Annotated in this window: 46 protein-coding genes and 6 pseudogenes (2 of these 52 only partly in view); 14 read left to right on the plus strand and 38 right to left on the minus strand. The window is 54.4% G+C overall.

Annotation, left to right across the window (positions count from 1 at the left end; translation table 11 throughout):
• Window positions 1–193 carry the end of an ABC transporter permease gene (locus tag AB7M26_RS20990; protein WP_429386019.1) on the plus strand. The gene continues 656 nt to the left of window position 1, outside the view, so 193 of the gene's 849 nt are visible here — the last part of the coding sequence; its start codon lies off the left edge, out of view; it ends in the stop codon at window positions 191–193.
• A gap of 160 nt (window positions 194–353) precedes the next feature.
• Here AB7M26_RS20990 and AB7M26_RS20995 read toward each other — a convergent pair whose 3' ends face one another.
• The 8 genes from AB7M26_RS20995 to AB7M26_RS21030 form a co-directional block, all read right to left on the minus strand.
• Complete coding sequence (locus tag AB7M26_RS20995; RefSeq protein ID WP_429386021.1) at window positions 354–719, minus strand: histone-like nucleoid-structuring protein, MvaT/MvaU family; 366 nt, start codon at window positions 717–719, stop codon at window positions 354–356.
• A 217-nt stretch (window positions 720–936) separates the two neighbouring features.
• Complete coding sequence (locus tag AB7M26_RS21000; RefSeq protein WP_429386023.1) at window positions 937–2,355, minus strand: aldehyde dehydrogenase family protein; 1,419 nt, start codon at window positions 2,353–2,355, stop codon at window positions 937–939.
• A gap of 12 nt (window positions 2,356–2,367) precedes the next feature.
• A complete protein-coding gene (locus AB7M26_RS21005; protein ID WP_429386025.1) occupies window positions 2,368–3,408 on the minus strand; it encodes a homoserine dehydrogenase in 1,041 nt (346 codons plus the stop codon).
• 115 nt (window positions 3,409–3,523) lie between these two features.
• Complete coding sequence (locus tag AB7M26_RS21010) at window positions 3,524–3,961, minus strand: Lrp/AsnC family transcriptional regulator (RefSeq protein WP_429386027.1); 438 nt, start codon at window positions 3,959–3,961, stop codon at window positions 3,524–3,526.
• Window positions 3,958–5,346: a threonine synthase gene (gene thrC / locus AB7M26_RS21015; protein ID WP_429386028.1), complete on the minus strand. Its 1,389-nt coding sequence runs from the start codon at window positions 5,344–5,346 to the stop codon at window positions 3,958–3,960. Before thrC ends, AB7M26_RS21010 begins: the two co-directional genes overlap by 4 nt.
• A gap of 18 nt (window positions 5,347–5,364) precedes the next feature.
• A complete protein-coding gene (locus AB7M26_RS21020) occupies window positions 5,365–6,255 on the minus strand; it encodes a LysR substrate-binding domain-containing protein (RefSeq protein ID WP_258680843.1) in 891 nt (296 codons plus the stop codon).
• 51 nt (window positions 6,256–6,306) lie between these two features.
• Window positions 6,307–7,743 (minus strand): amino acid permease, encoded by a 1,437-nt coding sequence (locus AB7M26_RS21025; RefSeq protein WP_429386031.1) that lies wholly within the window; start codon window positions 7,741–7,743, stop codon window positions 6,307–6,309.
• A 136-nt stretch (window positions 7,744–7,879) separates the two neighbouring features.
• Window positions 7,880–9,148, minus strand: coding sequence for a cystathionine gamma-synthase family protein (locus AB7M26_RS21030; protein ID WP_429388923.1), 1,269 nt, complete (start codon window positions 9,146–9,148; stop codon window positions 7,880–7,882).
• A 238-nt stretch (window positions 9,149–9,386) separates the two neighbouring features.
• On the opposite strand from AB7M26_RS21030, the pseudogene AB7M26_RS21035 reads away from it, so the two are divergent.
• Window positions 9,387–9,678, plus strand: a pseudogene (locus AB7M26_RS21035) (hypothetical protein).
• A 167-nt stretch (window positions 9,679–9,845) separates the two neighbouring features.
• Here AB7M26_RS21035 and AB7M26_RS21040 read toward each other — a convergent pair.
• The 5 genes from AB7M26_RS21040 to tnpB all read right to left on the minus strand — a co-directional run bounded on the left by AB7M26_RS21040 (window position 9,846) and on the right by tnpB (window position 19,757).
• Window positions 9,846–16,478 (minus strand): DUF3320 domain-containing protein, encoded by a 6,633-nt coding sequence (locus AB7M26_RS21040; RefSeq protein ID WP_429386032.1) that lies wholly within the window; start codon window positions 16,476–16,478, stop codon window positions 9,846–9,848.
• Window positions 16,479–16,645: 167 nt separating this feature from the next.
• The gene (locus AB7M26_RS21045) at window positions 16,646–17,650 is read right to left on the minus strand and encodes a hypothetical protein (protein ID WP_429386034.1); all 1,005 of its coding nucleotides are present in this window, start codon (window positions 17,648–17,650) and stop codon (window positions 16,646–16,648) included.
• Window positions 17,651–17,995: 345 nt separating this feature from the next.
• Complete coding sequence (locus tag AB7M26_RS21050; protein ID WP_429386036.1) at window positions 17,996–18,469, minus strand: hypothetical protein; 474 nt, start codon at window positions 18,467–18,469, stop codon at window positions 17,996–17,998.
• Between the two features lie 11 nt (window positions 18,470–18,480).
• Window positions 18,481–19,281, minus strand: coding sequence for a hypothetical protein (locus AB7M26_RS21055; RefSeq protein WP_429386038.1), 801 nt, complete (start codon window positions 19,279–19,281; stop codon window positions 18,481–18,483).
• Window positions 19,282–19,313: 32 nt separating this feature from the next.
• A complete protein-coding gene (gene tnpB, locus AB7M26_RS21060) occupies window positions 19,314–19,757 on the minus strand; it encodes an IS66 family insertion sequence element accessory protein TnpB (RefSeq protein ID WP_429386040.1) in 444 nt (147 codons plus the stop codon).
• On the opposite strand from tnpB, the pseudogene AB7M26_RS21065 reads away from it, so the two are divergent.
• Window positions 19,660–19,986: pseudogene (locus AB7M26_RS21065) on the plus strand (DUF4113 domain-containing protein); the annotation flags it as partial. The gene tnpB and the pseudogene AB7M26_RS21065 overlap by 98 nt on opposite strands.
• A 61-nt stretch (window positions 19,987–20,047) precedes the next feature.
• Here AB7M26_RS21065 and AB7M26_RS21070 read toward each other — a convergent pair.
• The 3 genes and pseudogenes from AB7M26_RS21070 to AB7M26_RS21080 all read right to left on the minus strand — a co-directional run bounded on the left by AB7M26_RS21070 (window position 20,048) and on the right by AB7M26_RS21080 (window position 22,152).
• On the minus strand, window positions 20,048–20,293 hold the full coding sequence (locus AB7M26_RS21070; protein WP_429386042.1) for a type II toxin-antitoxin system PrlF family antitoxin: 246 nt from the start codon (window positions 20,291–20,293) through the stop codon (window positions 20,048–20,050).
• Between the two features lie 189 nt (window positions 20,294–20,482).
• A pseudogene (gene umuC / locus AB7M26_RS21075) lies at window positions 20,483–21,734 on the minus strand (translesion error-prone DNA polymerase V subunit UmuC).
• Entirely contained in the window at window positions 21,718–22,152 is a 435-nt protein-coding gene (locus tag AB7M26_RS21080) for a LexA family protein (RefSeq protein WP_429386044.1), read from the minus strand. Before AB7M26_RS21080 ends, umuC begins: the two are co-directional and overlap by 17 nt.
• A 666-nt stretch (window positions 22,153–22,818) precedes the next feature.
• On the opposite strand from AB7M26_RS21080, the gene AB7M26_RS21085 reads away from it, so the two are divergent.
• Window positions 22,819–23,520, plus strand: a complete 702-nt coding sequence (locus AB7M26_RS21085; RefSeq protein ID WP_429386046.1) for a glutathione S-transferase family protein — start codon at window positions 22,819–22,821, stop codon at window positions 23,518–23,520.
• A gap of 246 nt (window positions 23,521–23,766) precedes the next feature.
• A complete protein-coding gene (locus AB7M26_RS21090; protein WP_429386048.1) occupies window positions 23,767–24,330 on the plus strand; it encodes a TetR/AcrR family transcriptional regulator in 564 nt (187 codons plus the stop codon).
• 449 nt (window positions 24,331–24,779) lie between these two features.
• Here AB7M26_RS21090 and AB7M26_RS21095 read toward each other — a convergent pair.
• Together AB7M26_RS21095 and AB7M26_RS21100 are read right to left on the minus strand one after the other, a co-directional pair.
• A pseudogene (locus AB7M26_RS21095) lies at window positions 24,780–24,916 on the minus strand (peptidase S24); the annotation flags it as partial.
• Window positions 24,917–25,064: 148 nt separating this feature from the next.
• Window positions 25,065–25,364 (minus strand): hypothetical protein, encoded by a 300-nt coding sequence (locus tag AB7M26_RS21100; protein ID WP_429386049.1) that lies wholly within the window; start codon window positions 25,362–25,364, stop codon window positions 25,065–25,067.
• Between the two features lie 198 nt (window positions 25,365–25,562).
• Here AB7M26_RS21100 and AB7M26_RS21105 point away from each other — a divergent pair, with 198 nt between their 5' ends.
• Window positions 25,563–25,862, plus strand: coding sequence for a hypothetical protein (locus AB7M26_RS21105; protein WP_429386051.1), 300 nt, complete (start codon window positions 25,563–25,565; stop codon window positions 25,860–25,862).
• A 126-nt stretch (window positions 25,863–25,988) separates the two neighbouring features.
• Here the strand turns inward: AB7M26_RS21105 and AB7M26_RS21110 are convergent, their stop codons facing one another.
• From AB7M26_RS21110 to AB7M26_RS21130, 5 genes are all read right to left on the minus strand, one after another.
• Window positions 25,989–26,177, minus strand: a complete 189-nt coding sequence (locus tag AB7M26_RS21110) for a hypothetical protein (RefSeq protein ID WP_429386053.1) — start codon at window positions 26,175–26,177, stop codon at window positions 25,989–25,991.
• 72 nt (window positions 26,178–26,249) lie between these two features.
• The gene (locus tag AB7M26_RS21115) at window positions 26,250–26,570 is read right to left on the minus strand and encodes a hypothetical protein (protein ID WP_429386055.1); all 321 of its coding nucleotides are present in this window, start codon (window positions 26,568–26,570) and stop codon (window positions 26,250–26,252) included.
• Between the two features lie 48 nt (window positions 26,571–26,618).
• On the minus strand, window positions 26,619–27,092 hold the full coding sequence (locus AB7M26_RS21120; RefSeq protein ID WP_429386057.1) for a DUF6957 family protein: 474 nt from the start codon (window positions 27,090–27,092) through the stop codon (window positions 26,619–26,621).
• On the minus strand, window positions 27,092–27,820 hold the full coding sequence (locus tag AB7M26_RS21125) for a metallophosphoesterase family protein (protein WP_429386059.1): 729 nt from the start codon (window positions 27,818–27,820) through the stop codon (window positions 27,092–27,094). Before AB7M26_RS21125 ends, AB7M26_RS21120 begins: the two co-directional genes overlap by 1 nt.
• Before the next feature lie 48 nt (window positions 27,821–27,868).
• Complete coding sequence (locus AB7M26_RS21130) at window positions 27,869–28,084, minus strand: hypothetical protein (RefSeq protein WP_429386060.1); 216 nt, start codon at window positions 28,082–28,084, stop codon at window positions 27,869–27,871.
• Between the two features lie 593 nt (window positions 28,085–28,677).
• On the opposite strand from AB7M26_RS21130, the gene AB7M26_RS21135 reads away from it, so the two are divergent.
• Both AB7M26_RS21135 and AB7M26_RS21140 read left to right on the plus strand, forming a co-directional pair.
• Complete coding sequence (locus AB7M26_RS21135; RefSeq protein ID WP_429386062.1) at window positions 28,678–29,136, plus strand: helix-turn-helix domain-containing protein; 459 nt, start codon at window positions 28,678–28,680, stop codon at window positions 29,134–29,136.
• A gap of 203 nt (window positions 29,137–29,339) precedes the next feature.
• Window positions 29,340–29,495, plus strand: a complete 156-nt coding sequence (locus AB7M26_RS21140; protein ID WP_429386064.1) for a hypothetical protein — start codon at window positions 29,340–29,342, stop codon at window positions 29,493–29,495.
• Between the two features lie 701 nt (window positions 29,496–30,196).
• Here the strand turns inward: AB7M26_RS21140 and AB7M26_RS21145 are convergent.
• The 7 genes from AB7M26_RS21145 to AB7M26_RS21175 form a co-directional block, all read right to left on the minus strand.
• Entirely contained in the window at window positions 30,197–30,667 is a 471-nt protein-coding gene (locus AB7M26_RS21145) for a hypothetical protein (protein ID WP_454238390.1), read from the minus strand.
• 10 nt (window positions 30,668–30,677) lie between these two features.
• Window positions 30,678–31,673: a hypothetical protein gene (locus AB7M26_RS21150; RefSeq protein WP_429386067.1), complete on the minus strand. Its 996-nt coding sequence runs from the start codon at window positions 31,671–31,673 to the stop codon at window positions 30,678–30,680.
• A gap of 8 nt (window positions 31,674–31,681) precedes the next feature.
• On the minus strand, window positions 31,682–32,188 hold the full coding sequence (locus AB7M26_RS21155) for a hypothetical protein (protein ID WP_429386069.1): 507 nt from the start codon (window positions 32,186–32,188) through the stop codon (window positions 31,682–31,684).
• Entirely contained in the window at window positions 32,178–33,080 is a 903-nt protein-coding gene (locus AB7M26_RS21160; RefSeq protein WP_429386070.1) for a TniB family NTP-binding protein, read from the minus strand. The genes AB7M26_RS21155 and AB7M26_RS21160 overlap by 11 nt, the downstream gene beginning before the upstream one ends.
• 37 nt (window positions 33,081–33,117) lie before the next feature.
• A complete protein-coding gene (locus AB7M26_RS21165) occupies window positions 33,118–35,013 on the minus strand; it encodes a transposase (RefSeq protein ID WP_429386072.1) in 1,896 nt (631 codons plus the stop codon).
• A 1,465-nt stretch (window positions 35,014–36,478) separates the two neighbouring features.
• A complete protein-coding gene (locus tag AB7M26_RS21170; protein WP_123494726.1) occupies window positions 36,479–37,123 on the minus strand; it encodes a dTMP kinase in 645 nt (214 codons plus the stop codon).
• Between the two features lie 335 nt (window positions 37,124–37,458).
• The gene (locus tag AB7M26_RS21175; protein WP_123494725.1) at window positions 37,459–37,623 is read right to left on the minus strand and encodes a general stress protein; all 165 of its coding nucleotides are present in this window, start codon (window positions 37,621–37,623) and stop codon (window positions 37,459–37,461) included.
• Between the two features lie 317 nt (window positions 37,624–37,940).
• On the opposite strand from AB7M26_RS21175, the pseudogene AB7M26_RS21180 reads away from it, so the two are divergent.
• Window positions 37,941–42,787, plus strand: a pseudogene (locus tag AB7M26_RS21180) (M10 family metallopeptidase C-terminal domain-containing protein).
• A 61-nt stretch (window positions 42,788–42,848) separates the two neighbouring features.
• Here AB7M26_RS21180 and AB7M26_RS21185 read toward each other — a convergent pair.
• The 5 genes and pseudogenes from AB7M26_RS21185 to AB7M26_RS21205 form a co-directional block, all read right to left on the minus strand.
• The gene (locus AB7M26_RS21185) at window positions 42,849–43,736 is read right to left on the minus strand and encodes a DUF2950 domain-containing protein (protein ID WP_123494723.1); all 888 of its coding nucleotides are present in this window, start codon (window positions 43,734–43,736) and stop codon (window positions 42,849–42,851) included.
• 26 nt (window positions 43,737–43,762) lie between these two features.
• Window positions 43,763–45,229: a DUF3300 domain-containing protein gene (locus tag AB7M26_RS21190; RefSeq protein WP_429386075.1), complete on the minus strand. Its 1,467-nt coding sequence runs from the start codon at window positions 45,227–45,229 to the stop codon at window positions 43,763–43,765.
• Window positions 45,230–45,257: 28 nt separating this feature from the next.
• Window positions 45,258–45,332, minus strand: a pseudogene (locus AB7M26_RS21195) (hypothetical protein); the annotation flags it as partial.
• A 46-nt stretch (window positions 45,333–45,378) separates the two neighbouring features.
• The gene (locus tag AB7M26_RS21200; RefSeq protein WP_429386077.1) at window positions 45,379–45,834 is read right to left on the minus strand and encodes a hypothetical protein; all 456 of its coding nucleotides are present in this window, start codon (window positions 45,832–45,834) and stop codon (window positions 45,379–45,381) included.
• A gap of 175 nt (window positions 45,835–46,009) precedes the next feature.
• Window positions 46,010–47,767, minus strand: coding sequence for an alpha/beta fold hydrolase (locus AB7M26_RS21205; RefSeq protein ID WP_429386078.1), 1,758 nt, complete (start codon window positions 47,765–47,767; stop codon window positions 46,010–46,012).
• Between the two features lie 252 nt (window positions 47,768–48,019).
• Here AB7M26_RS21205 and AB7M26_RS21210 point away from each other — a divergent pair, with 252 nt between their 5' ends.
• Both AB7M26_RS21210 and AB7M26_RS21215 read left to right on the plus strand, forming a co-directional pair.
• Window positions 48,020–48,943, plus strand: a complete 924-nt coding sequence (locus tag AB7M26_RS21210; protein ID WP_259698660.1) for an AraC family transcriptional regulator — start codon at window positions 48,020–48,022, stop codon at window positions 48,941–48,943.
• An 86-nt stretch (window positions 48,944–49,029) separates the two neighbouring features.
• The gene (locus tag AB7M26_RS21215; protein WP_123494717.1) at window positions 49,030–49,683 is read left to right on the plus strand and encodes an MliC family protein; all 654 of its coding nucleotides are present in this window, start codon (window positions 49,030–49,032) and stop codon (window positions 49,681–49,683) included.
• 9 nt (window positions 49,684–49,692) lie between these two features.
• On the opposite strand, the gene AB7M26_RS21220 is transcribed toward AB7M26_RS21215, so the two are convergent.
• The 3 genes from AB7M26_RS21220 to AB7M26_RS21230 all read right to left on the minus strand — a co-directional run bounded on the left by AB7M26_RS21220 (window position 49,693) and on the right by AB7M26_RS21230 (window position 53,989).
• Window positions 49,693–50,877 carry a patatin-like phospholipase family protein gene (locus AB7M26_RS21220; protein WP_185022083.1) on the minus strand — a complete coding sequence of 395 codons (1,185 nt, stop codon included), beginning with the start codon at window positions 50,875–50,877 and terminating at the stop codon, window positions 49,693–49,695.
• 195 nt (window positions 50,878–51,072) lie between these two features.
• Window positions 51,073–51,708 (minus strand): response regulator transcription factor, encoded by a 636-nt coding sequence (locus tag AB7M26_RS21225; protein ID WP_123494715.1) that lies wholly within the window; start codon window positions 51,706–51,708, stop codon window positions 51,073–51,075.
• Between the two features lie 4 nt (window positions 51,709–51,712).
• The gene (locus tag AB7M26_RS21230) at window positions 51,713–53,989 is read right to left on the minus strand and encodes a PAS domain-containing sensor histidine kinase (RefSeq protein ID WP_123494714.1); all 2,277 of its coding nucleotides are present in this window, start codon (window positions 53,987–53,989) and stop codon (window positions 51,713–51,715) included.
• 230 nt (window positions 53,990–54,219) lie between these two features.
• On the opposite strand from AB7M26_RS21230, the gene AB7M26_RS21235 reads away from it, so the two are divergent.
• The 3 genes from AB7M26_RS21235 to AB7M26_RS21245 form a co-directional block, all read left to right on the plus strand.
• Window positions 54,220–55,842: an acyl-CoA synthetase gene (locus tag AB7M26_RS21235; RefSeq protein WP_123494712.1), complete on the plus strand. Its 1,623-nt coding sequence runs from the start codon at window positions 54,220–54,222 to the stop codon at window positions 55,840–55,842.
• Between the two features lie 122 nt (window positions 55,843–55,964).
• Entirely contained in the window at window positions 55,965–56,291 is a 327-nt protein-coding gene (locus tag AB7M26_RS21240) for a DUF485 domain-containing protein (protein ID WP_008146418.1), read from the plus strand.
• On the plus strand, window positions 56,291–57,671 hold the 5' portion of the coding sequence (locus tag AB7M26_RS21245; RefSeq protein ID WP_123494711.1) for a cation acetate symporter. Its footprint extends 290 nt past the window's final position; the window shows 1,381 of its 1,671 coding nt (coding positions 1–1,381); its start codon is at window positions 56,291–56,293; its stop codon lies beyond the right edge, outside the window. Before AB7M26_RS21240 ends, AB7M26_RS21245 begins: the two co-directional genes overlap by 1 nt.

The raw sequence follows: 57,671 nt of genomic DNA on the forward strand, positions 1-57,671 counted from the left end.
TGTGCTGGTGCAATTTCTTGGCGGGGTTGAGCAACGCACAATACCGCGACAAATGTGGTCAGGCATGCGCGAGCAGATCAGCCCAACTATCCTTGCTGCAGCCACATTACTCATACTCGGTTCCGTAGCATTGTTGGTTGCAGTTGAACTAATGCGTCGACGCTCGCTGCGCTTACGTGGCATCAAAGAGTAAACACCTTTATGTGCTCAGACATGTGAACCACATTTTATTGGAAGGTATTCAATCAAGGACTAAGGGGTTTGGATACGGCGATCCAAGCTGAAATCGAGTCACTGATCGACTAAGACGCATAAAAAAGGGCCCTCACGGGCCCTTTGTACTCAAACCAAAATCACTTGGTCAGCCAAGACTCAACGGTCGCGGAGCCGTGCTCAGCTTTCCATTCCTTCAGCGTTTTGTGGTTGCCGCCCTTGGTTTCTACCACTTCGCCGGTATGAGGGTTCTTGTAGACCTTCACTTGGCGAGGCTTGCGGGTGCCCGATTGGGACTGAGCTGCTGGAGCGCGGCGACCGGCTTGTGGATCGAGCAGATTAACGACATCTTTCAAGCTGTAACCATACTTGGCAAGCAGGGCACGGAGCTTGGTTTCAAATTCGATTTCTTTCTTGAGACCAACATCCCCTTTCAGGGCTTCGAGAGCTTGGAGCTGTTCTGCGAGGTGTTTTTCGAGTTGGCGAAATTCTGCGAGCTTGGACATGGTTAACCTCGAAAGTAATTGCTTGCAAATGTGAGACAGGGTGAACCAAATAAGTTGTCCGTTCACCGCTTTACAGTTGAGGACAGGATATCCCACAAAGCATCGGGCGTGCATTTCTGGTAGCTTGCGATCCACTTTCAATTTTTAACACAGCGGACATCAGGCGTCAGAAAAAGCGTCCACCCGATGTGAGTCGATGGCAATTTACTTCGTAGGTTTAATCCAATTCGCTGATGCAGACCACTTTAGGCTGCGTCATGTCCTCATACGCAAATCGAACACCTTCGCGTCCCAAACTTCCGTACTTGAAACCACCGAAAGGCATGGCATCGAAACGATAATCGGAAGAGTCGTTGATCATCACGCCACCCGCTTCAATCTGACGCGCCAGTTTCAAAGCCTTGGAAATGTCACGTGTGAAAAGACCTGCGTGCAAGCTGTACTCTGTTGCGTTGGCCAGAGCAATGGCGTCTTCCAAATGCTCAAAAGGCTCCAGGATAACCACCGGCGCGAAGACCTCCTGCTGCCAAATCGTACTGCTATGGCTCACGTGCTCAAGCACGGTCGGCGCATAGCTTCCCACTTGGCGATGGTGCCCACACAGCAGAACCGCCCCCTCGGCCAGCGCTTCATTTACCAATTGCTCGGTACGACGCGCCGCCTGCTCGGTAATCATCGGGCCTACATCCGTTGCTCGCTGGTGAGGATCACCCACTACCAAGGCGCGCGTTTGGCTGACAAAACGCTCACGGAAATCCTCATAAATTGAACTATGTATAAGGATGCGTTGAGTGCCGATGCAATTCTGCCCTGCTGCCCAGAAGGCACCAGACACGCAGGACTCCACGGTCGGTTCGATATCACAATCTTCAAGCACGAGAACCGGGGCATTTCCTCCGAGATCCATTGCCAGCTTCTTCAACCCGGCACTACGAGCGATGGCCTCTCCTGTTGCAAAACCGCCCGTAAAGGAAATCATCCGAACTTCACGTACTTCCACTAATGCTTTACCCAAGTCAACGCCACCGGTAGCCGGGGTAATCACAGAGGGTGGAAGACCCGCTTTCACCAAGCACTCAACGAGCTTGAGAGCAGACAGCGGCGCGAGCTCCGAGGGTTTCAAAATCACGGCATTGCCACCGGCGATTGCCGGGCCGAGTTTATGGGCGACCAGATTCAGCGGATCGTTATAGGGCGTGATTGCGACGATAAGTCCCAAGGGTTCCCGCGTGAACCAACCTTGACGCGATTCCGATCCTTCATAAGCCCCAAATGGAATCACTTCCCCGGCGTTACGACGCGCCTCCTCCGCCGATAACTTCAACGTGTTCACGCAACGCTTCACTTCCTTCTCTGCTTGTCGCAGCGTTTTTCCCGCCTCTGCAACGATCAACCTGGCAAATGCATCAGACTCAAGCTCCACACTCCGGGCGGCGTCCTCAAGAATGCGTGCACGCAGGTGACGAGGCATTGCCGCACTCTCGCGAACGCCGATTCGCGCGCGTTCCAGCAAGCCAGGAACGGCGGCTGCATCAAGGCAAGGAACGCTCCCTACCAAATGACCATCGAATGGACTGAACACATCAATCTGTTTGGCTTCAACAAGCTGGATACTGGCCATGCTGGATACGCTCATGACTATCTCCTGTTATTTGCCGTGGGCGGTGTGGATGGCGACGATGTCCGACAGCAATGCGAAGGCCGTCTCGATACGCCCTGCCCCAGGCCCGGACACCGTGACAGCTCCCAGCAGTTCGGTATTGAACGACACTGCATTCGTGGCGCCGGCAATACCTGCCAGAGGATGCGAATTCGGCAGCAGCCGGGCCTCGACACTCGCTCGAACCGAGCCATCGGCTTCACGATCGGCTGAGCCAATCAGTTTCCAGCTCGCGCCATTGGCACTTGCCTCAGCGATATCTTGCGCGCTGATGTTGCTGATGCCTGAACACGCTACATCACTGACATTCAGTCGTGCATTCAGAAGTTCGTTGGCCAGAATGACCACCTTGAGGCGTACGTCAAACCCTTCTACATCGGCGGTAGGATCTGCCTCGGCGTAACCGAGCTGTTGCGCTTGTACGACCGCATCGTTGAACGCCAGGCCGTCTTTCATTTGGCTGAGCACATAGTTGGAAGTGCCGTTCAGGATGCCTTCGAAGCCTTGTACGTTGGCACCCGCCAAGGCCTGTTTGGCCAGACGAATCACGGGCGTGCCACTCATCACCGCCCCCTCGTACTCGAAAGCGACCTGGTTGCGACGAGCCAACGCCTTGAGTTCGGCACCGTGCAGCGCAATAGGGCCCTTGTTGGTGGTCACTACATGAATGCCACTTTCCAAGGCCCAGCGGCAAAAGGTAGTCGCGGGCTCGCCATCGACCGGATTGGTGAAAGTGGCCTCAGCGATGATGTCGGCACCGGAATGCTTGATTACAGTTTCGTTGAAGGCCTCGGCATTGCCGCCGGGCAGTTGAGCGAGTGCGCCTTTCTCAATCGGTAGCGCGACCAACTGCTTTGCATCCAGACCGTCTTTAGCAACGATGGAACCGAGAAATAGATCGGTGACACCGACAATTTTAATAGTGAAGCCCAGGGACTCTTTCCACTCGGCATTACGATCGGCGACCAATTGGGCGAAGCCACGGTTCACGCCACCAAACCCTACCAAGGCAATTTTGTACTCAGTCATGAAAGCTGTTCCTTTATTGATGTTGTTCGATAGGAACATCCTAAGAGCCGGGCTTTGGCAGTTGAATATGGCAGTCTGCTCTATTAGTTGGGCATTTTGCCCAAGCACATTTTATTTAAAACACTGCAGAAAGGACGAACGAGGTCACGGTGTTTTCCACCCCTGGCATGGCCGCGATTTCCTTCCACACAAGATGGACACGCTCAGGTGTGGCGGCATTCACGCGCAGCATTAAATCGAACTCACCACTGAGTACTTCACATTGCACGACTTCGGGAATGGAGCGCAGCGCAGCCAATACTGCTTCGCCACGCATGCGGTCGTAGCGGTAGACGAAGATCACCGCACTGATAAGCGACGTAGGCCGCCGCGACTCACCGAGAAGTACCGTATAGCCCTGGATCGCACCGTCGCGCTCAAGACGCTCGATGCGCTGGCGCACCGCATTGCGCGACAAGTTGATCTTGGCACCCAGTTCAATATGGGCTATTCGCGCATTGGCGGTAAGTTCGGCCAGTATGCGTTCATCCAACGGATCCAGAATGCGCTTCATACAAGCCTCTGCTGCGCCAGACAAAGAGCCTGGCACAGCCCGTCCAGATCGCCCTTGGCCAGGTAAGGTGGTTGCGCGAGCACCTCGACGGTAGTCGGAACGCTTGCTTGCCAGACGCCCAGCTCGGCCAACAGCGCCGCCGACTTGGCCGGCGCAATTTGCCCGAAGGTGACCATCGGTGCGCCCAGGCTGCGTCGATGAAGCCTGCCAGCCAGTACACCGACAGCGGTGTGAGGATCGATGGCCGAGCCCGTCTCGCGGAACAGTTCGACGACCTCATCACGCACCTGGGATTCGTCTACCGCATAGGAATCGAAGAGTACTCGAGCACGCAGCCATTGCTGGTTGCCGATGCTCATTTCTCCGCAACTTTCAAAATGCTCCATCAGTGCTTTTGTCGAGCAGCCATCGTGCTCGTAAATCTCCCAGATAAACCGCTCCAGGTTGGAAAACAACGAGAAGTCCATCGCCGGCGACACTGTTCGATTAGTCATCCGGGTGGAGTAGCGATTGCAATGAAAAAACTGGTGCAGGGCATCATTGCTGTTGGTCGAAATGATCACCTGATTGATGGGTAACCCCATTTTCTGCGCAATGTAGCCGGCGTAGATCTCGGCCGAGCTGGCCGCTGGAACGCTAAAGCCAACGGGACGCGAGCCACCGCCCAGTTGCAAGGCCGCGTGGAAGTAAAAAACGATCTGAGCCAGGACGCCGATCCAATTGGTCGAGTTGAAACAGATCGGCATCACTGCGTCCAACGGCCACTCACGCAAGAGTCGGGAGACCAGCATCTGGCAATCATCGAAATTACCATCAACCGGAAACAGCTGGACTCGCTGCGGGTCGGCTGCCTGCAAGGCACTGAGTTGCTCAGACGTAAGCCCATCGCGCGGATACAGTATCGCCATGCGGGCAGCCGTGCAGTCAGCAAAGGCTTCAAGCGCAGCAAGACCGGTATCACCATTAGTTGCACCGACCACCAACGCTTCTTTACCGACCTCCTTAAGAAAATGCTCGACCAGGCGCGACTGCAACTGCGCGGCGAAATCCTTGGAAGAACGGGTCGGGCCATGAAACAGCTGGAGTATCCATTCGTTATGCCCTATCTGCTCAAGCGGCGTAATGGCGCGGTGCTTGAATTGTCGATAGCTGTCACTGAGCAAGCCACGCAGGGTACTTTCGTCTATGGAAGAGCCAACAAAAGGCGAAATCACTCGCCAAACCAACTCATCGAACGGCAGCCACGACCAGCTGGCAATCTGTTTCTCAGTGAATACCGGCAAACTGGCTGGGACATAGAGACCACCATTTTCGGCGAGCCCCGACAGAACCACACTGCGAAAATCCGACCGCATGTCACCGCCGCGTGTGCTTACATAATCCATGACCACTCCCAATCGGTATTACAAAAGGCGATGGGCTTGAGCCACCAGCCAGGTAGAAAAATTTGCTGCATCAGGCGATAGCGCTTCGCTCTGCTCGTGCACCAGATAAAAAGATTCGCTGGCCTCGATTCGGTGACTGAATGGCGCAACCAATTGCCCACTCTTGAGCAAATCCTCAACCACCGAAGATCGTGCCAGCGCAACGCCCTGCCCCAATTCCGCCATGCGGATCGTGGAAATCAGCGTGTCAAACTGAAGACCACGGGAATAGTCGACGTCGTCTGCTCCAACCCGCTTTAACCAGTAACCCCAACCTTCTTCGTAACCCAGTACGTGAAGCAGGGAATGGTTCATCAAGTCGCGTGGCTCATGTATGGGTGAGCTGGCCATGAGCTGTGGGGAGCAAACAGGCTGAAGGATGTCCCAAGTCAATCGCTGAGCGTGCAAGCCCGACCACTCACCGCATCCCCAGCGAATCTCCAGGTCATCCTCGCCATCCGGTTCTTTCACCCAAATATTGCTGATATATCGAATATCAATCTGGGGATACTCCCGACAAAAATCTGCGAGCCGGGGGGCCAACCAATAGTGAAGAAAGGAAAGGCTGCCACGCACCTTCAAATGTCTTCGATTGTGCTGGCCGAAAATCTCGTTGGTGCCGACGGCAAGGCGACTGATCGCGTCTTGGACGACAGGCAGGTACGACTGCCCTTCCTCGGTCAAGCCAAGCCCTCGGGGTAAGCGCTTGAACAGCGCCACACCGAGGTGACTTTCCAACTGACGGATCTGCTGACTCACAGCCCCTTGAGTCAGATGGAGCTCTTGCGCCGCGTGGGTAAAGTTCAGATAACGCGCCGATACTTCGAATGCCCTCAACCAATTCAAGGGTGGTAGTGACTTTTGACTCATCGGCGCAACCTCATCAGGACTTTATCTATGCACAATCATTGCCTGAGAAATTCACGCGGTGCCAGAGGAATGAACAGCTGCGGCTAAAGCCAACCGCTCTGCTCTCTTGTTTCGAGTGACCCAGTAGACGAAATAACACCACGCGATAAAGGGGAGACCGAAGTAAAGCGCCACTCGCTGCTCAGGATCAAAAGCGATACCCACACAGGCCAGCAGACAACACAACAGTGCACCGATAGGCACCCATGGATAGCCGCGCACACGGAAATGCAGGTCTTCAACTCGTCCACCATTAGCGACGTATTGGCGACGGAACGCGATCTGGCTTGCAGCAATGCTCATCCACACGACGACGACCGCCAGACCGGAAATGGACACCAAAGCCAAGTAAACCGTATCAGGGGCAAACACACTGCTGAGCAGAGAGGCCACTGCACCCGCCATGCTAAGAACGATGGCGTTCACTGGTGTGCCACGACTGGAAAGCCTGGCGTAGCGCTTAGGCATATGTCCTTGATCGCTCAATGTCCACAGCATGCGCGAGGCTGCATACAACCCCGAGTTAGCGGCGGAAATCAGTGCCGTGAGAATGACGAAGTTCATAATATCGGCAGAGTATGGGATGCCAATGAGCTCAAACACCATGACGAATGGACTTTCTATGAGCCCCGCTTGCTCCCGTGGCAATAACGTCGCAAGGACGAAAATTGTCCCCACAAAGAACAACGCCAAACGTACCACTGTCGTGCGGATAGCCTTGGGTACGCTAGTTTGTGGATCCTGTGCTTCACCTGCCGCAATTCCGATCAGCTCGGTTCCGGAAAATGCGAAGGATACCGCCAGGAGGGTCATGGCAATGGGTAAGAACCCGGTGGGGAACAGCCCTTCACGTGTGAAGTTGGAAAGTCCCGCCCCCTGCAAACTCTGTACTTGCAAAAGGCCGAAAATTGCCGCTCCGCCGATCGCAATGAACGTGATAACGGTCAGAACCTTAATCAGCGAAAGCCAAAATTCAGTCTCCGCAAACAACCGGACAGAGACAACATTGCTGAAGAAGACTGCAAGGGCAAACAGCGCACTCCAGATCCAGACCGGTGTGTCAGGAAACCACCGAACCATCAGTATGCCCGCAGCGGTAAATTCTGAACCGATCGCTACTGCCCATGTGAGCCAATAAAGCCAGGCCACTGTATAGCCTGTGCCTGGGCCCAGGTATCGCGTTGCGTAGCTACTGAACGATCCGGTTTCCGGCATCTGCACAGCCAACTCACCGAGACAGACCATGACTAAATACACCATCACTGCGCCGATGATGTAAGCGATCACTGCGCCGAGTGGCCCTGCCTGATTAACCGTGTAACCGGAGGTAAGGAATAATCCCGTACCGATCACACCGCCCAGTGCCAACATCACGATGTGGCGAGTTTGCATTTCCTTTTTGAAACGCGAGTTTGGATCAGGCTGATTATCTTCGATATGCGTGGACATAGTTTTATTCTCATGAAATGTTCGGACAAACACCTTGTAACCGGCTTTTGGGCAGTACAATTTTGTCGTCGCTGGATTTTATTATTTTCATTCTTCATGAAGGGCTTAAGATGAATATCGAAAGTCCTGCCCGTATTCAGGCTTCTACCTCAATGAAACGTTGGGCACTGTCAGCGTGAAGGCTTGCATCGCCTTGTTTACTTCGCACTAAAGCGAAGGCTTGTTTTAGATCAGCCAATAAATCTGCTGAGTCTTCAATACCTACGGACACTCGAACCAAACCTTCGGAAATGCCAAGTGCCTGACGTTCTTCAAGGGTATTTTCCACATGACTGGTCGTCCGTGCCGGCCCATAAATGGTCTCGACAGCGCCCAAATTACCCGCCCGATGCGCATACCTGAGCAGCGGTAGCAAACGAGTCACGGTGTCCATGCCTCCTTTCAGTACGAAGCTGACGATGGCGCCGAACCCGTTCATTTGCGATTGAGCAATGTCATGACCAGGATGTTGAGGCAACCCCGGATAGTTCACCGACTCGACCAGCGGTTCGGTGCAGAGGTACTCGGCCAAAAGTTGTGCGCTCGCCTGTTGCTGGCGAAGACGCAGTGCCAGAGTCTTGATGCCCCGGATAATCAGATACGCCGAAAAAGGATCCAGCGACGCACCATTGATTTCGCGGTAATGGCGAACTTTAGACATCAAATGCTCAGCGCCGCACACCACACCGCCGAGTACATCACCATGACCGGAGAGGAATTTGGTCGCGCTGTGCACAACCACATCAACACCTAAAGCGAGCGGATTCTGATTCAGCGGCGTCGCGAATGTATTGTCCGCAACAACCAAAGCACCCACTCGCTTCGCCGCGGCCACAAGGCGCCGAATATCAACGATTTTCAGCGTTGGGTTCGTGGGTGTTTCCAGGTACAGGACGTTGCAGCCTTTAGCAATTTCCTGCTCAAGCGCCACAGTGTCGAGCGTATCGCAAAGGGTGACGTCCACACCCATGCGTGGAAGAAACTCCTCAAAAATCTTGTTCGTACCACCGTAGCTGTCACGTGTAGATATCACACGCTGCCCATAGGACAGGAAGGTGTGTAGCACACCGCTGATTGCGGCCATTCCGGTACTGAAAGCGACAGCGGACTCCGCGCTTTCCAGCTCGCAAAGTTTATCTTCCAAGACAGAGACAGTGGGATTGCTCATCCGGCTGTAAATGAAGCCGGGCTCCTTTCCCAATGCCACGTCATACCACTTATCGATATCGTCATAGCCATAGGCGGCACTGACCACTATGGGGGTCTGGGTCGCATTGTAGGGATGTTGAACTTGCTCTCCTCCCCATACCACTCGAGTCCCCATCCCAACCTCTGAAGCCTGGACGGCGCGTTTCTTGTTTTCCATAAAAATGTCTCGCATCAAGGGAAACACAACCGTGTTCCAAGTGGGCTTGGAAGGACTATAAGGAAGGCTCATGTTTGTGAAAAATCATGATATTTGGGAGTAAGGGCTGCTTTTTTTAATGGCAGGATCGGGTAAGCGGCCGTCAAACCAGCACCACCTCAGTGAAACACTCTAAAATACAGCTGCGCGATACCACGAGCTTGGGCATGCCGTACTTAGGCCCTTGAAGAGGCAGGAGATGAATCCAGTAAGTCCTGATGGTCGCTACTTAGTAGTCAAAGGGCAGCTATGGCCTGCACCAATCCATCGCTAGATGAGGATGTGTGACAGCACCTGGTCAACGACTTGATGGCTGCACGTCGTGAGGTAAAGGCAGCAAGACTTCTGGTGATAATGGCCTGCTGTCGGCGGCAAGGGCGAAGGTGCAGAAGGCGAAGGTAGCACTCCGGGAGCGCGGGCCAGTTTGGTGGGACGATGAGAGTCCTGACTTCAATAGGCGTCAGGTCGCCAATACACCTTATGCGCAGTGATATCTCTCATTGAGTACCGCAAACTCCAGTTCACCAACAGAAAAATAAGCTGGGGAAAAACGAACAGGAGAAGCGCGGCACCTCAATGCATTTATGTTTAGGGATAACCGCTCGATACAGTGCCCCAGAGACAATACCACTGCATGACCCCGGGGCTAACAACGAGTCTATTTTTCCTGCTCGTGGCTCGCTTTTTCGAGCCTCAGTCGGCTGGAAGCGGTCAGCTTCTGTAGTCCCAGCTCTCTTGCCATAGCGTGCAGCAATGCCTCCCCCGCCTTGCCTTTGGAACGAAGCTCCCGGGCGAGTGACGCTAGCTCATCGCCACAGATCTCATCAACCGGCCGGATACCTGCCTCATCTTCTGGGCGCCGGCAAACAACATTAGAGGAGTCAGTAATATGGCTCGGCCAGTAGAAATCCCCGACATCATCTATCGTCATACGATGCGTGCTCTGGGCCAGAGCAGACACTCTTTCTCGAATTTTGGAACCCGTACGAACCCAGCCATGAGCCCTGGCAATTCGCCGAGCAAGATTCACATCGAGAATAGGCCCTTCTTGGCTAATCACATGCTCGATGAGTGCACTTAAAACGCCGGAGTAACTCGACTCAAAAAACGCATCCGGATCTATTTCCTGGACACTGGATGCAGGATCGGACTCCCGGTAGTAAAAAACCTGCGTCGGGGCGTAATGCAATTGGGCGCTGCTCACCGTTTGAGTTGCCACGGCGACTGCTGCGTATTGCTGATTCTGAGGTGCATCTGTTTCGTCATTTGCACTACTGACTGTCAAAGGCTCAGTGACTGAATCTGTGGCTTCCTCGATTACCTCAATAACCTCCACCACTGCAGTTTCAACGAGCAAGCGTGCGGCCTGTTCCCGGGCTTCATGCTCGGCGCGCTGAGCTCGACTCAACACGAGCAATGCGGTCAAACGTTCATGGATAAGATCAGCGGTGCCAACAGCATTTATCCACCAGTCCGTTGACCAAATACGTAGAATCTCCCATCCGAGCCCGCGCAATACGTGCTCACGTAACTTGTCGCGATCTCGCGCCGTAGCACTGCGGTGATAGGTTGCCCCATCACACTCCACACCCGCCAGGTAACGACCTGGCGCATCGGGATCGACCACGCCCAAATCAATTCTGAATGCAGACACACCCACTTGAGTGTGCACCTGCCACCCACGGCTGGTGAGTGCTTTCGCGACTGCTTCCTCGAACGGGCTATCAAAGCCACCCACACTGCCGGTGACGGCCTCAGCCAGTGCTCGAGGCCCTCGCTGTGCAAACTCGAGGAAGTGCTTCAGGTCACGCACACCAATCGATTGAGTCCGCGTGAGATCAATTTGTTCAGGTTGCAAGCTGGCGAAGACGCAGAGTTCGTGCCGAGCCCTTGTAATCGCAACGTTTAATCGACGTTCGCCACCAGGGCGATTAATAGGGCCGAAATTCATCGCCAAGGCGCCTGCGGCATCACGGCCATAGGTAGTCGAGAAGTAGATGATGTCTCGCTCATCCCCCTGAACACTCTCAAGATTCTTCACGAACAGAGGCTCAAGCTCGGTGTCGGCAAAGTAAGCCTCAAGTGATGGTTCGTTACGACGTGCTTCGTCTAACAGATCCTCAATAAGCTTCTGCTGCTCACCGTTAAACGTCACCACGCCAATGGTCAGTTTGCTTTCTCGGAATCCCGGCGAACGCAGACGAGCAACTACATCAGCGACGACTGCGCGCGCTTCGATCAGATTTGTTCTTGATCCACCTTTGGAATAGACACCCGCAATCTCGTGCAGTTTGACGGCACGGTCGTTCGTCACAGGTGATGGGAACGTAACGAGCTTGGACTCGTAATAGCGTTGGTTTGAGAACGCAATCAAGCTTTCATGGCGACTGCGGTAGTGCCAATTCAGATGACGAACTGGAAGGTTCGCGCTGATGCACTCATCCAGAATGCTTTCAAGATCAGCTTCAACGTCTTCATCATCAGCCGTCGACTCTGCGCGATCAAAGAATGACGTTGGAGGTAACTGTTTAGGGTCACCGACCATCACAACTTGTCGACCACGCGCCATCGCCCCAACTGCATCCCACACTGGAATTTGCGAGGCTTCGTCGAAAATGACGAGGTCAAATGCACTCGCGCCAGGTGTGAGGTATTGGGCAATGGACAGCGGACTCATCAGCATGCATGGCGTCAGTTTCGTCAACGCATCTGGAATCTTGGACATCAACTCTCGAAGCGGCAAATGACGAGTCTTCTTACCCATTTCGTACCTGAGTACGCCCCACTCTGAAGAGCGAGTGACAGTCTCCGGATTAGGTAGATCTGCACAGAGGCGCGCTCGCAGCCAGTCCCGGGTCAATGCAGTGAAACGATCATCCAGGGCTCTAAAATCCCGAATTCGTTGTTCATGCTCAACGCTGACAAAACCGCGAATGACTGGTTCGTTATCGACTACCGCGTTCAGCCACCACCGCGCGTAGTTGGTTTCGAATGAATGGCGGACTTCGCCGGCTTTAACAAGGTTACCCTCCATAGCCTGAACAAGGCTCGAGAGCCCCGCGCCGATCGCCTCTTCACGCACCTTGCGCCATGCACACCAAGCACGAACACCGGGCTCAGATCGAACCATGGACTCGCAATGCTGCAGCAGCGCATCCAGCGTAAATTGCTGGATGTCCGCTTGTCCTGATTCTGAGAAGTGCCCTGCTGTCGCCAACACATCCACTCGCTGACGGAGTAATTCAAAGCACTGACGCAATTCAGCACCTGATTGGCAAACCATGCCCTCGGGTTCAAGCAGTGCATTGGCGTCGCCGAGCAACACCTGTATCGCACTGCGATAAGCAGATACTAGCTCAGGCGTTGTCGCGAGTTGCGCAAGTGCGGACGCCAGATTGCCCTGGAACGCGACCGCGTCCGAGACCTTGTCTACCTTGGTTTTAATACCCGCCCATAGCCCCGAGGTAATGGCACTCAGATCATCAAATTCTGACAGCGCTTTTTCAACGAGATGTCGTTGCTGGAGCACCGCCAAGTCTGCCTGCATGGTCTTGCCGCATTGGCCGGCGGCCACTAAGTCATGATCACCCTCAATTCCACCGTGCTCGATCACTGGACGACGCCCGGTTTGAAAAGCGATAGCAGCGAACAACGGTTCAGAGGCGGTGTTAAGCCCAGCCCACAATCCTTCTGTGAGGTCGCCCAGGTGAAGAGGTGCAAGCTCCTGGTCAAGCAAGACGATGGAACGCATATGGGAAAGGTCTGATTTCAACTGCTCACCGCAATGCCCTTCAGCGACCACATCAAACCCGGTATCTGTCCAAGGCTCGTCCGACGCTAAACACAACATTGCCTGACGTAACTGAATAGCCGCCTTAAGATGCTGCGCGATCGATAGTGCTCCGTTCCAGATTTGGGCGCAGTAATCCCCCACCTCCAACGCGTCGAGTTTATCGCGCAGGTCACGAATCTGAATCCAGGCGTGCAGGTCGTTGGCCACATCAGGCTCTGCATCACCAGAGACGGCTGTTGAGAGAGTCTTTGTGACTTTGCGTGTCCCCAACAGGGACTTGGGCCAGAACGACTGCTCTGCGCTTTGCCAATCCCCGAGTAACTGACGCACATCAAGTGTTTCGATGAAATCGGTGTAGGTCACAGAGAGCTCCTGCGTGACCTCAGCGATACGCTCAAGCATTTCTATTGCTTGGCTCAATGTCTCAAACGTCTGCACTGGCCATGCGGGACTGAGCTGCGACATCAAAGCCCTGCGCCTAGCCAAAAGACTGAGGCCTTTTTCAGCAGCATTAACCGTCGAGATGGCCCACACCGGTGAGAGTTGTTGGCAAAGTGCACGATGCTTCTCTACAAGCGTGCTGCTTTCAATCAGTCGCTGCGCAATCATGCGACCGTCTGGGCGCAGTACGAACCGCCAATCATGACCCGCCGCTAACGGCAATGTCGACGAGAGGAGCGAAAGTCCGTTGCAAACTGAAGGCACTAGACTCGCGACAGGTAAACTCGTAGCAGCACTGAATTTCTCCGCGGCCCGGATTGCAGCTTGCGCGGCCGGCAGTACTTCTCGCGCAGCTTGAATCAGTTGTTGCTGCCATGAAGGCGACCACTCTCCCTGATCAACCAGGCTCAGTGGATGACTCGATAGCGCACCATATCCAATGGCCTGTGCATTCACTTCCAGACGATCAGACAGCTCCCGCAGTGCAGCCATATCCTCCCGCGTGTGAGCATGTGGCGATGACCATGACATGCTCAATGGCGTGATGGCTGCGCCGCCGCAGACAACGCCAATCGCATGGTAGATGCTGTACCCATTTGTATATCGCTGGTGCAGCCGCTCTACGTAAGTGTTCAAGCCCTCACGTAATGCTTGAAGACGATCAGCTTCGGCATGCCATGTCGCAGAATCCACAACTCCCTTCGCATCCCAGGCCGACTGCAGCTGAGCCAGGACATCAGTTTTGCGCGCTTTGCTGGAATGGACTTCCAGACAGAACTCACCCAGGCCAACTTCACGTAGACGCCGGTAAACGACATCCAACGCTGCGATTTTTTCAGAGACAAAAAGCACGCGTCGGCCTTGAGCCACCGATTGTGCGATGAGGTTGGCAATGGTCTGGCTTTTCCCGGTTCCGGGTGGGCCAATCAAAACGAAGTCTTTTCCTTTCGACGCCGCCATCACAGCGGATAGCTGCGAGGAGTCAGACGGCAACGGACAGAACACTTCTCGGGGGTTGAAGTCGACATCCAGGCGACGATCTTCGGGGAACGTAATGTCGGATGGGAAAGCGTCTCGTGGAGTATCCAGGAGATGCCGAACGACCGGACTTTCACGAAGCGCTTCGGCATTCTCAGCGAGGTCTTTCCACATCAAGTATTTTGCAAAGGAGAACATGGACAGGACGACGTCTTCCACGACTTCCCAGCCTGCGATGTCCTTGACCGCACGACCTACCGCTTTCCAGATAGTATCAATATCCAGGCCCGAGTCATCCCGAGGAAGCTCTGTTTCAAGCGACCCAAGATTCAATTCGAAATCTTGGCGAAGCATCTCGATGAGTGTCGGGTTGAATCTAGGTTCGTCGTCGTGCAGCACCATCGAAAAACCGGAGCGCGCGCTTTTGCGCTCAAGCGTCACAGGGATCAGGACAAGCGGCGCCCGGTACTTCTGCCCGCCTTTATCCGCTCGCTCCCAGCTGAGAAAACCCAGAGCAAGGTAAAGGGTGTTAGAGCCCCCTTCTTGCAAGGCAGTTCGAGCCCCCCGATAGAGTTCGATCAGCCGTGCTTCCATTTCAGTGCTGGAGAGGCCGACAAACACCTCATTCCGTTTCAAGGCGTCCAAGGCGTGGAGACGACGAACATCTTCTCGCTCACGTAATTCGTACAGTGCCTGGTCACGTGGATCAGCCCCATCCATCAGGTCGGGACGTGTCAGCAATTTCAGCTTCTTACCGCTGGCCAGGATATCTTCCAGCGCCGCAGGATCAGGTGACTCAAGCTTCAGCGATTTTTTCCCGGCCTTAAAATTGAGCAAATTATTGCGAAGCGACAAGTCCAGCAACTTGCGTTGCCACCGTCCCAGACGATCTTTTGGGTCGAGCAGACGCTCATCAATCTCGACTGTAACCGCCTCATCAGGTAGCGCCGGCGCAATACCGACTAATAGCTCCGACCCACCGGCAAGATCATCATCCGTCGGCACCTTAGAAACCTGCACGTCGGCACTGGCCAATGGCTTAATTCGTTGTAGGCGTGCTCTGCGCACATCCAACAGCAGTTCGAAGTTTTCGTCCTGTCCTTCTGCGATCAGTTGTTCGCCACGATCGGTGGCATACGTGAATGGCGGCACTGGATGCTGGGTCGCAAACGTCGTCTCAAACAGCATCAGTTCTTTGAGCTTTAAACGCTTGCGTACGGCCGTGATGTCGTCGATCACCGTCGTAGAAAACTCTTCAGCTTTGAGCCACACGCCGGCGAAAGAATGCCCTTTTGTGAACACCAGGACGGGGTTAAGACCTGCTTGCTCTATTGCCGCACAGAAGAACAACGAGAGATCGAAGCACGTTGCCAGACCATGTTCGGTGACGTGACTGGGGCTACGTACTTTTTGCCCGGTTTGCTCAAAGCTGGAAGGAGGAAGCGCGTAATCAAGCTTCATACGTGCGACCGCAGCCCAAATGGCTGATGTCAGCTCCCAAGCTCGTTTCGCTCCACCGGCGTACCCATCAAGAGCAGAGTTTTTTTCACTTTGGCGCAATACATCGGCGGCCTGCTTGAGCAACCGCTCCACCGCAAGATCATTCGGTTGAACAAACGCTGCAGTCATATCAGGGAGATGAGAGAGTCCGCCCCAGTGATTGCGTGGCAACAGCTCCAATGCCAAATCCAGCCGAGCTATTTCCGCTCGACCAGATTCAGCAGACGGATCTGCCGCGGTCAACGTGAAAGTGAGTGTGGCGTTTTCTGCTTCGGTTAGTCGACCTAGCAAGGCACCATCCAAAGCAAGGTCATGACCAGGGATAGGCATGAACGCGTTTGGAATCAGCGCGTCAATGCGCCAAGTTTTAGGCTTAAAAACTTCGGGATAGGCCGTCAGCGTCAGCACTAGGTCGTTGTACTTGATCGCTGTCTCATTGATTACTCGCAGCTCCCGAATGACAGGAACAGCGTTTTGATAATCCGCGAGATTTAGCTTTGCAACGACTGTACTGTGAATGCTTACAACTTTGATTGGCTCTACTTCAGCGTCAACCGTGATCACCGGTGCCTCGTCCATGTGCTTCCCCTATCCTGCTAATGGAGGCGCACATGAACGCGGAGCGTGGATAGTGGGCTCAACGCGACAAGTAGACGCCAGAAATGGCCACTATCTTATAACGGGATCCAAAGGCGAGTCCGCTGTATTTGCCTGTGCAAAAGCGGTTCACCAATACCGTCTATCTGTTAGACGTTTGTGACGAACTGTCGAGCATCCAGCGCTTTCACAGGTTGAAATCCGGCTGTCTTTTTGAAGGACGTGTTGTGAACAAAATTTTTCATGGAGTCGGAAGGGTCAATCGAGTCCATGTTCAATGATTCCAACGTGCGCCGGGACACCGCAACACTCAGAATGGGTAACTCTTCTATATGTCCGGTCGCCGAATTAAGGACGTCGTCGACCGCCGTCACGATCACAAGGTCATCAGGGAGCATCGACAAAAGCTCGCGCCCTACCCTCAAAACGCAGCTACACACATAGTCCTGCAAAAGCTCGTTGTACTTCCCTGCCGGCATCTTCTTCGTTGAAAGCTTTCCGCTCTGTAGCAAAGACTTGATTTCGGCAGGAATAACCCGAACACCATGAACGCCAAGGTTCGCTTCCACGAGCCCCGTTTCCCCGATCGAGAATTTGATCGATGTGCCGAGATGAGAGATGTCAGTGAAAGGGTCGACTAGCTTGATCGCTTCAAGCTTCGCCTTGCCTATCCCAGACAGCACACCTTGCGCGATGGTGTATTCCTGGTGCCAAGAGTCATGCTCGACTCGCCATTTCGCGACAGCGGCTTCATGCTCTTTGCCATCATGAAGTCGCCCCGTCTCGATGGCGATGGCCAAGTTTTTACGCTGACGCGTTTCGAGCTTGAACAAGCGTGCGAAAAAGCCAGGGGCATAGGTTTGCTCGAGAGATTTCGCATGCACTTCCCGTGTGCCTGCGAAAGCAGGTTTTACTGGCTCAGCCCTCTCAACGAATGACTGCCAGTCAATCTCCTCACCACATTCTTTATGCACAGAAAGCAGAACATCAATCTGGTTTTCGTACACTTCGACTTCGTAAGCAGCCTGCTCCAGCGCTTCCATCTTGGCGTATTCTTTCTGGCGAGACTGAAGCTCACGTTGCCTACGCTGGGCGTTACGATCAGCTTTGCGTGAAGCAGCCTGCATCGAACGCAACGTTCCTTTCCAGCCCATATTTCATTCCTTCGAAGTATTGGCTGAGCGGTTTCAGACCACGAACAGCCTCGGATGATGATGGCAGCTTAGCACCAAGACTCGATTTGGAAAGGAGATGAACCCGGCGAATATGATGCAAGCTCGACTTGGTTGTGCACATAAGCGTCCGGCAATTCATCTGGTATGCGTCGATGTCGAACGATCCAGATGCGGCTCTGGCCATCGAAGCACTGGACATGGCTTACGAGTAGAGTGACAGGCCTGAACGTTGCCGTTTCGCTCGGGATGTGGCTTGCAGTACGGAAGTTGCCAGTTGCACCAACGATTATGGCGTAGTTCATAAGCCAGAGCAGGGAGATAGACTTAAAACGCTGGAGGCTCCCAGCCATTGAAGTGTTTCAACGCGTCTAAGTCCCCGATCAGTTCTTTCGCTTTAGCCAACCGCTCCATAACGACTTTCCGTTCCTCATCGCCTAACTTATGCGCGGATCTTTCAATGTCGTCAAAGAAAGCCTGAATGCTGTTTACCTTTGCCCAAGTCTGGATCACAGCCTCGAGCCGGTCGCGGCTATCCTGGACAACCTTGAGTTGACGTTTTTCCTCTTCTTTTCTTTGCCACTCAGCTACCTCCAATTGGTGCTTCTGCCTTTCGAGCTCTCTTCTCTCTCGCTCAACTTCGACTTTTTTGGCAAGCTCGGGGGCTTCGGCAATCAAGAGGTTTACGATGCTGGGTATTTTGCTCACCAAATCGCCAGGCTTGTCCTCGCTCCAGCGGTGAATCCAATCTGCTCGGTAATAAGGGGAATAAACCTGGAGGCATAGGCGGCCGCTGGGCATGTCGGCACTCATTACCCACCCGTCACGATAGGGAGAACGACGCTGGCTGGAAGCGAACTTAGCCGAACGTACTCCTTGTCTACGTGCTTGACCTCTACGTACTCACTGATCTCGTAGATGGTTAAACCAAAAACTATGGTTCCGATGTAAACCACCGTAGGACGTTGCGGCTGCCAAAGTGAAGGGTGTATGTACCTCGTTGAGGCCTCCTGCCGATGATCAACAGACGCACGACTCATATGTGTGGCGGGATCACTGAGCGCCACAGCGAGGCCTTTTTTCATCAACGCCAAATACAATTGATTGGCAAAGTCGACAGCGTGGGCAATACCGGTGCGACTCACAATCAAATCCGCCATGGCGCGTTTTGTGGGCCGCAAATATCCGTTATCGCTTTCCCGAACCTTCTTAAAGTGCTCTTCGATGCTCAGTAAAAGTGGGTGCCTTCGAGGCAGTGGAGCCGGAGCTACAGCCGCCCTTCGGCTCGTTTTCTGACGCTCCTTAGGCAAAGACCGGGAAACCTGAAGAGGCGCTCCACTTCGACTCCATATAGTCAAATCTCCGGGCCGAGACTCAGGCAATAATGGACGAGCTTTACCTTTTCCCGCTGCGACTTGAGCCCAATAACCCACCGGGGGACGAGGAATATTTAAGCTGGTGAAAACTCGAGCCAAGTAGCTTGAAGACACCCCATATCGTTCGCCGATTTTGGTCATAGGTGTCGACCAAGCCTGTTCGTAAAGCGACTCTCTTGTCACGACATCTTCGGACGAATCATCGGCTGAAATTTTAGCCTCTGGTGTGTTTTCCATGGCAGGCACTTGGTCATTGGTAGTTGATTGGATCATCCTAGCCCATGTGTTATGACTACGCGTCTGCCGACGTAGCGGGCTACTGACGTTTGCGAATTACTACCGCACAGCCAGTGGAACTTGCCTTGATTCAACCGGCGAGCAGCTAGCCAGATCCCGAAGCCGTCATGCATCAGAACTTTCATTCGAGTGGCGCGGCGGTTGGCGAACAGATAAGCACAGTGCGGCTTCGCCGCACCAAACACCGCGATCACTCTGGCCAACGCCGTCTCGGTACCGGCGCGCATGTAGGCTCGGTGGCGAGCCAGATGGAATCGATGCGAATCATCGCAGCAGGTCTCGAAGAAAGGTCGCGCAGGCAGCAGCACTTTCGGTTGGGCTGCAACCGAAGCCGTCAATCGTCTGTTTCGAACGGGCTTCAAGTACAGCAAGGCCGAAGTTCTGCTGATGGATCTGCGGCAGCCTGGCGAATTCACTGACGATCTATTTGCGCATTCGCAGCCTGCGATGGCGGACAAGGTGATGAGTGTTCTGGATGAGATCAACAGCCGATGGGGAAAAGGAGTTGTCCGATTAGCCAGTGTGCCAACCGCGCCTGGTTGGGCCATGCGCCGAGATCTGATGAGTCAGAGCTACACGACGAAGGTAGATCAGTTGTGGACGGTTAAGACTAGGCCAGCACTAGCTGACGGCATTCTACGGTAGCGGGTCATCGTTACCGGCTGCTTGGAGTTCCGTACAGCCGAGCCGGGATTGACTGCCTGAATTATTCGTCTTCCGCTGAGAGTGGTGAATTGAGGTCAACATCGACCTGACCGACTAGCGCAATGATGCGATCGACCAGACGCGTATCTACGGCCTGAATGAGCTCCGGATGCACATTCATGTCAGCCGCCAATAGGTTGAGAGTTCGAGATACGGAGGGATGAGCTTTCATCGGTTCAGTAAGCACCGGTGCGGTCGTGCTCTGAACGCGGTTCTCAGAAGTGATGGGGATACGCGGATCATTCATGACTCAACCTTATCTGCTGTTCGACGTCGCAGCAACCGCGAGAGCCTCCATCAGTTCTGAAGACGACGTGTTGTTCCGATTACAGGGGCTGGCAAAATAGGATTATTAGAAATTATGGCTAAGCCATAATTATTGCTGAGCCATAATTTTATAATTCCCCCGCCGCCTCTGTCGATGTCGAAACTCCAATCACCTGCAGTAGACCGTCCAAAGCTGATCAATCCGCGTCGTAAAGCTCTGGCTCATCATCTCCCTTCGCATACCCCAATCCGGATTGGTTGGCACACTCGCCAAGCGCAGTGTTCCCCTCCCCCATCGCTCATTGATGGAATCCAGCACGCTCATGACTTTCTCAGTGGCGACCGGCTGGGAAATTGAAAACAGGTCATCGGTGTACTCACCTTTTTGGCAAAGGTCGAGCAGGAGTACCTCAGCCTTGCTGTACTTGAACCCTGGCCGGAACACCCGATCCACTGCGTCCACAGCAGCTTTGGTCATCAATCGAACATCGTCCGTTGGATATGGCAATTCCACCAGAACACCATTGGCGTACTTTGCCTCCTCGGGATTGAACATGCCGGTGCGAACACTGACCCTGATCTTCTTGCACAGTGAATGCTGTGCACGAAGCTTTTCCGTCGCACGCATCATGTAGGTAGCGACCGCCTCCTTGATCGCTGCGATCTCTGTGAGGCGCTTGCCAAACATGCGAGAACAACAAATTTCCTGCTTAGGTGGATCAGGCTTATCGAGTTCAAGACATGGCGTTCCCGCGAGCTCGCGCGCCGTCTTCTCAATCACTACGCTGAATTTTTTGCGCAGCGTCCAGGGATCGGTCTTGGAGAGATCCCAAGCGGACTTGATGCCCATGCCTTCCAAGTGAAGAGTCATTTTCCGACCTACACCCCAGACGTCTGAGACCGAGCATTTCTTCAGCACCCAGTCACGCTTAACCTGGTCACGTAGATCAACGACACCGCCGCTCTGCGCCTGCCATTTTTTTGCTGCATGGTTGGCGAGTTTGCTCAGGGTTTTGGTACCGGCAATACCGACGCCGACCGGAATGCCTGTGCTGCGATACACCTGCGCACGTATCCGTCGCCCGAGCGCTTCGAGATCTCCCGGTACTGTAGACCTCAACGGCTGGCACCAAGCACTCGATCACACTCATCACGCGCTCACTCATGTCGCCGTACAACGCATAGTTCGACGAGAACGCCACGATGCCGTGCTGCTTGAGTTTGTGCTTGATCTAAAAGTACGGCTCGCCCATTTTCACGAAGGGTTTACTGTCCGCGCTGCGCGCGATTACACAGCCATCGTTATTCGACAAAACCACGATGGGCGTCTTCGCTAGGTCTGGACGAAAGACTCGCTCACAGCTCGCGTAAAAAGAGTTGCAATCGATCAGGGCGAAGACTGGATCAGGCTTTCGGATCATGGGCACGCACACTGAATGTCACCACACCCCAGATGATCAGTTCATCACCTTCGAGGATGTATCGTGAGGGGTAACCTGCATTCTCAGACATTAGGATGATGTCTGAGCCTCGCTTGCACAGGCGCTTGCACACCGGCTCGCAGTTCACTGCCGCAATCACGATGTGGCCGTGTTCAGCTGTGATCGAGCGATCCACCACAGCCATATCACCATCGAAGATTCCAGCACCTTCCATGCTGCTGCCTTCGATGCGTACCAAGTAAATATGCGGTGCTCGGATATCCAACAGTTCGTCGATGGAAATGTGCTGCTCAAGGTGATCCGCAGCCGGCGATGGGAAGCCTGCAGGGACTTTGAACGAGTAAAACGGGAGCTGAACTCCCCCTGCAGCAAGTGGGCCGAAGATGGTGACGCTCATGAAGGGTGCCTTAACCAAAACTGTATATTCATACAGTTAACGTCGAAGCGCGCTTGCGGTCAATCTTGGGCGAGGGAAATTGTGACCAATGGATTCGTCGTGAGCAAAGTTTGGAGGTTGGCCAGGAGGCATGAGTGCTGATTTCTAGCCGCTTTTGATGAGCAACCGACCGCTGCGAAAATGCGTTTCACTTGTCCACCAGATTGCTTTAGACGTCTGAATGCAACTGATCCAAACTGAGCTGGATCAGCTACGGATAAGGAACTAGCTGTGCGGAAGGAAGCAATCGGCCAATAGCTGACTGTCGAATAATCATCGAAAATGACTCAAATAGATAACCGTCCGGTAGACACGTCTTGACGAATTCATATTAGGGCGACGGCGTGAGCAAGGTGCCCTTGTTGAGGATTGCCGTGGGTGGTCAAGTCCATGCAATTACGCAGCTGGGATAAAGCGAGTGAGCCTCGCGACCGATGTTAGGTTGCGCGCCCTTCCCGCTGAAGCGAGCGATTCATCTCCATCGAACCAATGTAGCCAGAAAATCCCCATCAAAAAACTTTTACCTAACAATCGTTAGATAGGCGTTGACGCGTACCGAATCGTCCGCTAAGGTTTGTCTACCTAATGTTAGTTAGGCGGACAAACCACCAACCTGTAGGATCGACCATGACTACTAAACTTCAGCTTTTCACTTCGCCTTCGGCCTTTCCGAACCCACAGCGTCTGCGTCTGTTCATGTACGAAAAAGGCATCGCTGACCAATTTGCCGAGACCATCTATGACATGTCCCCTGTAGGAGAACAGCGTGGCTGGCGTCATTTGAATATGAACTCGTGGGGCGAAACTCCCACCCTTCAACTGGCTGACGGTAGCTACATTTCCGAAACGGCTGCCATCGTTCGTTATCTTGACCAAGAGTATCCCGGTCGCAAGATCATGGGAGAGACCGCACTGGAACAGGGTCTGGATAACATGTGGGATAACCGGGTGTGGGTGCACATCCTGTACCGCATCGTTACAGCGTTTCACGTGTTGCACACCGGACTCGGCTTCAAGCTAGAACTGACCAAGAATGAGGCTTGGGGCGAACACTGCCGCAAGGAAGCTTTGGCTCACGCTGCACTGGTCAATCGTCATCTGTCAGACGGCCGCGAATGGCTGCTCGGCGGCAATGCCCCGACCTTCTCGGACATTACCCTGGCAACCGCGATCGCCTTCTCGAAATTCCCGGTCAATGCCACTCCACTGGACGAGCGTTTTGAGTTCTTAGATGCGTACTGGCAGCGCTGGACAAAACGTCCAAGCTTCCAAGCGGCCTACTCTGATCGCAACAGCGGCATTCCTGAGCTGGATTCGCCAGCCCAGTAACAGCTTCTCAATGGAAACTCCGGTACGCCGAGATCGCCATCCCCTGGCTTTCTCGGTGACCGTAGTGATCTCGCTAATGTCGGCTGGCATGCCGCTTGCTGAACCATGATGGAACGGCTTCTGCCTCAGCACCCTATTCGCATTGAACTCACTGCTCTCGCTGACAATCTACCTGTCACACGGTAGGCCTTTGCTGTAAATTAGCTTCCCTATTTAAGAGATCGTCCCAAGACGAAAGGCACCAAGATGAGCGTCAACTCCAAGGAAGCCATCCTGTTGGCGGCCAAGAAAATTGCCCAATCGCAGGGCTACAATGGTTTGAATTTCCGCGACCTTGCGCAAGATGTTGGTATCAAAGCGGCGAGTATTTACTACCATTTTCCAAGCAAAGCCGATCTGGGTATTGCCGTTGCCAAACGATATTGGGAGGACGGTGCGCTCGCACTCGAGATGATCGAATCAGAAAGCCCATCTCCGATTGATGCTCTGCGTCGCTTTCCTGAAATCTTCCGAAGATCGCTTGAGGCCGACAATCGTCTCTGCCTGGGTAGTTTCATGGGCGCTGAAACCGATACGTTACCCATTGAAATGACTAAAGAGATTCAGACCTTTGCTGATGTCAACATTGCATGGCTAAGCAAGCTTCTATTGGCTGCGAAGGTGTGCGAATCAAGTGAGACTGAATCTAGAGCACGTGCAATTTTCGCAGCTATTGTCGGTGCCCAGCTCTTTGCTAGAAGTCGCTCAGATATCTCGCTTTTCGATGCCTTGGTCGATTCATACCGTGCGTTCGGGCCTCTGCCGACTTAGCAACTGACTGCGACCCGGTTCAGCGAACGGGCGGCTTCGCGGCATGCGCGTCCACCTGATTGCATCGGTACTGACCGCTCGATTGAATTGCACTTGACCAGGCGTTTGCATTCGATCTGACAAGCACGCTTAGTAATCATGATCGACTGAGAATTGCTCGGTGCTGTCGGTAGCGACAGGCAGATGGGTCGTCCTCTGCCGGTCATGATCAAGAAGCGTGCTGGTCGAATCCGGCCCACTGGTCAGGTCGAATGCAAACGGGCGGGCAAGTCTGTGTAACTACCCAGCCAGAAACTCGATTGCCGAGTGGAGTTCTGCCACACCCTTCCATGCCTGATCCTTGGAACCACACGGATAGCGGATGGGAGAGCGCGATTAACGTGGTCGACGACCATCTCAAAACAAAAAAATGTGAAAAAAGTTACCTAGCCTAACCGCCCGTATTCTCTGTCCAGAAGCTCGTCGATGAAGATGTGTCGCTAAGGTGATCCGCAGCCGGCGATGGGAAGCCTGCAGGAACTTTGAAAGAGTAAAAAGCGAGCTGGACTCCCCCTTCCGCCAACGGGCTGAGGATGGTGACGCTCATGAGACATGCCTTAATCGAAGCTGTACATGCGTGCTTGCGATCAATCTTGAGCGAGGAAAATTACGACGGGTGGATTTTCGAGAAGCGAAACTACCAGGTCGACCGAGTAAGATGAGGCGCTGCATTTTTGATTGGTCGTGGGGGGTTGTCAGTCGTCTCCCCAGGGATCGAATTTGTCCCCATACCTAGCGTGTAAGGCGCGATTGCGCTCGATCCGCCTGATCCACGGATCGTAGTTCTCGGGCAACGCGGCGAGCTTAGCGCTGATGATCATTTGCACCGCTTCGTCACGCAGCAACCTGCTGGTCAACTCGCGGTATTCGCCAAGCGTAACCACACCATAAATGGCGTGATTTTCTTTTACATAGAGGTCGGTCATTCCCACCCGCAGATGGCCATACTCTTCTACGTCATCGAGGTAGATGTCCTCTAGGCTGAGGTGTCCCATATCGAACTCCGGGCTAAGAATGTACTCGCTGAATAGCACTGCCTGTACGCTCCGCAATGTTCAAAGACGCCACCGATAGCGTGCCCCATCATTGAAGTCGTCCCTTCGCTCCAGCGCCTACAAAAACCAGCCAGCAACAGGCGGTTAGGTGTGCGCATGGTAGCCTCCGCTCAGTTATCACTGTTCTGAGAATCCGCTTTGAACACACCTGCCGCTCGCTCTGATTTCAACACCCTGATCAACGCACCGAAATTTTCCGATGACCCTGTTGGACACCGCCAGAAAAAGCGGTGGCAACTCATCGCTGAAGACATCTACAAAAGCACGTCCATCGATGCATTGCTCGAAGCAAGAGGTAAGGCCGAGGGCTACATTCACGGATTGGTGGACGCGGGGCATTTATCGACGAGGGACACTGAGCGCGACTATCTCATTTTGAGTATCGTCCAACGGCGACGTGAATTCTTGCACAAACTGCTGAACGAATACGGTTACTGAGCAGGGCGAGCTGTGAGCCGCCCGACGGCAAAATGAGCATCACAGGATAGGGGCAGTTGAAGCGCTCCGCACGTCTAACTCGGAGCGCTGCTGATTAAAATCGTGGGAGACCTAATAAGCGATTTCTCAGAGGTCTGACAGAACACGGGGGCGGAGCTCATCCTGGACGGCGTTCCACTCTTCGATCGAGATCAGCACAGCGCTCCTTTGCTGACCATCGATAAAAACTGGTTTACGCGTCATGATCACCTTCTCAAGCAACTCATCGAAATGTCTCGTTGCCCGAGCAACTGTCCAGCGTTCATCAGCTGCCATGCAGTTCCACTCCCCCAGAACATTCAATCCTCAGATTGGAGACGTTCACCGGAACGAAGCAACTCAAGAAAACTACGTCGCCCCCCCCCCACGTTTGAAGCTACCAACGAGGTAATTTCCTTCTCGCGTCTCGAGAAGCCAAAAACGCCCTTCTTTCCATGCCCTTTGGATTTTTTTTGTGCGAATAATTCCGCCATTGGCTGTTCGATACGCGTCGTCTTGCTGCAGGTGATCGAAAGACACGCCAAGGCACCTATCATCAATGATCACTGCATCACTGATAAAAGCCGTAATGGCTACTGTGTATTTTCGGAGACTCGCTTGTACGAGGCGACTCATTTGAAAGTCACTGAGATACTTACTATGAAATTCGACTTCGATGATTTCAGGCATCCGGCCAGATCTCCAAAATGACTCAATATTATTTGCGGTGATCGTCGCCTACCCGGCTTTCATGGAAAAAGCGGCACCCAAACTGGCTTCTTTCCTTAAACCCGACTCCCAGAGGAGGTAGACGGTACTCTTGGTTTCAAACATGCAGCCTTCAGTGAAAGACACGCCGAAATTACTGCGTACCCACATGCTGGGCTGAAAACGACCTTTACTGTCTAGAACGATTTCGTGAGCGAAAAGCGTCGCGGGAAGTAGACCAAGCCCGCTTAGTTTTTCTTTCTCATCAGAGTTAACCGTGAGGTCGATTAGAATCCATTGCCGCACCATGCAAAATGCTTTGCCTGGAAACGTCTTTGCGGACAATGCAATCAGCTCATCTGGAGTGCCTTGCCAGCCGTGCATCTCCTCGCCTGCGCCGTACAGCAGCTGCGAGATTTCTTCTAAAGTAACCATGTAATTTTCTCGAATTCGTCCGTAGCAAAAAACCAGTTCGCTGAGGTTCGTTGGTGAACGGCCACTCATCAAATCTCGATTAGAAAATCCGGATCGAAACCAGTTTGTTGATTTGGATAGCCGCGCGGATTGGAAACCACCCGGCACCCATTCTTGAGGAAATCCGCTGAGACGTGGGTATGCCCGTAAACCCAAAGATCGGCCCTGCCCACGAGCTCCTTCCAGTCATTGGCATAAGCAGCTACCAGGTGTGTGGGAAGCTCATCACTTACGTAATCCAACGCCGGCGCATGGTGTGTAACTACAACGGTTTTGCCATCAAATGGCATGTCCAGTTCCTGTATGAGCCAGGCATAAGCTGCTTTAGATTTAGCGATCAGGTCATCGGGACGAAGGCGTCGGTAACTCTCATCTGTTCTAATGACGGTGTAGTCGTTCATCCATTCCCAAGCGACACGTTTTGCCGCAACAACATCTCCGGTCGATGAGAAATCTGTCCATGCCGTCGTGACCAAAAACCGGGTTTGACCCAGTATCAGGACTTCGTTTTCGAGTACGTGGACATGTGGCGCTGCCGCCTCTTTCATCTTGCGTAGCGTGTGATCGATGTGTCCGCCGTAGTACTCATGATTCCCGCAAACGTAAATCACCGGGCATTGGAATGTGTCGTTCGCCCAAGCTACGCCGCGCGATTTGATATCAATGTCACCAGCGAGAATGACAACGTCCGCGTCGCTTGGGGCGGGATCGAACCGAGCGAAGCCGAGGTGCAGATCTGAATAGATTTGGATCTTCATGGATTAACCATCCGGTGCCGTTGTCGTGGCAGGGCTCACTTGTCTCTATCAGAGCGTCACTGTGGTCGGGGTCTGATAGCAGGTGCTATGGAAATGCTTCCCGGCAGCAGTCGTGGCGTCGTAAATCATTCGAATATTGCTGAGCAAACCTGCGTCGGTCACACCGGGAGAGCTGCTGTAGATTGCTCCGCTATCGACTTTATGAAGCAGTACGCACTCACCGTTTCCGTCGTAGCCGACGATCGCACTGATCAACTTTTCCATACGTTCTAAAGAACTCCCATTCATGCAAGGGGGAGTCACAACCTGAACCACCTCAATCTTGTGCTCTGGGCTCCGCTGCGAGAGTAGGTGTTTCAGCATCGAAGGGTCTGATGGCATCAATTTTTTGAACCGAGTCCTCGCTCCTTCACAAATGCGAAAGCGAACGTGATACCAAGAATCTTCCGAATGTCGCTCGACCATCCGCCAAGCCGTGCGGCCAGGCCCGGGAAAGCCCGGTAGGCCGAGAAGACAAGTTTCATCTGAAATAAACATGATGGTTATACCCGTAACATCAATATCTGGTTTGAGAGCTCTGAAGGCGTGAGTGATGCCATAACACGTCCTACAGCGCTTCTTCTGCATTCAACGAGCCTGGGGAATGTGGCTTTCGGACAAAAAGGAATGAGTCCTTGCCGGCTTTTCGCGTCCATTCGCCAGGTGTCAATTTATGCCTAATGTTTTTTGTTGCATCCTTCTTGAAAGTATGATTAAGACAAGAAGACGATCACGATAGCAGACCCAATGACTCTATGTACAGAGTAGCTGGGTCAATAATTTGCTGGCCTTATCCTCCGCTTTGAGGACAAGTCGTCATGCTGACTCAGAGTCTCGCGGTGGTGCTTCGCGCGCTACGAAAAACTAGAGAGCTCACTCAGGAACGACTCCCCTCTAGTAGGAGCTATGCCTTTGCCTTAGAGGCTGGTACGCCGAAAAATATATCGCTAGGCAAGCTACGGGAGCTTTCAAGCAGCCTCGAGATCACTCCCCTGGCGCTTATGGTTTTGTGCGAGTCAATCGAGAGTGGACAGGACTCTCTGGATGTCATAGGCAAGTTGAAGGAGGAGCTTCGTCATCTCCGCTCGATCGGCCTAGATGAGGAAATACGCGAGGAGCAGCGAAGCTCCAGCCTCGTATCAAAAGCTAAGGCTCGCGAAATTGCTGACAGCAAGAGACTCGCTGTTAAGCGTCTCAAAGAGGAAGGTAAATCAAGAAAGGAAGTCGCCGAAGCGCTTGGTATTTCAAAGTCGTCTGTCCAGAGATTCTGGGTTTGATTGATCCAGCTATTCACCTGGGCTCAAGTCATCGCCGGCTAGATCCGCTGTGTTAAAACCAGTAGCGGACAAAAAAACGCGATTGTCTCTGGGATGAAGGAAGATGTTAAAAATACGGGTGTGCCAAAAAGCATATGCGCGCGTCAGATTGCTGCAACGATCAGGGTACTCAGCTCGGTCGCGGGCTGGCATACGGAGACTTGGTGCCTATCAACGCTCGCACGAACATCAGTGTGCTCGAACGCGGGAAGTTCAACATCACCGTTGATAAATTGATCGAGCTATCCACGCCTCTGAAGCTTGCCCCTGTGGCCCTTCTTGCCATCAGCATATCCATGAGCAATGGCGGTGAGCTTTAACAGAAACATACTCAGCAAGCACTTTGCTGAGGCGACGACCGATTACCGAAAAGGAATGGTTGTGTGAGCAGCCCCATCTGTATAGAAACGTAAGCGACATCGCCTTCGGGCTGATCGGATTCTGGAGAGCTTTCGAGGTGCCGAACTGGCAAACCTGCAGAATGAAAATGCCAGTCGGAATCCGGTGTTGGCATCACCTTCTATCTGCCTCACATGAAAGACGATAGGCAGCACTCAAGGGCGACATACCATACCTCTGCCTTCAAGAAGTTATACCTTGTTCAGGCGTACATCGTTGGATCACTGTGGCAGGTATGACGCGTAGGCCTTATTCAGAAAGATCGATCGCTGGGATAATCTCGCCAAGGGAGGCATCAACTCTAACATCCTGATACCGTTGGCTTCGCTGAATATTTGAACAAGCGGGTGTCTCGGCAGCCCTCTATAGCTCTCACTCCATGCGCCATGGGTTCGCTACATTGGCCTCAGCTAACGGTTGAGATCAAGTCACTGATGAGCTACGTTGGCTGGACGGGCATCAAGTCTGCGTTGTGTTACGAAGATATGGCTCCTTATTTGGAGATCTGCACTTAATAAACCGGTGAAACCAATTAATCGCCTTGCAAATGGAAACTACTAGAGCCGCATTACAAAAGATTAGCAAGCGCACACTTACAAGCCATTCATTACAATTTCATTCATTACGCATGCAAGCCATCAACTATTGCATTATAGGTAACTATTGAATGAATGAAATGCTGCTTAAAATAGTTCAAATGCATTCTCGCCAGGTCTGAATAAGATCCATGATAATAAACAGGCCAGGAATAAAATGTAGAAAAAAACCAATCATCAAAATTTTTTGCCCCACAATGAACGCCACGCATAACTTTATATGATTTCGGATTATTGCCCCCCACTTGAATAGATTGTCTAACAGGGAGCTGCAGAACCAAATATCGACGCACAGAGCAACTCACACCATGATAGCAATCCGTAGCCAATTCAGTTTCACGATGAGGCTTTCCATAAACAAATACGGCGACAACTAGGCCGTTATCTGCTCGAAAATATATGTCAGCCGACATGTCTTCCCATGCGAGAAAATCACCTTCAACTGCCAACCCAAGACTAATTGATCGGGCCTCAATCTTCATCATTCCTGAATACATATCAATTACCCTATCTACAAAAGCCAATTACAAACTGAGAAAACGAAGGGTTGTCGAGAACCGCACTGAACCGAGTGACTGAATCAATCATCTTCTTTGAATGCGAACCAACAAAGATATTGCTACATCTACCAAGGCTCTTTGAATCATCGAATCTTATATCGAAAAAGTCAACACAGGATAATTGATGCATCATAAAAGACTGTTCATCCGAAGAAAATAAGCCAAGCACCATACCAAACAACAGCAAAGCGATAGCTCGATCTTCACTATTCGCGCATAGAGCACCAAGCTCAAGCGCCTGATACAAATTATTAACACGAGGCACTATTCTTTTTTTTGACCAGATAGTATTGATTACCCCATACAAAGGATAAAGAATTATTTGAATTATACACCTGCACGCCCTCCAGCGCATTTCCATCTGTACTTCGCCAAACTTCAGGTTTAATTCTATTAAATTTAAGAAATTAACGACTCGCGCCACCAGACTGACCAATTTTTTTTGCGACAGAAAGCAATAAGCACCTTTATCTTCAACCCCTAATCGACGCCTAGAATAATACTCAAACGCAGCCAACGCTGGATTTAATGACACCCTACTACCCAGAGGAAACTCCAGAAGTAATTTATTATGCGTCAAACAATACGGATTTCCTACGCTAGCCCATGTAGTTAGTGTTGCTGGATACTTGGAGTTCTGAATTTGCTCGCATAAACAATCCCAACAGAATGCTCTGCGAAAGTATTCTGGGATCAACCAAGCTGATTTAGCCGAAAATATAGCCTGACAATCTTTTGGGGTGACTGATAAGTAGTCACAGCTATTGCAGAAGAACCTTGATGAGAAATCAAAATCTCGATCAAACGCTCCTTGATGTCGACATGCCCAGTATTCTTTGGTTAGTAAAAAAAGCGGATAGCAACCAGGCTCATGGAAAATCGATTGCCGGTATAGCCAGCTAAAAAATGTCTCTTCGCGAATTACAGGGTAGTCAATAAGCATATTGACGTTTACCTCGACATTCTTAATTTTACATTGGCAACCGGACAGTTCAAGAGATGAACATAGTTGGGAGAGTCGATATCTTCCGCTTCGCAAATAATTATTCGTAATTCAGGCAAAGCGGCGAGCAGGGAATTAATATCAAACATTAGTCGACCAACTGTAATTCCTGGCGCCCTAAAGACCTCGTGAAAATCATCAATTAACACAACACCTATATCCCTCAATCGAGCAAATTCTAAGAGAAAGGGTGGAATAAAACCTGGCCTTGTGTTTACTCCCTCAAAAACTCCTAGCGCATTAGCAAACCAACCAATAAAACCAATTCTACCAGAAAAAAATATGTCAGATATAGTTAGACATCTATTTGAAACACAATCGAGGGTCTGTATTGAGTCGAGCGCCGAACTCAATCCATCGCCAGACGCACCAACCACCCTGATAAACTTGACTATATTTTCATGAAGTAAATCTTTAACTTCTCGTGATACGCGCGTAGAGCTTTTAATTACCATGGCGAGGTGTTTTTCCTTTAGGTTCAGGGAGTTGCAACGCGTAGCCGCAGGTAAGGATTATTTCTGAGAAATCTTTTAACTGCGCCGTTGTGATTCGTTCTTCCCCCGTCTCAATCGCAACTTCAGATGCTGCCTTGAGAAATTTCACAAAATTATCCATAATTCCATTAGACAATTTATAAAGCTTAATTAAAAAATCACGATTCATCACGTCAGGGGATGGAAGTTGAAGAGGCAAGTGCGCAACGTAACTCGTGACAAATTCTTTGAATTCATCATCACAACTCCATCCAGGTAGTGCAAATTGTGCAAATCGTCTCCCCACTTGGCCATCCGCTGCAATAATTTCGCTGGCTTTATGGTCGCCAAACGCCAGAATGTTTAGCTTAAACTTCCCACCACACATATGCTTGAGTAAAGATAGATTTTGCATCAATGTTCTTTGTGATTCATGCAGCGCGTCATGTAACTCATCTACAACAATGGCGCGATAGTTTCCGTTTCTAATAGCACGCATGATCATAGCTGATCGTGATCCTGCCGCCCCCCGCCCCCATGATCTAACGTCAAACGCTTCGCATATCAAATCCAGCAATCTGAATTTATCCAAGTTTTGATCCATCAGAATCGTTTTAAGTTTTTGCGGTCGGAATTGATAAATTTCCATCAACTGGAGTAAAAATGCAGTTTTGCCTCCGCCATACCTCGAACTGAATAGTGCACATTGAGCCTGATGTTGCCCCTCCCGCGACAGCATTTTATGTATTACCTTAAAATACTTATCGTAGCGGGGCATCGGGATCCAAAAATCTGCGCCGCAGATAACCATTCGTTCATCCGCTGATCGAGAGATTAAATAGCGCCGGCTTTCCGTCAAATGCTCGTCATTCATATTATGCTCCAATTCAATACGAAAACTTTAAACCATTTCAAAAATCATCTTCAGAAGATCTAATTATCGGAATCGAATCAGTGATAGCGCTACCTGGAGCCTCCTTTGAATTTTGCTTGCTGTTCGGAAGAAAATCACTATTGTGCAATTCAGGTATTCCGTCGCTCTGTTCGCCACTTCTAAAGGCGCGATGTCCTTTTTCAACTGCACTCTCGATTCTTCGAGACTCTACATGCGCATCAAAAGCATGCACATCTTCCCAGTCATATGAACCTAAAGTCTGCCCTGGTAACACAGGATGATGGCGTAGGAAGTCTCTTCTCTCAGTATATGCTTCCCAATTATCAGAAAGCCCCTCACGGGAATGTATACAGTAACCAACTACATAGCGATCATCTGAGAATTTCACCCATATTTTTGACAAGTCGCCCATAGGATCATATTTTATCTCGTAATCATGATTAAGTCCGACATACTCTTTTAGTTCGTCACTCATATAGCGCCTACCGGCAAAAAAAATACCTGTGCGCCCTATTTTATGAGTCACAGTATCCGATGGAAGAAAAGTCATTCGGAAGAGCAGTTCGTTTTCCTCTCCGACAATTCGTCTCAAACTATCAGGACATTTTGCGAGTTCTCGATCCCATGCTCTACGGGGAGAACAATGCAGAGAAGCATGTATGGTGCCGTTATAGGCTACAACACGGGAGAAAAACCAATGTCCAAACTGAGCGAAGTCAAATTTTGCATTATGCTCACTCTCAAAAGCTTCACGCTCTGTGACGTTTGAACCAGTCGCTCCTGGTAAAAAATGCACATCGGAAGTCATGAAACGTCCGATAACTCTTTCAATCGTACCGCCGTAATGTTTTTTTCCTATAGGACGATGATCCCATTTAATTTTATAGCGAGCGCAGCGCACTTTGAGATAGTCGCTAACAAATTCTGCAGCATTATCGGTGTAAATTAATTTTGGCAATCCGCAGAACGGGTAAATCCCTGATTTCTTTCCATGCTTAACAAGTATTTTTTCTTTATCCAATACAGCAAATATAAGCGCAGCACCGACGGAGTCAAAATTTGGATTTCGCAGAGTAAGGTAAAAACCAATTATAACCCTAGTTAAAGCGCATATAATCATGGTGACCCACGGGCGACCTATAATTCTATTACGATCTAATTCATCTACAAGTAAGATGTCAACCTGGGTGTGATCCATCTCCCATACGTCGTTCAGCCTTGTGACAATCCGCTTACCAACGCGCAACTCATGCTTCTGTTTGTACTCGTCCTTGCCCAACTTTCGCTTGTCTAGATCTTTTTGGGTTTTCGACAAAACGAAAGTTCTGACTTGATGTGTAGTTAACGGGAGCAAACCTTTTCCCTTTGCTCGGACATCTGCCTCTCGTTTCACTCCTGCAACCGATGCTCGTTTCGTCCGATAAGCTACCTTATAAGCCGCCTCTAGTATCGGAATATACTCCTGAGGCGTTCTGCTAGAACCTGGTTTTGGCCCCCTTTTGCCCTTAACCAAACCAAGGTGACTAGTGACGCTTTTATAAATCCTACAAAGATCTCTAAATCTACTTTTTTTCACCCCCAGAGCTTCTTGGGCTTCCCCTCGGCTTAGGCTCTTTGAAAAATATTGCTCGAGAATCAAACTTCGACTATAGGCCTCACTTTCATCCTCATTGGTCATTCTCGATGGTATGCAAACGATATCGTCGTTAGATGCTTCCGCTATTTTTTTGCCTAACTTTTTGTCATTCATAGGATTGACCACTTCTCTTCGATGTGCAAGCCAGCGTAGATGACCGCAACCAAGCCGCTGACTTCTTGAATCAACGTCTAGATAGATAGCCGGGACTAATTTCAAAAACAAATTCGAAAAATACCTTTTAAAATCAACCACATGAATAACTTCATCAAACATTAATTAAAAATTGACAGCCTATTTAACTGCAACTCCTAATTCGAAATTGATATAAAAAAAATCTTCCGACTCATCGATCGATGGTGATCACCTTAGTAGACAACGATCTATATTCTTGGTCTTTGGTCTCATTCAGATCCGAGAGCGCAACGGATGTTTGTCAAATAGGCGGTGCGAACAGAAATCCTTAAATAGTCCGAGGAGATTGCCCATCGCTAAAATGGATTACACACTCCCTTATTACAACGGCACGACTGGGGTCGCTGGTCGACGAATGTCTAAATGTAGCGCGCTAGCATTATTGGCTCGAATCAAGCAATCGACATTGCCTGAAGTAAAGCGACGCTGAGTAGATGGCAGAAATCAGACAGCAGGTTAGCGAAATACACGACGACGGCTACCGTCGTGTCATTGCTGCTTGAATGGTGCATCAGCCGCTTCGTCGCCAAGGTCAGAATGCGGTGGATTCCAGCGATACACGTTGTTGCTCGGGCGGCTTTGAGTTGGCGAGGAAGGCGTCGAACTGGGAGAGACTTTCGACCTAGATCGCTCTGATAGCGACGCCATCGGCTGGGTCGTGAGACCCTGTGAGCACTGGGGCGTTGATATCTGAAATTTGATGTTGAAAAGCGTTCAAAAGAGCTTCCTTGATCAACTGGCCGCAATGGCGGTTCAGTGGCTCAGCGATAACGATTCGGCGTACATCGGCAGACAGGCGCTTCTGTTTGCTCTGTAGATCGGATTGAAGCCGGTGACCACGCCGGAGCACAGCTCACAGAGTAACGGCATGGCAGAGAACCTCATGAATACGATCAAGCGTGCTTAAGTGGCGCGCTTGCCCAAGCCGAATCGGCAAACGGTGTTGCGCAACTATACAAAGCCTTCAATCATACAGCGCCTTGAACTATCGCTTACCGAAGGAGATGAGCTGCTTGGCTACCACCTCAATTTAACTGGGAGCTAGTGTCCGGTGTTGCACGGAAAGGCCCATGATATGAGTTCTTACAAATAGACCCCGATGAGTTGAGCTCCTCAAATTTACATTCGTAACCGTTACACCTCGTTCGGGCCCTGGCGCTAATAGCATGAACTCACTTTTTAAAACGGCCATCAGCTGCCTGATAATCAACCGATTAAATATTAAAAATTTCGCTATTAGGTTGGCAAAGCTAAAAAACTTACCAGAATAATTTCGAAAATTTCGAAAACTATAAGAAAATCAAAATTCAACCGGCGCTTGGTTTACCTTCAACACTGACACAAGCTACCAACCCCCGATCCCTGTTTGAGCCAACTCAATACCCCGGTTCCAGCAATCGACGCTCGAACCGTCTGATCATGTATGACCCACCCCGGGAAGCTTCGGCTCTGAGCTCGATGACAGGCACCCAGACCAAAGCATCAGCCGGCTACCGCTACGGCGACAAATCACTCTTTCGATCCTGCTAATGATCAATAGCTACGGCTATCTCAACCGAATCAAGGCCGGCGCAGCTAACTTCGCCTGGACTCTATAGATCTCAGAAATCACCTGCATCGTTGCGTCTTCGATCGTTCCTTCGTTACGGCATAAAACCCAACCGTGATCTGCAATCGCTCGCTCGAACGCCTTGGTACAGGCGACATGTTCTTCCAGCTTATGGATCACAGTACTGCTCAGCCCACGCCGTCGTGCCGCTGCCCTCGCCCATGAAATTTCAGGAGCGGTGACCACCCCGACATGCAGGTCTGGCACTCGCACGTTTCGATCAATGTTCAACTGTAGAATCTCTGCAAACGGGACTATCCGGCGAAACGCGGCATCAGACGGGTACCAACGATCGATCAAGATGATGCTGCCTGGTGGCTGTTTAGCCAGCACGTGCCGGGAAATCCAGGTACGGCTATCAGCAAAGCGCTCACAAACCTCCAACTCCAAATCCCGGGAGGGATTTCTGACGAGTTTGTTCACGAGGGCCATTGTTTCACCCCTATAGGGATCGCTTTTACTCTCACAAAGTCGGATCACCTTTTTATTGTCTGCCCTCAGTACTTTCGTAACGGCCTCCAACAGTGTGGTTTTGCCGGCTCCCTTGGGCCCATCTAGAGAAACAAACAGCGGACGATTCATTCTTCACATAACGATTGATATACGGTTTTTTGTTGCCCTGTTCGTTCGCTGGAATCGCTTGGCGCGACTACGCGAATCGAGTGGAGGGCCCTTATGAACGGACATTGATGCATTCGGCATTCTAGCTCACCCACGATTTGCTCAGTGCCAGATGACCTACACAAAGCGCATTCCTTGACCATTTCTCTTTCATCAAGAGAACACCTGACCGGCACAGTCGCTCACACGCGCAATTTGGACAACGGCGACTTGGAATTGCAGATCGATGTATGACAATCCATCTCTGGCTGGGCTGCGACCTGCTGACTTAGGCATCAGCAGGTCTAGCAGGTCTATCATCGTTCTCCGCGTGTTCCCCCATGACTATGCTGCCCGCCGATTCGAGCTTTCTCCGCCTTGTCGGTTGCCACATTGGCGTTTTGTTCGCTTTTACGCCCCGCCTCTTTAACTTTTTGAGGGTCGTCGGAAAAGCCGTGATGTGGTTCTCGTCGCTTGGTCATGTCTATCTCCTTTAAGAAAAAACAGTCGCCTTCATTGGATCTGCGCCCTCAACCTTCATCCCTCCGGCACGACCAACGGAAATTACCCGCCGCCACAGTGAAAAAACGAGATTCTGCCCACCCAAGCAAGCGTCAACAGAACGTTACTTTTCCGAAATACCTCAAAAAACCTCGCAACCGTTAATCAGTTAGTCCGGTTTTTTGACACTCCCCCGATACGCGGTAACAACTTTTGCCCTCCGCTGGGTCATAACACGGTAGCTGTCGATGGAATATTGGCATCTTTCGAGGTTTTCGCCTGATACGGAGATAAGCTCATGATTTTCAATGTACAAAATTTTGGCGCCAAAGGAGATGGCATCACTGACGACACGGCGGCGATTCAAAGTGCAATTGATGCGGCGGCCGCTGCAGGCGGTGGGCAGGTGTATATGCCGACCGGAACTTATATTGTTTCGGGAGGTGAGGAACCCTCCGACGGTTGCCTGATGCTCAAGAGCAACGTCTATCTGTACGGCGACGGCATGGGAGCAACCACCGTCAAGGTGGCTGACGGCTCCGACACCAAGATCACGGGGGTCATCCGCTCCGCCTATGGCGAGGAAACCCACGACTTCGGCGTCAGCAACCTCACCATCGACGGCAACCGTGACAGCACCACGGGCAAGATCGACGGTTGGTTCAACGGTTACATACCTGGCGAAGCAGGCTACGACTCCAACGTTACCCTCGACAGCGTCGAGATCAAGGATTGCTCCGGGTACGGTTTCGACCCCCACGAGCAGACCGTCAACATGGTCATCAAGAACAGCGTGTCCCATGGCAACGGCCTGGACGGCTTCGTGGCTGACTTCCTCAGCTATAGCACCTTCGAAAACAACATCGCCTACGACAACGACCGCCACGGTTTCAACATCGTCACCAGCACCCACGATTTCACACTCACCAATAACGTCGCCTACGACAACGGCGGCAATGGCATCGTGATCCAGCGCGGCAGCGAAGACATCCCCTCCCCCAGTAACATCACCATCACCGGTGGCGAGGTGTACGGCAACGGCGCCGAAGGGGTGCTGATCAAAATGTCCAGCGAGGTGACGGTCAGCGGCGTCGACATTCACGACAATGCCAGCGCCGGGATACGCATCTACGGCAGTAACCACGTCGAGATCATCGACAACACGCTGAACAATAATTCCCTGGGCGGCCCCGTACCGGAGATCATCATCCAGTCCTACAACGACACCCTGGGCGTGTCCGGCAAGTACTTCAACGGCAGCGATAACACGATCCAGGGCAACATCATCACCGGCAGCGACCTGTCGACCTACGGCGTCGCCGAACGCAACGAAGACGGCACTGATCGCAACGCCATCATCGGCAACACCATCAGCCACACCAGCAACGGTGCCACGCTGATCTATGGCGACGGCAGCTATGTCAGCGCCACGGTGCCGATGACCACCGTGCAAGGCACGGCTGGCAACGACACCCTGCTGGGCAGTGCTGCCAGCGAGATTTTCTACGGCGTTGGCGGCAACGACACCATCAATGGCGGTGCCGGTGGCGACATTCTGGTGGGTGGTGCAGGTATCGACAAACTCACCGGCGGTACGGGCGCCGATACGTTCCGTTTCGTCGCTCAGTCCGACAGTTATCGCAACGCAACCACAAGCTTCGATGACACCATCACCGACTTCGACGTCACCCAGGACACGATCGACCTCGCCGCCCTCGGTTTCACCGGCCTGGGCAATGGCCGTGGCGGCACCCTGCAGGTCAGCTACAGCGCCAGCAGCGACCGCACCTACATCAAGGACTACGATGCCGACGCCAGCGGCAATCGCTTCGAGTTGATTCTCTCGGGCAACCTGGCCAGCACCCTGACGGCCAATAACTTCATCTTCAATCGCGTGATCACCGGCACCAGCGGCAGCGACTCGCTGCTGGGTAGCGATTCTGCCGACACCCTCCTCGGCCTGGCGGGCAACGACAGCCTCAGTGGCGGCGCGGGCGACGACAAGCTCGACGGAGGCGCAGGCATGGACACCCTCACCGGTGGCACCGGGGCGGACATCTTTGTGTTCTCCAATCGCCTGGACAGTTACCGCAACTACAACACTGGCGGCGCCAACCTTGGCGACCTGATCACCGACTTCGATACCACCGCCGACAAAATCGACCTCTCGGCCATGGGTTTCACCGGCCTGGGGGATGGCAAGAACAACACCGTGTACGTGGTGCTCAACAGTGCCGGCACCAAGACTTACATCAAGTCCCTGACCGCCGACGCCAATGGCAACCGCTTCGAAGTGGCTTTGGACGGCAACTACCTCAACACGCTGACCAGCGCCAATTTCGTCTTTGCCACTTCGCCAACGGTCAACCATGCGCCGGTGGTGGCAACGGCGTTGCTGGATCAGAACGCGACCGAAAACACCCCGTTCAGCTACGCGGTGCCGGCCACCAGTTTTACCGATCCGGATAACGACAGCCTCAGCTACACCGCGACCCTGGCCGATGGCAGCGCCCTGCCCGCATGGCTGGACTTCAATGCCACCAACCTGACCTTCACCGGCACGCCAACCAGCACCGCGTCCGGCAATTACAACGTGCTGGTCAAAGCCACGGACCCGGCCGGTGCATCGGTCAGCGATAGCTTCGCCCTGGTCGTGGCCGATGCGCCCGCCAACACCATCACCGGCACCAACAATGCCGAAACCCTCAACGGCACGGCGGGTGCGGACCTGATCCTCGGCCTCGGTGGCAACGACACAATCAAGGCCGGCACCGGCGCGGACATCGTCGATGGCGGCGCCGGACGCGATTCGCTGTACGGCGGCGACGGTGCCGACACTTTCCGCTATACCAACGTGCTCGACAGCTACCGCGACTACGACACCGGCGGTGTCACGGTGACCGACACGATTTATGACTTCACCATAGGCGTCGACAAGATCGATGTTTCGGGCCCGGGCTTTGTAGGCCTCGGCGATGGCCGCAATGGCACGTTGTACATCACCCTCAACGCGGCCGGCGACAAGACCTACATCAAGTCCGCCGTAGCGGATGCCGATGGCAATCGTTTTGAAATCGCCCTCAACGGCAACTACCTCAACACCCTGACCGCCAGCAACTTCGTGTTCGGCGAGAGCGTCCAGCAGGACATCCTCTACCTGCCCACCCTCGGCCAATCCAATGCGCGCCTGCTGCGCATGACGGAGGACGACAATCAGTCCGGCACCTCGATGCTGGTCAACGACCTGGACCGCTATACCCCCTATGACGTGCGCAGCCAATTCACCGATGCCAATGGCAACGGTATCGACATCGCGGTGGGCGGCAGCACGGTTACAGGCTTGTCGACCCTCAGCGCCGAGGAACTCAAGTTGTGCTGGTGGCTGACCGACACCAACCAACCCGGGGCTGCGCTGTTGCGCGCCGTGACGCTGCTGCGCGACCAGCTCACCGAACTGCAATCGATCGATAACGTCACCATGGGCATCATTTGGGGCCAGGGCGAGGAAGCCGCCCAGGAGATTGCCCGCGCCACGGACAAAGCAGCGGCAGCAGCGGACTACAAGGCCGCGACCCTGAAGGTGTTTGATTACCTGCATGCCCAGTTCGGCAACTTCAGCGTGTACTTGATGGAAACCGGTCACTACGAACAGGACGCGGCGCGTGCCCGTGGTTATTCGGAAGAGAAAATCGCCTCCATCGTCGAGGGGGTTGGCTATGTCCGCGCCGCCCAGGAAGCCATCGCCGCCGAGCGCGCCGACGTCAAGCTGGCGGTGGACTACACCGACCTGCCCTTGCGCCACGAAGTCGATCCGCAGGCGTATCCCGACGACGTCTGGCACCTGCACGAGGAGTCGGCGGAGATCGTCGGCCAGCGCCTGGCCGACTACATTGCCAATGACCTTGGCTTGCAAGGCAATCCCAACGACAACAACAGCGTGCAGGACATTTTCGACAACGCTCAGAACATGATTTCCGGTACCGACCAGGCGGATACCCTAGTGGGCAGCTCGGGCAACGACACGCTGGATGGCAAACTGGGCGCCGACACCATGACCGGTGGCGATGGCAACGACATTTATGTGGTCGATAACGCGTCCGACCGCGTGGTGGAAACCAACACCTCGACCTCGCAGATCGATACGGTGCAGGCCTCGGTCAGCTGGACCCTGGGTGCCAACCTCGAGAACCTGGTGCTCACCGGTGTGTGCTCACCGGTGTGTCGGCCATCAACGGCACCGGCAATGAGCGGCACAACTTCATCACCGGCAATGCCGCCAATAACGTGCTCAATGGTGTCGCAGGGGACGACAGCATGAGCGGCGGCGATGGCAACGACACCTACTATGTCGACAACGCCGGCGACACCGTGATCGAGATCAACAGCAATGCGGCGCCGGGAGGGGTCGACAGTGTGCACAGCAGCTTGGCGGCCTATACCCTCGCTAACAACGTTGAGCATCTGTATATCGATAGCACTGGCGCCGCCAATGGCACGGGCAACGCGCTGGACAACACGTTGTTCGCCGGCGCCGGGAACAACGTGCTGGATGGGCGCGATGGCAATGACACGGTGTCCTTTGAACGCGCCTTGTCCGGCGTCACCGTAAACCTCTCGACATCAGCGCAACAAAACACCGTGAGTTCCGGACTCGACACCGTGAAATCCTTCGAAAACCTGACGGGAAGCGCCTACGCCGACACGCTGTCGGGCAACAGCGCCGCAAACGTTCTGAACGGTGGTGCGGGCAACGATGCGCTGGTGGGCGGTTCGGGCAACGACCGGCTGATCGGCGGTGCCGGCACCGACAACCTCACCGCTGGCACTGGCGCGGATACCTACGCGTTTGGTGCGCTGTCGGACATGGGCATCGGGGCTTTGCGCGATGTGATCAACGGATTCAAGAGCACCGAGGGCGATCTTCTGGATTTCACCGGCCTGGACGCCAACCCGCTGACCACCGCTGTCGACGCCTTCACCTTCGTCGGCAGCAATGCCTTTGACCCTGCCGACGCCACCGGCCAACTGCGCTTTGCCGATGGCATTCTTTACGGCAGTGTCGATGCCGACGCCACGCCGGAGTTCGAAATCCAGTTGGTAGGCGTCCAGGAGTTGCACGCCAGCGATTTCACAGTCTTGGGTTAGGCTCACATCCCCGGGAGCGGGGCTTGCCCGCTCCCAAAGGGATTTGCAGTCCCAGGCAGATCTATTCCTGCCCCACGGTAACCACCTTCCAACTGTCATCTGGATCAAAGCGCTTCATCGACTGCGCCAACTGGTCACCACCGGGTCCCAAGTCTTTTTCGAACACCTGCCCTTCATGACTGATCATGAAACTCATCACCCCGGTGTCAGCGTATTTCGCCGGCCAGGCGATCAGTGCAAAACCACGGCTCATCTCGTCACCGATGAGGTAGCTATAGGCGCCGCCCGGGGCCGAAGGACCTTGGCCATCAAGGATGCGGAAGTGATAGCCCTGCCAGTCTTCGCCGGCAATGGTTTTGCCGAACAAAGGCCCCAACGGGCTGATCTGACCGCTATCGTCGTCCTCCCAATAAAGTCCGTCATGCTTGCCGGCGGTGCTGAAGATTTTCTGCGCGTAGGCGAGTGCGCCGTCACCGTCACGATCCACGGATGCATATTCCATCTGGACGTCGTGATAAGTCAGCACTGATTGCAACGCGGCGAGTTCGTTGCGGCCAATTCGACGTGCACGGATTTCGGCGCTACCGGCGTCGATGTCGAAGTGCCAACCGTTCGCGCCTTTTACCATGGGGATAGGCAGGGTCCAGTGGTCACTGCCAACCGACAGGACCGCCTTGCGATCGCTGGTTTTTTCAATGGCGTGTTGCTCGCGGTATTGCTTCAAAAACGCATCCACATCACTGCGTTGCACGCCTTCGCGCGGGATGAAACTGCGCCATTCATTACCCAGCAACTCAGTCAGGCGTGCCTGATCGGCGTATTCCGTACCCAGTGCTTCGACGAACGCCTGGGCGGCCATTTCCGGCGTTGGAAAATCCTGTTGTGCCATAACCATGCACGACCACGTCAAGCCGGCAGCGATCGCCATGACATGAAGGCGCAAGCCCATGAGAGCCTTCACTCGAGCATTGTTTTTCAACGACGGCCCCCTCTTTGACGCGCGGGTGGACTGGACGGCCGACTGACCTGATGGCCGGCTGGACGCGAGGCACTGGGGCGCCGGGCGGATGCCTGGCTGGCCTGGCCACGACTGGCTTGTGCGTTGGCCTGGGACGGCGAGCGCACGCCGGCGAATGCATTGTTGCGCGCACTGCCCGCACTGCCGGTACTGGCAGCCGGCCGTTTTTGCGCAGTCTGGCGCCCTTGCAAATCGCCTTGTCCGCGCTGATTTACCTGAGCGGTCTGTTTCCTGGGAGGCTGACTCTCCCGAGTACTTCTGGCAGTGCCCTGGCTCCTGTCAGACGCTTTCGGTCTGTCGGTACCGGCTTGCATTCGATTGCCGGGCGCGGTTGCGGACTGGGCTTTGCGCGCCGAATCACGGGCTTCGCGGTTGCTGGTGGCAGGTCGCTCGATACCGTGCTTGTCCATTGAACCACGGGCTTTTTCACGAGCCTGGGCACGCTGAGCATCGTCCCCTCGATAGGCTTCACGCTGACGGGCACCGTCCAGTTGTCGGCCGTACTGTTCGCGGCTCTTACTGTCTCGGTAGGGAACGCCATCGCGATGAACAGCGTTGTGCTGCCACTTGTTCTGATTCCGAGTGATCTGGTTGTTGCGATTGATGTTGTTGTAGCGGTCGACGTCGATGTCGATGTCGTTGTTGCCCCAGTCACATTCACCCCATAACGAGCCGATGATAGCCACACCGGTACCAAAGGCCAGCCCGGCCATCAATGCCGAACCGGGGTAATAGGCCGGCGGCGGTGGATAGTACACGGGAGGCGATGCCGGATAAGGCCAGGTGCCGTAGGTTGTTGTCGGATTATAACTGGGTACGTAAACCACCTGCGGATCGGAGGGCTGAATGATGATCGTGGAGGTGCTGCTGGCCGGAGCCGGTGCTGCCGGAGTCGGTGCCGCCTGCACCGTCACGTTCTGATATTGGTTGCTCTGCAGGTTGCCTGCTGCCTGGGCCTGATGACGCAAGCGTTGCACACCCCCCATGACATCGTCGGGCTGCGCCAGGAAGGCATCACCCAGGCGTTGCACCCAGACGGGATCCTGTCCCAGCGTTGCCATGACTTGTGGGAAAGCAACCAGCGCCTGCACGCTCGGATCCCAGGGCTGGTTGGCCACTTGTTTGACCGCATCATCGCCTTTGGCGTCCGGGTGTGCTTTAGACCAGGTGACCGCCTCGGCGATTTCCCCGGGGTACGTGGTGGCCATCAGCACCTGGGCCAGCAGTGGGTCCGGGTAAAGCGCAATAGGAGCCAGCATTTGGTCCAGCTGCTCCTGGGTAAACACGGCATCTTTGGCCGCCGCGGTGACGGGCGCTGTATCGGCAGCGCTTGTGGTCGCGCTCGCATCCAATGATTGCGCCAGGCAAGAAGATCCGCTCAAAAACAGTACAGCTGACACCGCGTAGAACAATGGAATGCGCATTGCACCCCCTCTGTGGTCAGGCAGGCTTGAGCGCCTTGATCGTTCCGCCCTTCCCTGCACCGTCGCGCCCGTCAAAGACGATACAGATCTTCATGCTCTTGGCTTTCTTCAAGCCTTTAACGCAAGTTCAAGAAGTCTTTAACGCAAGTTCAAGGAGTGATCTGATAGCCCCGTTGCTGCATGCAACTGTTGTAGGCGGAAGCAGTAGCCGCCGGTTCTGCCCGGCGATCCTGGCGACGATCCTGACGTTGCCGAGATCCACCTACAACCGCACCTGCCACCGCCGCATCCTTGGCCTGGTTCTGTCGATATTCCTGTTTAACGTCGTCGTCTACCTTGTCATAAAGCTCGTCATGCTGACGACCGCGTGCTCCGGCAACCGCCGCACCGGCTACTGCGCCAGTAGCGGCACCACGGGCACGTCCACCTGATTGAGACGTCGTGCTGGTGCTTGTCGCACTCCCGGCCTGAGCCTGGCATGAGCTGATGTCCTGCTGAATCAATTCGGGGGACTGCCCTTTGAGCGGCGTTACGGTCTCGGCTGAAGCGCAAAGGCAAAATACCGAGACAATCGTAGCCACGCAGGGGGGGATGGATTTCTTCATAAAGCCTCCACTGCTATCAGTGTGCTTTGGATCTTTGAGTCTAGTTCAGCGTTTGGCGACTAACCCTGGAACAATGTTCTTAGGGTGCAACTTCTAATTCCTTTTGTATGTGTGCACCCCTCGAACGGATGTGGGTAGTTTTGAGCAATTGACTTACACCGCAATACGGCCAATCTCAACGCTCCAGTACGTAATGGCCCGGGGCTGCATACAACGGCGGATATTTGCGTGAACCCAGTTTGCGTGGTGCTGGCCGGCTAGCGCCCGACCGTTGTTCAATCCACTGCCGCCAATGCGGCCACCAACTGCCGGTGTGGCTCTCGCCTGCGTCTTGCAGCCAGCTTTCCGGATCTGAGGCGGTGGCATTGGCGGCGTAGAAATACGACTTTGGATTGCCCGGCGGATTGATCAAGCTCTGTAGATGGCCGGCATTGGAGAGGACGAAGGTGCTGTCTTCGCCGAACAATCGGGCGGTACCGTAGCAGCCCTGCCAAGGTGTGATGTGGTCGGTGGTGCCGCCGATCACATAGGCACCGACCTTGATCTTGCTCATGTCGATCGACTCGCCGGCAATCTGCAATACCCCCGGGTTGCTGTAGGGATTGTGCTGGGCCAGATCGAGGTAGTCGGCATGCAGCTTTGCCGGTAGACGCGTGGAGTCGTTGTTCCATGCCAGAATGTCGAATGCCGGCGGCTTGTTGCCCAACAGGTAGTTGTTGACCCAATAATTCCAGATCAGGTCGTTGGGTCGCATCCAGGCGAACATGCGCGCAATGTCCTGGCCACTGAGTGTTCCCTTGCACTGCGAACTGGTCTTCGCCGCGCGCAGTACCGCCGGCGTGGCAAACAGGCCGATGGCGGTGTCACCAAAGAGCGCGGGCATATCGAGCACGCACACCGCCCAACTGGTGTTCGCCACCTTGGCGCCTTCACCGCGCGCCGCCAGCCAGCCGAGATAGGCCGCGAGCGTCAGGCCACCTGAACAGGAACCCCACATGTTGACATCCTCGCTACCGGTGATTTGCCGCGCGACATCGACCGCCTGGTCAAGGCACAGTGCGTATTCGGACAAGCCCCAGTCGCGGTGCATGCTGGTCGGATTGCGCCAGCTGACGACGAACAGTTGGATACCGCTGTCCTGGATCCATTTGATCAGGCTTTTATCAGGTGACAAGTCAATGGCGTAGTACTTGTTGATCTGCGGCGGTGACATGACCAATGGGCGGGCATGTACATTTTTCGTGGTTGGGGCGAATTGCAGCAGTTCGAACATCTCGGTGCGCAACACCACCTCGCCCTTCGCCGTGGCGACATTTTCTCCCACCTTGAATGGCGCGCTGTCCACCTGCATCGGCATTCCGCCGTTGTGGCGAAGGTCCCTGGAGAACTGCCCGATCCCTTTGACAAGGCTCATGCCGCCCGTATCGAGCAACTTGCGCAACGCTGCCGGATTGGTCAGCAACAGGTTGCTCGGCGCCAGGGCATCAAACAACTGTGCGGCAATGAACCGGGCACGGCCCTTTTCTCTGGCATCGAGATGGGCCTCGTCGATAAAACGGCTCAGCTCGTCATTGCCAGCCAGGTAGCTCTGCAACAGGCCGCGCAACAAGGCATTGGATTGCCAGGCCGGATCGCAAAAACGTTTGTCTTTGGGATTCGGTGCCACGCTGGAGCTGCCGGCGACAATATTGCCCAGTTCCTTGAAGAAACTGCCAACATGCCGCGCGGCCTTTACTGGCGTCTTGCCCACGGCCTTGAACAGAGAGCCGGAGGCGCCAAGCAGATCGACCGGGCGCACCCTGAGCAAAGGCGTAGCAACCTGTGCTGTCTTGACCGCTAACTCCTGTTTCTGCTGCTCTTGAAGAGCTTTTGGCGCGCGGCGACCTTTGACAGGCGTATCCGTTGATCGAGTGATACGAGGTGTTTTATTCATAGCCATTCTCTTGTTTTTGTACACAAGCCTTGAGGGCAACGAGTCATCCCAGATGCAGGCACGATGGGACGTGACGCAGTGTCGCGCAGGTGCCGGCGTTCACCTTGACTTTGCGGGACATCCACCTGCTAAGCTGATAAATCGCTGTCCCGGATTGAGAAATCATCATTCATGAGTGGCCTTGTTCGCAGTGCCAGCTTGACCAACTACGCTGAAACAGCCCGATTGCTACACATCGATCACCTCAAGCAATTGCGCCTCGTCGGCCTCGATCACCGATGCCTGCTTCAACCGGATTTGAAGATTCCCAACGAAGCTGTAGCACGTCTGCTCGAAAATTCGGCGCGTGAAGCGGGTGTGGACGACTTTGGTTTGCGCATGGCCGAAACCCGCAAGCTCTCCAATCTGGGGCCTCTGGCACTGCTGTGGCGTGACGAACAGACGATCCGTTCGGCCATGGAAGCGTTCCGCGACTTCCTTTTCCTCCACAATCAGGGGCTGGTGTTGAATATCGAGGAGAGTGGCGGCGTGGTGGTTTTGCGCATGGAACAGGTCACGGTGGGAAACCTGCCGGTGCGTCAGGCGATGGAACTGTCAGTGGGGGTGACCCACCGCCTGCTGAAAACCTTGCTGGGAAACCACTGGCACCCTTCAATGGTTTGCTTTCGTCACGCAGCGCCGATGGACGACAGTCGACACCGCCGCATATTCGCCACCTCCGTGCAGTTCAATAGTCTGATGGATGGCATCGTTTGCCGCAGTACCGATCTGGACAAGGCACTGCCCAGTGCCGATCCGGACAGGGCCCGTTATGTTCATCAGTATCTGGACAGTATCCGCGAAGAATCCAAAACAGCTTTACTTGAAAAGGTGCGCCAGATGATCTGGACAGTGCTGCCCACGGGCCATTGCTCGGTGGAACAAGTGGCGGCCAATTTGGGATGGGACAGGCGAACACTGCATCGCAAGCTTGCGCAGGAGGGCGAAACATTTTCCTCGCTGCTGGATCAGGTGCGTGCAGAGTTGGCAATGCGTCACTTGGCACATTCCAATCAACGTTTGAGTGAGATCGCCGGGGTTCTGGGGTTTTCCGAACTTAGCGCCTTCTCCCGCTGGTTCAGCCGGCACTTCGATTGCAGTCCATCAACCTGGCGCGCTCGCCAGTCCAATCTGTAATACAGCCTTATACTGCGATACACCCAATGCGAACAAATGACTGTTCAACGGATCAATAGATCCCACAGCAATCCGGGTATCAGGTAATGAATCAACCCAACATGAAAGCGCTCACCTGTCTGTTCGCTGCCAGCGTGGGCGCGGCGACGAGCACCTGTGCAAATGCGTCGCCCATCTTCCACACCAGTTTCGACTGCGCCACGGCAAGGGCATCCGTCGAAAAGTTGATTTGTCGCGACCCACAACTGATGCAGATGGATATAGAACTGACGCGTCTTTATCGCCTGGCGCTCACGGACGATCATTCAGTACCGCGTCCGGACAAGATCATGATCGACCAGCAATTCTGGATCGACGCCCGCAATCAGTGTGCCTCCGACCCTGCGCCCAAGGCGTGTACGATCCGACATTATGCCGAGCGCGCGCACCAGCTGCGTCAAGGTTCGGTCATTGCGAGAACCAAGGATCCAGACAGGCTCACCGAAGGCCCGTTGGCGTTTCGGTGTACAGGGTTTAATGCGCTGCTTGCCGCCACTTTCTTTAACACGCAGCCTGGTGTCGTGTACCTGAAATGGGCGAACAGCTCGATCACCCTGAGTCAGGTGCAGAATGATTCGGGAACCCAATACACCGGCAAGGATTCCCAAGGGAACTACAGCTTCTGGCAAGACGGCAACGCGGTGCTTTTCCAGAAGCCAGGCTCAGGGGAAATGAGTTGTACGGCCGAGCCTGTCAGCTGAGACCGTCTCTCACGTGCTCGGCGATTTATGCCACGGATAGCCTTTGGCGCTGAGTTCAAAGGCGTATTTGAACAAGCGCTTCATGTACTCGCCATCGAATTTATGGAGGCGAGAAATGCGAAAATCGGAGCCGATGTACGCCAGATTGAAGTCCGCCCCATCCTGCTGGGCAATTCGGTAAATTCGGTCCAGATCGCTGATCCCCTGAGTCTGGATCAATGCGCTGATGGCTCGACCGCCGATGCTCAAGGTTCGGCGCTTCGTTCCGGACCATTGCAGTTCCAGTTTGCCGTTGCGAATCACATAGAAATGCCGTTCACGCCGCAAACGCGCCCCGGGCACCTGGTTCAGCGCCATCACGGTGCCGGGTGGGTAAAGGAACACCTGCGTCAGGACACCTCCGTCCACGTGCATTTCCTGAAACGGGTGGCCGTTAACGTCTACATCAATCATGACGGGTGAGACGGCACCGGGAATACTCATCGACGCGACCATGATGTTGCGAAACAGCTCGAGCGCTCCCGGTGCCTGGCTGGAGGCAATAGCGCCCATGTTCCAGGTGACCGGGCGCCCTGAATCAAGGTCGGTTGTACCGATCATCAGGAGCCGTCCCTTGGCGTATTCCGAGGCGATCGCCGCAAGAATCCCGGCAGTGACGTGCTGTGCAATGAGCCGCGACAGTGGCTTGCTGTGCGCCATGCCATCGCTGGTAAGACGGGTCAGCAAATTGCGCGCATGGAAAATGTCTTTTGGGCCGACTGCATTGCAGATACGCACAATGACATCGTCGTACTGGGGCCCCAGGTAGGCAAACGGGGCGACCAGGGCGCCAGCGCTAATGCCGGTGACGACTTTGAATACAGGTCGAGTCCCATGCAGGGTCCATCCCGCAATGATGCCCCCGGCGAATGTGCCAGCGTCACCGCCACCCGAAACGGCCAGCAAATTTGCCCTCGGCAGGATGTCATTCGGTAGCCCTGCGCTGGCGAGCACCTCAGCCTCTCGAAGGTTGGCCTGGCTCACATCCCGAATGAACGGCGTCAGGTCCTGGTCCAGCCAGTAGCGAGCATCTGGAATGCCCGGGATCAGCGCTTTTTCCGTTAACGTTGGCGGCACCGCATCACGGCGTTGCAGGCATGCTTGACGCAACATGTTCAGGGTTGAGGCGCCAGGTCTGAGCGGGAATGGTTTCAACACGCCTCCTCCGGCCCCCGCAATTGACAGAGCCCGTCACGCACACTCGACACACCCCATGACCAGTCTCAATGGCGAGTGGCCTGAACATCTTTCATGCTAGCGCAAGCAAAGGCAGTCATGAGGTTGGCGGGACGTCCGGTCTGTCCTGCGGCTGATCCTCCCCCCATGGACGATCATTAGAAACGCCAGCAATCACCGCAGCTTCAGCGGATCGACCAGTTCAGCGGCGATGGCCATGCCCACCAGGTCCGGCAAGGTATTGGCCTGCATGCGTTTCATCACCCGCGAACGATACAGATCGACGGTTTTCGCACTGACGCCCAGTTGCTCGGCGATCTCGCGGGTGGTGTAACCCTGGACCAGCGGCAGCAAGACATCGCGCTCCCGTGGGGTCAGTGTCAGCAAGCGCGCCTGCAAGGCTTCGTGCCCCTGATTGCCCGAGCGGTTTGCCGCGCAGTTGCTGAGCGCCTGTTGCACGCTGTCCAGCAGCAATTGTTCGTTGTAGGGCTTCTCGATGAAGTCATGGGCGCCCGCCTTGAAGGCGCGAACCACGATCGGTACATCTGCGTGCCCGCTGACGAAAATGATCGGCAGGTTCAGCTCACGTGCGCGCATTTCTTCCTGCACGTTCAAACCGCCCATGCCGGGCATGCGAACATCGAGCAGCACGCAAGCATCAAGACTGGCATCACAGGCATTGAGAAACTCAACGCCGCTGGTAAACGGCAAGGCCTTGAGCCCGACCGATTCCAATAACCAGACCGTTGAGTCGAGCATGCCTTGATCGTCGTCGACGACATACACCACGTGCTCTGTCACACCTGCCATTACGTTATTCCTGTTGTTGTTTTGTTGGGCCGGCCAGCGGCAAGCGGCAGCACATCAGCAGCCCGACAGGTTGGCGTCGGGCCTGTAACTCGCCACCAAAACCTTCGATGATGCTGCGGCTCATGGACAAGCCAAGTCCCAGGCCATCGGCCTTGCTGGTATAGAACGGGGTAAATATCTGCTCCAGTTCGGGCTCGCTGACGCCTGGCCCCTGGTCTTGCACACTGATTTCCACGGTTGCACCAGCGCCCTGCCCCGCAGCCATCACGATCAGCGAGGGTTGCCCCGGATGTTGTTCGCGGTTGGCATCGATGGCATTTCGCAAGAGATTGAGCAGGACCTGCTCCAGCAGCACTCGGTCGGCATAAATCGGCGGCAGATTATCCGGCAGGCGATCCTCGATTGTCACTTGGCAATTGCTCGCCTCCCAGGCGCATAAACGCACGGCCTCGCGGGCGACATCAGTGAAATTCAAGGCCTGCATCCGGCGTTGCCCCTTGCGCAGAAACGCCCGCAAACGTCTGATCACTTCTGAAGCATGCGTGGCGTGATGGGTAATGCGCTCCAGGCCTTGCGCCACTTTGGCGGCAGCCTGGGGGTTGGAATCCAGTGTCTGTAAGTAGCGCTGGCTGGCATTGGCGTAATTGACCACCGCCGCCAATGGCTGGTTGATTTCGTGAGCGATGCCCGAGGCCAATTCACCCAAGGTGACCAACCGCGCGGTGTGCGCCAGTTCGTCCTGATGGCGGCGCTGTTGCACTTCACGCAGTTCACGCTCGGTCATGTCCCGCGCCACCAACGAGTAATAGCGCTCGCCGCCTGCCGAACGGTGCGCCAGCAGCACCAGCGATACCGGCACTGAAGTGCCACCTGCCGGTGGCTGCAATCGCGCATCGGTGCTCCAGACACCGTCGCGCTCGGCACTGCTCCAGCCATCACGCTGCAGACGTGCCAGGTCGCCGCTGGCGAATAACGTTGCCAGGGCTGGCATCGGTTGTTGCTCGTCGATCCCGAGAATGCGCCGCGCCGCTGGATTGAGGTAAGTGACTTGCCCCTCGGAGTCGATGAACAACACCGGATCGGTGTTGGCCTCGACGACTTCCGCCAGGCGCCGCTTGTTCTCCTCTGCGTGCACCCGGGCGGTAATGTCCCGGGACACGCTGACCACTTCCACCACCGCCCCGGTATAGGTTTCACGAATCGCCCGGCTGGCGGTTTCAAACCACAGGTAATGCCCATCCCGATGGCGAATCCGATAGGTCATCGTGTGATAACCGTCCTGCTCCAGGGCATCCCGCGCGCGCTGTACCAGGCTGGCCAGGTCCTGACCATGGAACAAGCCCTGGGCCATTTGCCCCCGCAATTCCTCCGGCCAGTAGCCGAGCAATGTCCAGGACGCCGGCGAGGCATCGAGAAAGCGCCCGTCGGGTGTATGCCTGGAAATCAGGTCGGTGGTGTTTTCAATGATCAGCCGGTACAGCCGCCGTGCCGTGGCCGCTTCACGCTCAGCCAGCACTTGTGCCGTGGCATCGCGACACCGGGCGAGCACACGGTTGTCCTGGGGATCGGGGATAAACGTCCAGATCAGGATCTGCGTTTCGAACTGGGCTTCGACCCCTTCGATGGCGCGTTGCTGGTCCAGGCAGGCGCGTACCAGCACCCGGTGATTGACCGGCAGAAAACCCAGCACATCCGTCAGCGGCTTTTCGGCGAGCAGTGCCAATAGCGCGGCATTGAACTCCAGCGGCCGGCCCTGGGCATCGAGCAACAGGCTCGGTTGCGGGTCGTGCCCCAACAGCGGTGAGCCGCGCAGCATGCCGTTGACGCTACTCAGCAAGGTCGTCAGCAAGTCCTGCACCCAACCCAGCCAGTCAAGACTCACGCCCTCGCACACTTCCACCAGCAACAAACCCGCCTGCCCCGGTTGCAACGCCAGATCAAACACCTGGCCATGGCTGATAGCAGCCCGGCGCAGTCGGCCGGCCAGCCAACAATCGAGTTGACGTACTTGAGCCAGATCCAGCCGCCCCGCTTCGGCCAGCCGATCAAACAGCTGCTGATCGCTGGCCAGCGAAGGGTCGCCCAGCCCCGGAGGAAAATGCTGGGCGGCGCCCTCGTGGCTGTAAATCCGCGCATTGGCTTGCCAACTCAGATAAACCGCCCGGCGCACCTCAGGGCAATCCTGCAGCGCACGGCACAACGCATCGGCCCGGGCGGCCAGCGACACGCCCTCGCGCTGAAGGCGCAACCAGCTGTGCAATCGAACGGGAGTCAGGGTCATCACAGGTCCGCTTCGTTGGGGAAGCCAAGGATATACCGGCCTTGGCGGTGTCACTGTATTCATTTAGATCCGCAAGAATCAAATATAGTATATATACTATATTACGTAGGTTGTACTTCCATATCGCTAGCTGAATGTTATATAAAGCAGGCCGGACATAAAAGGCGACTTCAGCGGCTACGCTGCAAGGTCACCTATAGAGCTAACAATCAGCCACCGAGTACCCGTACATGTCGATCTATGAACAAGGGCTAGGCCCTGCGGCTGTCAACCATATTGCCTTGTCTCCGCTCAGCTTCATCGAGCGCACCGCCAGCGTTTACCCAAACTATCCCGCCGTCATCCATGGCTCGATCCGCCGCACCTGGGCGCAGACCTACACCCGCTGCCGCCGTCTGGCCTCGGCGCTGGCCGGTCGCGGCATCGGCAAGAACGACACGGTGGCGGTGATGTTGCCCAACATTCCCGAGATGCTCGAAGTGCATTTCGGCGTGCCGATGATTGGCGCGGTGCTCAACCCGCTCAACGTGCGTCTGGATGCCGAAGCCATTGCCTTCATGCTGCAGCATGGCGAAGCGAAGGTGCTGATTACCGACCGTGAGTTCCATGATGTGATTCACGCGGCGATCGGCATGCTGGATCACCCGCCATTGGTCATCGACGTTAATGATCTGGAATACGGCGAAGGCCAGGCTGTCAGCGATCTGGACTATGAAGCGCTGTTGGCCGAAGGCGACCCTGCTTTCGCCTGGCAGTGGCCCGATGATGAATGGCAAGCCATCTCGCTGAATTACACCTCCGGCACCACCGGCAACCCCAAAGGCGTGGTTTACCACCATCGCGGTGCTTACCTGAACTCATTGGGCAACCAGATGACCTGGGCCATGGGCAACCATCCGGTGTACCTCTGGACCTTGCCAATGTTCCATTGCAACGGTTGGTGCTACCCGTGGATCATCACCGCCATGGCCGGTGTGCATGTGTTTCTGCGCCGCGTCGATCCACAGAAAATCCTCACGCTGATCCGCGAGCATCAGGTCACCCATCTGTGCGCTGCGCCGATCGTGCTCAATGCCTTGGTCAACATGCCGCAATCAGCTAAAGCGGCGATCGATCATCCGGTCAACGCAATGGTCGCCGGTGCCGCACCGCCGGCCAAAGTGATCGGAGCCGTAGAAGAAATGGGCATCAAGGTCACCCACGTCTATGGCCTGACCGAAACCTATGGCCCGGTGACACTCTGCGCCTGGCATGCCGAATGGGATGAGTTGCCGCTGGACGAACGAGCGCAAATCAAATCCCGTCAGGGCGTGCGCTACCCGACGCTCGAAGGCGTGATGGTTGGCGATTCGAAGACGCTGGAGCCGACCCCGCGAGACGGTCAGACCATCGGTGAGATTTTCATGCGTGGCAACACCGTGATGAAAGGCTACCTGAAGAACCCGACCGCCACGGCCGAAGCGTTCGAGGGCGGCTGGTTCCACACCGGCGATCTGGCCGTGTGTCATCCGAACGGTTATGTCGAGATCAAGGATCGACTCAAGGACATCATCATTTCCGGCGGTGAGAACATTTCCACCATCGAACTGGAAGGTGTGCTCTATCGCCATCCAGCCGTCATGGAAGCGGCCGTCGTCGCCCGTCCCGATGAGAAGTGGGGCGAAACGCCCTGTGCCTTTATCACATTGAAGGCTGATCACCAGGACGTTCGCGAGGCCGACATCATCAGTTTCTGCCGCGAACACCTGGCCGGTTTCAAAGTCCCGCGCACAGTGATTTTCACCCTGCTGCCGAAGACTTCAACCGGCAAGATCCAGAAGTACGTTCTGCGCGACAGGGCCAAAGCGCTCTAACCGAATCGACGTCGTACCCACAAGGCGGCAGGTGTTTTACCTGCCGCTTCGGGCTCGTGCAGGCTGAATTTGGCCCTGCCCCTGACCTACACACTGATAACAAAAACAATGTGGAGCCACCCATGATCGACATTCATTCAACCGATACCCAACGCTGTGAACGCATTCGGTCCAACCCCAAATTTCTTCAATTGGTGAGCAGCCGTTCGCGCCTGGCCTGGTCGCTGAGTGCTGCCGTGCTCGGCACTTACTACGCGTTCATGCTGGTGGTGGCGTTTGCCCCGCAGTGGCTGCATGCACCGCTCGCCGAGCATCGGATGTTGACCCTGGGCATGCCGGTGGGCGCGGCGATCATTATTTTTTCCTGGCTGCTGACCGGTTGGTACGTCTACAGCGCCAACACGCGTTTCGATGCACTGGGTGCCGCCATTCTCGAGGAGAGCAAGTAATGAACCTGCTGCGTAAACTTCTCCTCGCCGCTGCCGGGCTGTTGCCGGCTTCTTTTGTACTGGCTGCGCCCGCGCTGGGTGCGGTGGAAAAACAACCGCTCAACCTGCATGCGATCGGCATGTTCTTCGTCTTCGTACTGGGCACGCTGGCCATCACCTGGTGGGCCGCGCGGCAAACCAGATCCACGTCTGATTTCTACACCGCGGGCGGTGGCATCACCGGGTTCCAGAACGGTCTGGCAATTGCCGGTGACTACATGTCCGCCGCCACGCTGCTGGGGCTGTCCAGCCTGGTGTTCGCCAAGGGCTACGATGGCTTCATCTATACCATCGGCTTCTTTGTTGGCTGGCCGATCATCACCTTCCTGATGGCTGAGCGCTTGCGCAACCTGGGGCGCTACACCTTTGCCGACATCGTGTCCTATCGCCTGGACCAGAACAAAGTGCGGATCTTCGCCGCCTTCGGTTCACTGACGGTGGTGTGCTGCTACCTGATCGTGCAAATGGTCGGTGCCGGTCAGTTGATCAAGTTGCTGTTTGGCCTCGACTACCCGGTAGCCGTGGTGATCGTCGGCGCGCTGATGCTGGTGTATGTGATTTTCGGCGGCATGATCGCCACCACGTGGGTGCAGATCATCAAAGCTGTGTTGCTGTTGGCTGGCGGCACGACCCTGGCGTTGATGGCCATGTCGCAATTCGGCTTCAGCTACGAAACCCTGGCCAGCAAAGCCGTCGAAGCCCATGCCAGCGGCTGGAACATCATGGGCCCCGGCTCAATGCTCGCCGACCCGATCAACACCGCTTCGATGTCGCTGGGCCTGGTGTTCGGGATTGCCGGTCTGCCGCACATCCTGATGCGCTTCTTCACCGTGCCTAACGCCAAGGAAGCGCGTAAGTCGGTGTTCTACGCCACGGGCTTCATCGGTTTCTTCTTCCTCGTTGTCTGCACCCTGGGCTTTGCCGCGATGGTGATCATCGGTACTGACCCGCAGTACTACGTCAATGGTGAAGTCGGCGGCGCGTTGATTGGCGGCGGCAACATGGTCGCCATGCACCTGGCCAAAGCGGTCGGTGGCAACCTGTTCTTCGGTTTCCTCTCGGCCGTAGCCTTCGCCACCATTCTGGCGGTGGTCTCCGGGCTGGCCCTGGCCGGTGCTTCGGCGATTTCCCACGATCTCTACGCCACGGTGTTCAAGAAAGGCAAAGCCAGCCAGAAACAGGAAATGCGCGTGACCCGCATGGCCACCGTGGGCCTTGGCATCATCGCGATTCTGCTGGGCATTCTGTTCGAGAAGATGAACGTCGCGTTCCTGGTGGGCCTGACCTTCGGTATCGCCGCATCAACCAACTTCCCGGTGTTGATCATGGCCATGTACTGGA

The sequence above is a fragment of the Pseudomonas sp. F-14 TE3482 genome, from assembly GCF_053629455.1.

Excerpts from the sequence above, each read along its gene's own strand:
- AB7M26_RS21120 (WP_429386057.1), bottom strand. The coding sequence starts at position 27,092 with ATGAGTGGCCGTTCACCAACGAACCTCAGCGAACTGGTTTTTTGCTAC.
- AB7M26_RS21200 (WP_429386077.1), bottom strand. The coding sequence starts at position 45,834 with ATGAAGAAATCCATCCCCCCCTGCGTGGCTACGATTGTCTCGGTATTT.
- AB7M26_RS21115 (WP_429386055.1), bottom strand. The coding sequence starts at position 26,570 with ATGCCTGAAATCATCGAAGTCGAATTTCATAGTAAGTATCTCAGTGAC.
- AB7M26_RS21155 (WP_429386069.1), bottom strand. The coding sequence starts at position 32,188 with ATGGTAATTAAAAGCTCTACGCGCGTATCACGAGAAGTTAAAGATTTA.
- AB7M26_RS21085 (WP_429386046.1), top strand. The coding sequence starts at position 22,819 with ATGACTACTAAACTTCAGCTTTTCACTTCGCCTTCGGCCTTTCCGAAC.
- AB7M26_RS21040 (WP_429386032.1), bottom strand. The coding sequence starts at position 16,478 with ATGGACGAGGCACCGGTGATCACGGTTGACGCTGAAGTAGAGCCAATC.
- AB7M26_RS21225 (WP_123494715.1), bottom strand. The coding sequence starts at position 51,708 with ATGGCAGGTGTGACAGAGCACGTGGTGTATGTCGTCGACGACGATCAA.
- AB7M26_RS21000 (WP_429386023.1), bottom strand. The coding sequence starts at position 2,355 with ATGAGCGTATCCAGCATGGCCAGTATCCAGCTTGTTGAAGCCAAACAG.
- AB7M26_RS21175 (WP_123494725.1), bottom strand. The coding sequence starts at position 37,623 with ATGACCAAGCGACGAGAACCACATCACGGCTTTTCCGACGACCCTCAA.
- AB7M26_RS21025 (WP_429386031.1), bottom strand. The coding sequence starts at position 7,743 with ATGTCCACGCATATCGAAGATAATCAGCCTGATCCAAACTCGCGTTTC.
- AB7M26_RS21215 (WP_123494717.1), top strand. The coding sequence starts at position 49,030 with ATGAATCAACCCAACATGAAAGCGCTCACCTGTCTGTTCGCTGCCAGC.
- AB7M26_RS21055 (WP_429386038.1), bottom strand. The coding sequence starts at position 19,281 with ATGGAAAACACACCAGAGGCTAAAATTTCAGCCGATGATTCGTCCGAA.
- AB7M26_RS21145 (WP_454238390.1), bottom strand. The coding sequence starts at position 30,667 with ATGTATTCAGGAATGATGAAGATTGAGGCCCGATCAATTAGTCTTGGG.
- AB7M26_RS21010 (WP_429386027.1), bottom strand. The coding sequence starts at position 3,961 with ATGAAGCGCATTCTGGATCCGTTGGATGAACGCATACTGGCCGAACTT.
- AB7M26_RS21090 (WP_429386048.1), top strand. The coding sequence starts at position 23,767 with ATGAGCGTCAACTCCAAGGAAGCCATCCTGTTGGCGGCCAAGAAAATT.
- AB7M26_RS20995 (WP_429386021.1), bottom strand. The coding sequence starts at position 719 with ATGTCCAAGCTCGCAGAATTTCGCCAACTCGAAAAACACCTCGCAGAA.
- AB7M26_RS21100 (WP_429386049.1), bottom strand. The coding sequence starts at position 25,364 with ATGGGACACCTCAGCCTAGAGGACATCTACCTCGATGACGTAGAAGAG.
- AB7M26_RS21230 (WP_123494714.1), bottom strand. The coding sequence starts at position 53,989 with ATGACCCTGACTCCCGTTCGATTGCACAGCTGGTTGCGCCTTCAGCGC.
- AB7M26_RS21170 (WP_123494726.1), bottom strand. The coding sequence starts at position 37,123 with ATGAATCGTCCGCTGTTTGTTTCTCTAGATGGGCCCAAGGGAGCCGGC.
- AB7M26_RS21190 (WP_429386075.1), bottom strand. The coding sequence starts at position 45,229 with ATGCGCATTCCATTGTTCTACGCGGTGTCAGCTGTACTGTTTTTGAGC.
- AB7M26_RS21030 (WP_429388923.1), bottom strand. The coding sequence starts at position 9,148 with ATGGAAAACAAGAAACGCGCCGTCCAGGCTTCAGAGGTTGGGATGGGG.
- AB7M26_RS21160 (WP_429386070.1), bottom strand. The coding sequence starts at position 33,080 with ATGAATGACGAGCATTTGACGGAAAGCCGGCGCTATTTAATCTCTCGA.
- thrC (WP_429386028.1), bottom strand. The coding sequence starts at position 5,346 with ATGGATTATGTAAGCACACGCGGCGGTGACATGCGGTCGGATTTTCGC.
- AB7M26_RS21130 (WP_429386060.1), bottom strand. The coding sequence starts at position 28,084 with ATGGAAAAGTTGATCAGTGCGATCGTCGGCTACGACGGAAACGGTGAG.
- AB7M26_RS21240 (WP_008146418.1), top strand. The coding sequence starts at position 55,965 with ATGATCGACATTCATTCAACCGATACCCAACGCTGTGAACGCATTCGG.
- AB7M26_RS21045 (WP_429386034.1), bottom strand. The coding sequence starts at position 17,650 with ATGGGCTGGAAAGGAACGTTGCGTTCGATGCAGGCTGCTTCACGCAAA.
- AB7M26_RS21165 (WP_429386072.1), bottom strand. The coding sequence starts at position 35,013 with ATGTTTGATGAAGTTATTCATGTGGTTGATTTTAAAAGGTATTTTTCG.
- AB7M26_RS21150 (WP_429386067.1), bottom strand. The coding sequence starts at position 31,673 with ATGCTTATTGACTACCCTGTAATTCGCGAAGAGACATTTTTTAGCTGG.
- AB7M26_RS21235 (WP_123494712.1), top strand. The coding sequence starts at position 54,220 with ATGTCGATCTATGAACAAGGGCTAGGCCCTGCGGCTGTCAACCATATT.
- AB7M26_RS21135 (WP_429386062.1), top strand. The coding sequence starts at position 28,678 with ATGCTGACTCAGAGTCTCGCGGTGGTGCTTCGCGCGCTACGAAAAACT.
- AB7M26_RS21005 (WP_429386025.1), bottom strand. The coding sequence starts at position 3,408 with ATGACTGAGTACAAAATTGCCTTGGTAGGGTTTGGTGGCGTGAACCGT.
- AB7M26_RS21205 (WP_429386078.1), bottom strand. The coding sequence starts at position 47,767 with ATGAATAAAACACCTCGTATCACTCGATCAACGGATACGCCTGTCAAA.
- AB7M26_RS21185 (WP_123494723.1), bottom strand. The coding sequence starts at position 43,736 with ATGGGCTTGCGCCTTCATGTCATGGCGATCGCTGCCGGCTTGACGTGG.
- AB7M26_RS21125 (WP_429386059.1), bottom strand. The coding sequence starts at position 27,820 with ATGAAGATCCAAATCTATTCAGATCTGCACCTCGGCTTCGCTCGGTTC.
- AB7M26_RS21050 (WP_429386036.1), bottom strand. The coding sequence starts at position 18,469 with ATGCCCAGCGGCCGCCTATGCCTCCAGGTTTATTCCCCTTATTACCGA.
- AB7M26_RS21080 (WP_429386044.1), bottom strand. The coding sequence starts at position 22,152 with ATGAGCGTCACCATCTTCGGCCCACTTGCTGCAGGGGGAGTTCAGCTC.
- AB7M26_RS21020 (WP_258680843.1), bottom strand. The coding sequence starts at position 6,255 with ATGAGTCAAAAGTCACTACCACCCTTGAATTGGTTGAGGGCATTCGAA.
- AB7M26_RS21070 (WP_429386042.1), bottom strand. The coding sequence starts at position 20,293 with ATGAATGATCCGCGTATCCCCATCACTTCTGAGAACCGCGTTCAGAGC.
- AB7M26_RS21110 (WP_429386053.1), bottom strand. The coding sequence starts at position 26,177 with ATGGCAGCTGATGAACGCTGGACAGTTGCTCGGGCAACGAGACATTTC.